The organism is uncultured Flavonifractor sp., assembly GCF_944387675.1.
In the GTDB taxonomy this organism is placed as follows: Bacteria; Bacillota; Clostridia; order Oscillospirales; family Oscillospiraceae; genus Flavonifractor.
In genome coordinates, this window is record NZ_CALXFV010000001.1 from 1 (window position 1) to 57,329 (window position 57,329).

Below are 57,329 nucleotides of genomic sequence, written 5' to 3' on the forward strand. Positions count from 1 at the left end.
GTCCAGTTCGTGGAGCGCGCCCGCAGGGTCATTGAGGAATTCGGCAAGCAGGTGGCCACTCCCGACGAGGCCCGCGAGATCCTCAGTCTGAAACAGTGAGTCCTGTTATGAGCGAAAAAAAGGTTATCCTCACCGCCGCCATTACCGGCGCGGTACACATTCCCAGCATGTCCCCCTATCTGCCCATCACCCCGGAGCAGATCATTGACGAGGCCGTGGCCGCCTGTCAGGCGGGGGCGGCGGTGGTACATCTCCACACCCGGGACCCCAAAACCGGACAGCCCACCGGCGACCCGGAGCTGATGCGGCAGGTGGTGGACGGCGTGCGGGCGCGGTGCGGCGTGGTGATCGGAATCACCACCGGCGGCGCCATCGGCATGACCAGCCAGGAGCGGCTGGCCGCTCTGCCTACCGCCCGGCCAGAGCTGGCCTCCTGCAACGCCGGCTCGGTCAACTTCTGCTTTGCGCCCATTGCCGACAAGATCAAGCAGCCCAAATTCGACTGGGAGATTCCCTTTGTGAAAAACACCTATCAAGTTCCCTTCGCCAACACCTTCCAGGATATCGAGGACTACATGTCCATCATGGGCCAGCACCAGGTCAAGCCGGAGTTTGAGGTCTATGAGACCGGTATGATCAGCAACATCGCCTATTTCCTAAAGCGCGGCCTGGTACAGGCGCCCGTTTACTCCAGTTTGTGCTGGGGGTGATGGGGGGCATGCCCGCCACCATCGCCAACCTGAATTTCCTGGTGGAGACCGCCCAGAAGGTGCTGGGGGATCAGTTCCTCTGGTCCTGCGCGGCGGCCGGAAAGGATCAGTTCGATCTGGTCACCACCGCCATCTGTCTGGGCGGCAACGTCCGGGTGGGTCTGGAGGACAACCTCTACCTCTCCAAGGGGGTACTGGCCAGGTCCAACGCCGAACCCATCGCCAAGATGAAGCGCATCGCCCAGGAGCTGGGCCGCAGCGTGGCCACTCCCGACGAGGCCAGGCAGATGCTCTCCCTTCCCCCCGCGGCCTGCGGCGGATAACCCGCCGTTGTCCATAAAATCCTCCCTGCAAACCACTCTCTTCTCTCTCATCACACGCATCTTTCTCACCAAGCGCACCCCTTTTCCTCCCTCAGCCAGGCGCCGCAAGGCGCCTGGCTGACCTTTTTACTCTTCGTTCGACTATTTACACCGGTCGGTTTTGGAGGTACAATCACCTTACAGAAGATCATAAGGAGGTGTCCCATGAAACTGACCTTTTTCGGCGCGGCCCATGCCGTCACCGGCAGCTGCCATTGCGTGGAGTGCGGCGGAAAGAAGATTTTGGTGGACTGCGGCTTGCAGCAGGGCAGGGATGAGCGGAACAATCAGGAGCTGGACTTCAACGCCGGATACATTGACGCCGTGGTGGTCACCCATGCCCACATCGACCACTCCGGGCGCATTCCCCTGCTGGTGAAGCAGGGGTTTGAGGGAAATATCTACTGCACCCGGCTCACCGGCCAGCTGCTGAGCATCATGCTCCGGGACTCCGCCCACATTCAGGAGAGCGACGCCCAGTGGCAGAACCAAAAGGGCCGGCGGGCGGGGGCCGAGCCGGTGGAGCCGCTGTACACCGTGGCCGACGCCGAGGCCGCCATCAAGCACATTGTCACCTGTGAGTACGGCACCCGGCTGCAAATTGAGGACGGGGTGAAGGTACGCTTTGTGGACGCCGGCCATCTGCTGGGTTCGGCCAGCGTGGAGATGTGGCTCACCGAGGGGGAGCAGACCAGGAAGGTGGTCTTCTCCGGCGACATCGGCAACCGGGACCAGCCCATCATCCGCGACCCCCAGTACATCAAGGACGCCGACTATGTGCTCACCGAGAGCACTTACGGCGACCGGCTCCACGACATGGACGAAAATCCCGACTACACCGCCGACCTGGCCGCCATCATTGACGAAACCCTGGGCAGGGGAGGCAACGTCATCATCCCCTCCTTCGCCGTGGGCCGCACCCAGGAGCTGCTTTACTTTATCCGAGAGATGAAGGAGCAGGGCCTGGTAAAAAGCGTCCCCGATTTCCAGGTGGTGGTGGACTCTCCTCTGGCGGGGGAGGCCACCCGCATCTTCTCCGGCGACCTTCACGGTTATCTGGACGAGGAGGCCATCGCCGCCTTGAAGGGGGGCGCCCTGTTCCAGTTCCCCGGCCTGGCCATCACCGAGAGCAGCGCCGAGTCCCGCGCCCTGAATGAGGACAAAACCCCCAGGGTGATCATCTCCGCCTCCGGCATGTGCGACGCAGGACGAATCCGCCACCACCTGAAGCACAACCTGTGGCGGCCAGAGTGTACCGTGGTGTTCGTGGGCTATCAGGCGGAGGGCAGTCTGGGCCGCCGGCTGCTCAACGGCGTCTCCTCCGTAAAGCTCTTTGGGGAGGAGATCGCCGTTCAGGCCCGCATCGTCAACTTCCACGGCCTCAGCTCCCACGCCGACCGGGACGGGCTGCTGCGGTGGATTGAGGCCTTCGTCCCCCAGCCTAAGCAGATTTTTGTGGTCCACGGGGAGGCGGAGGTGGCCGACCTGTACGCCAGCACCCTGCGTCAGCGGGGTCTGGCCGCCCACGCCCCCAATTATGAGGAGGTCTACGACCTGCTCACCAACCAGATGCTCTCCCCCGGCCTGCCCCCGGAGAAAAAGCCGGCACCTGCCGCCGGCGGCTCCCCCGCCTACCAGCGGCTGGAGGAGGTGGGCCGCAGGCTTATGGAGGTCATCGCCCACAACAAGGGCGGTACCAACAAGGATTTGGGCAAATTTGCCGATCAGCTGCGGGCGCTTATCGAAAAGTGGGACCGCTGACCTTTCCTCCATATCGGACGCCGTGGGAATTCCACGGCGTCCATTTTTATCCGGCCGCCCTCTTTTTTGTAAAATCCATACAATTACTTTTTGTTATTTACAGATTCTATACGTCAACTTACCAAGAAAATATTGTGGTGCGAAGTATAATCTGTTAAAATAAGAACATCCGGATTGCTTGAGGAAGAAAGGAGGCTGACCACCCGTGCAGCCCATTGGAACCGCGTGACAGCCCGTAACGCTTTTATTAAAGGAAGGATGGATGATTCCAGTATGAGACAAGTCCGAAAATCACTTCTCCCCGCCCTGCTCTGTCTGGCCATGCTCCTTTCCCTGCTGCCCGGGGCGGCCTTTGCCGCCGGGGAAACGGGGACCTTCACCAAGATTACCGCGCAGGAGGAGCTGACCGACGGCAAGTATGTCATGGTCGTGGAGACCGGCTACGCCGCCGGCGCTCTGGACGGCACCTGGCTCAGCACCCTCCAGGTCACTGACGAGGGCGACAGCCTGACTGACCCGGACGCCAGCCTGGTGTGGGACGTGGCGGTTACCGCCGACGGCGTTACCCTCACCGACGCCAACGGCGTTCAGATTGCCCCCAAGGGCGGCAACAACAACGGCATCCAGGATGGGACCTATACCTGGGCGTTTACCTTTGCCGACGGGGCCTTCCGCTTCCTGGGTACCGGGGAGGACACCGTGACCCTGGCCAGCAACAAGAACACGGAAAACAAGTTCCGGGCTTACAAGAACACCACCATCAATGCCGGCTACCCCTGTGATTTCACCCTCTATCAGTATGTGGAGGGTACCGGCTCCACCGAACCCGAGCCGGAGCCGGAACCCGAGCCGGAGACCATCTCCATCGCCCAGGCCCTGGCCGCCGAGGACGGCGCCGAGGGTCTCACCGTCAAGGGCGTGGTCACCCTCATCGACGGCAAGAACCTCTACCTCCAGGATGAGACCGGCGGCATCTGCGCCTACCTCTCCTCCAGCCCCACCGGCGTGGCTCTGGGGGACACCGTCATCGCCACCGGCAACCGGGCCACTTACAGCGGCCTGCCCGAGCTGTCCGGCGCCAGCTTTGAGAAGTCCTCCGGCCTCACTCTCTCCCCCGCCGTCAAGACCATCGGGGAGCTCACCGAGGCCGACATCTGCACCTATGTCACCATCCAGAATCTGACCGTTACCGAGGTCTTTGACAACAACGGCCAGTATACTAGCCCCAACATCACCCTCCAGGACACCGACGGCAAATCCATCCAGCTCTACAAGGCCGTGGTGGACAAGAATGAGGACGGCACCTGGGCCGTGGCGGTGGATGACGTTGTCAACGTCACTGCGGCGGTGGGCGTGTACAACACCACCCTCCAGCTGCGCAATACCATTGCCGGCGAGATTCAGCCCGCCGCCCCCGCCGAGCCCGAGCCGGAGACCATCTCCATCGCCCAGGCCCTGGCCGCCGAGGACGGCGCCGAGGGTCTCACCGTCAAGGGCGTGGTCACCCTCATCGACGGCAAGAACCTCTACCTCCAGGATGAGACCGGCGGCATCTGCGCCTACCTCTCCTCCAGCCCCACCGGCGTGGCTCTGGGGGACACCGTCATCGCCACCGGCAACCGGGCCACTTACAGCGGCCTGCCCGAGCTGTCCGGCGCCAGCTTTGAGAAGTCCTCCGGCCTCACTCTCTCCCCCGCCGTCAAGACCATCGGGGAGCTCACCGAGGCCGACATCTGCACCTATGTCACCATCCAGAATCTGACCGTTACCGAGGTCTTTGACAACAACGGCCAGTATACTAGCCCCAACATCACCCTCCAGGACACCGACGGCAAATCCATCCAGCTCTACAAGGCCGTGGTGGACAAGAATGAGGATGGCACCTGGGCCGTGGCGGTGGATGACGTTGTCAACGTCACCGCGGCGGTGGGCGTGTACAACACCACCCTCCAGCTGCGCAACACCATCGCCGGGGAGATTGCCAAGCCCGGTGCCTCCGCCGGCCCCATCTACAACGGGGAGCAGGTGGTCATCTACAATCCCGCCTACGGCAAGGCCCTGTCCACCGCCTATAACGACTACTACAACATGGGTACGGACGTTACCCTGACCGGCGGCACCCTCACCGGCTTTACTGCCGCCGACGTGTGGACCGTCACCGACAACGGCGACGGCACCTGGTCCTTCTCCTACGGCGGGCAGAACCTGGGCATGGCCGACAGCTATACCAGCATGACGCTGGGGGAGAAGTTTGACAAGTGGGAGCTGGTGGACGCGGGCGGCGGCCTGTGGTATGTGAAGAATCCGGACCGCGACGCCTACATGGAGTACCAGGACAACTACGGCACCTGGAGCGCCTACTACAACATCGCTGCCGGCAGCGAGGGCATGTTCGCCCTGAGCTTCTATGAGGTCACCGAGCTGCCAGAGCCTCCCAGCGGCGAGGTGGAGTTCCCCGAATCCTTTGTCATCTACAACGTGGGCGCCCAGGGCGTGCTGGCCGCTCAGGACGACAATGAGACCAGCCCCTCCGTGAACGCCGCCGCCGCCTCGCTTTCCGACGGCGCGGCCACCCCCGCCAACGGCGCCCGGGTGTTCATCGTGGAGGAAAACGGGGAGTATTACCGCTTCAAGACCGCCGACGGCTATCTCTCCTCCAACGGCACCGGCAACAACGCCTTCTATCAGGCCGAGGCCACGGAAGACTCCGACTGGACCGTAACCGCCTTTAACGGCGGGTACAATCTGATGAGCCGCACCGCCAAATTCAACGGCAAGTACGACCAGTATCTGGAGTATTACGGCGGCTCTTACAAGACCTACAGTCTGTACAGCGACAGTGGCAAGGACATCTACACCTTCTTCTTCTACCCCCTGGCCGATGGCGTCACCGTCACCGAGGGCGTGGTCAACGTACCCGCGGTCAGCTTCGGTACCCTGGCCGAAGCCTATGCGGGACAGGCGTACACCCTCACCTTCACCGTGGACAGCGTGTTCGGCGTACAGGAGCTCTCCGTCAAATACGGCGAGACGGCGGCCGAACCGGCCAGCGGGGACGGTGTCTACTCCATCACCATCCCCGCCGGGGACATGAAGGAGGGTACACTCACCGTCACCGTCACCGGCACTGACGCCAAGGGCGTGGACTTTACCGGCTCCATTGAGATTCCTGTCAAGGACGAGCCCTACATCCTCGACGTGTTCCCCGCCCCCAGTTCCCAGACCGGCGACGACAAGGCCCCCGAAATCGGCTTCACCTTCGTCAACGCCGGAGAGAATCCCACCATTACCCTGTCGGTGGGCGGGCAGGCCGTCACCCCCGTTGTGGAGGACGGCAAAGCCTCCTACACCCCCACGGCTGACCTGGCCGACGGCAAGCTCACCGTCACCGCCACCGTCACCCGGGCCGACGAAAAGTCCGTCACCCGCACCTGGACCTTCACCGTCGGCAAGGCCCAGTACCAGCTCTACTTCGGCCAGCTCCACTCCCACACCAAGGAGTACTCCGACGGCGCGGGCACCCTCCAGGAGGGTCTGGACTATGTGGCCAGCCTGCCTGAGAGCGCCAACGTGGACTTTGTGGCCTTCACCGATCACTCCAACTACTTTGACAGCACCTCCGACGCCAACCCTGAGGCCGCCCTGTACGATATCAGCCAGATGACGGCGGAGAGCAAGGCCAAATGGGATGCCTACACCGGACAGATTGACGCGTTCAACGCCGCCCATGCCGGTGAGATTGTGGCCCTGGCGGGCTTTGAGATGACCTGGTCCGGCGGCCCCGGCCACATCAACACCTTCAATACCCCCGGCATCGTCTCCCGCAACAACACCACCCTGAACAACAAGACCGCCGACGCGGGGATGCAGGCCTACTACGCCCTGCTGAGCAATGAGAACCTGGCGGACTCCATCAGCCAGTTCAACCATCCCGGCACCACCTTCGGCAACTTCGCCGACTTCGGCTACTACGATCCCATCATTGACACCCGGATGTATCTGGTGGAGGTAGGCAACGGCGAGGGCGCCATCGGCGCCGGCGGCTACTATCCCAGCTATGAGCAGTACATCATGGCCCTGGACAAGGGCTGGCACCTGGCCCCCACCAACAACCAGGACAATCACAAGGGCAAATGGGGCAACGCCAACGACGCCCGGGACGTGATCCTCACCGACGACTTCTCCGAGGAGGGCATCTACGAGGCCATCCGCAACTACCGGGTCTACGCCACCGAGGACAAGAACCTGGAAATCAGCTATACCCTCAACGGCCAGATGCTTGGCTCCATCATTGAGGAGATCCCGGAGAGCGCCGTTATCAACGTCAGCGTGTACGACCCCGACTCCTCCGACTCCATCTCCAAGGTGGAAGTGGTGGTCAATTCCGGTGCGGTGGCCTACACCTGGGACGATCCCACCCAGCTGGCCTCCGGTGAGCTGAACTGCACCATCCCCGCCGAGTACAGCTACTACTTCATCCGGGTCACCCAGGGCGACGGCGACATCGCCGTAACTGCCCCGGTATGGGTGGGCGAAGTGGTGAAGCTGGGCATCTCCTCCGTGGCGTGCGGCACCTCCACCCCTGTCACCGGCGAGGCCCTCACTCTCACCACCACTCTCTTCAACAGTGAGACGGCCGAAGCCACCGTCAAATCCATCACCTACACCAGCGGCAGCCAGACCCTGTACACCGACAACACCGCCCGCACCATTCCCGCCTCCAGCACCCTGGCTGTGGACTGGAGCTATGTCCCCGACACGGCCCGGGTGATGAGCATCACCGTCACCGCCGTCATTGAGGAGGGCGGCATCGCGTACAGCTATTCCAAGAGCGTGACTCTGGACATCCTGGACGCCAGCCAGCTGGTGTATATCGGCATTGACGCCTCTCACTACAATGAGTACGTCAACGGCAACTACAAGGACTCCATGGGCAACTTCGGCACCCTGGCCGCCGGCTACTCGGTGCGTACGGTGCAGCTGAACACCAGCGACGAGCTGATTGCCGCCTGCGAGAACGACGGCGGCAAGTACGTGGCCCTGGTGCTCACCGCACCCTCCCGCCGGGACGGCGACAGCCTGCGGGACCCCTATGTATGCTACTCCGAGCAGGAGATTCAGGCCATCGCAGCCTTCAACGCCGCCGGCGGCACGGTAATCGTGGCCGGCTGGGGCGACTTCTACGAGAGTTACAAGGACTTCCCCGCAGAGGACCACATGGCCGCCCAGCAGAACCTGATTTTGGAGGCTCTGGGCTCTCACCTGCGCATCAGCGACGATGAGCTCAAGGACGACTCCTACAATGGCGGCCAGCCCCAGCGTCTCTACCTGAGCAGCTACAATTTCGACTCCTTCCTGCTGGACCGGGTGGAGTTTGACGCGGACAATCCCCACGACAACCTGTACACCGAGCTGTTCAGCCAGTACGGCGGCGCCTCCATCCACGTGGTGGACGGGGACGGACAGCCCACCACCGCCATCCCCGACACCGTAACCCCGGTGGTATACGCCTTCGACACCGGCTATTCCGCCGATGACGACAAGGACAACCGGGGCGGCCTGGGTACCATTCCCGAGTATGCCTACGGCGACGGTACCGACCGCCTGCTGGCGCTGGCCACCGAGGATTTGGGCGGCGGCAAGGGTCTGATCGTGGTCTCCGGCGCGGCCTTCCTGTCCAACTTCGAGGTGCAGGCCACCATCAGCGACTCCGGCGCCGAGAAGAACTACTCCAACTACAAGATCTGCGAAAATCTGGTCAACTATCTCAATCCCACCACCATATCCGAAATTGCCGAGGTACAGGCCCAGAAGCAGGAGGGAATCAAGTACGTAGTGGAGGGCGTGGTCACCTCCAACGCCTCCGGCTACGACAAGGACACCGCTTTCTTCGACTGTATCTACGTCCAGGACGACACCGCCGGCATCAACGCCTTCCCCGTGGCGGGGGACTACAAGATCGGCGACAAAGTCCGCATTACCGGCACCACCTCCTCCTACCAGGGAGAGCGGCAGCTCAACGTGACCGCTATTGAGAAGATCGGCGAGGTTGAGCCCCTTGCGCCCAAGTCCATCACCACCAGAGAGGCGGCCAACTCCACCTACCTGGGCAGCCTGGTTCAGCTCCAGGGCGTGGTGGTCAGCTTTGCCGAGGCGGAGGGCTCCATCCAGACCATCATGGTCCGGGACGAGAGCGGCTATGACGCCCGGGTGTTTATCGACGGCTACATCACCCAGGACAAGACCATTGAAAACCTGGCGGTGGGCCACGAAATCACCGTGGTGGGTCTGTCCTCCTATGACAACAGCTTTGACGGACCCGCCCCCCGCATCCGCGTCCGTGACCGGGCCGAGATCACGTGCGGCACCGAGGTAGTGGATATCCCGCCGGCTTACAGCGGCGGCTCCTCCGGCGGCGGCAGCTCCTCCTCCGGCAACAAGACGGAGGTTGTCACCAACCCCGACGGCTCCACCACCACCACGGTAACCAAGCCCGACGGCTCTTCCTCCGCCACCACCAAGTTCCCCGACAATACCACAACCATTACCAACACCGACAAGGACGGCAACAGCGAGACCACCGTGAAGGTGCCTGAGCAGGTCGTCAGCGCCGCCGCGGAAAAGAGCGAGAGCTTCCTGGTCTCCATGCCCCAGCAGTCCGCCGCCGGCAGCATGGACGCCGCCCCCTCCATCACCCTGGATTTGGCGGACAAGACGGACATCAAGGTGGAAATCCCGGTGAAGGACGCTACCTCCGGCACCGTGGCTATCCGGGTGGATAAGGACGGCAGCGAGGAGATTTTGAAAGACACAGCCCTGTCCGGCAACGGCATCACCGTCACCCTGTCTGACGGGGACACCATCAAGATCGTGGACAACGCCAAGAGCTTCACCGACGTGTCCGACACCCATTGGGCCAAGGACAGCATCGACTATGTCACCAGCCGCAGCCTGTTTGAGGGGACCAGCGCCTCCACTTTCACTCCCGCCGGCCCCATGACCCGGGCCATGGGCTGGACCATGCTTGCCCGGCATGCCGGGGTGGATACCTCCTCCGGTACCACCTGGTATGAGGCCGGCCAGACCTGGTCTATGGAAGAGGCCATCTCCGACGGCAGCAGCCCCGAGGGCGACCTCACCCGGGAGCAGCTGGTCACCATGCTGTACCGCTACGTGGACAGCCCGGCGGCAGAGGGCGATTTGAGCGTCTTTGCCGACGCCGTCTCCGTCAGCGGCTGGGCCTATGATGCTATGGTCTGGGCAGTAAGTCTGGGCCTGGTGGAGGGCGTGGGCGAAAACCGCCTGGCTCCCCAGAACACCATCTCCCGGGCCGAAGTGGCCACCCTCTTCGCCCGCTTCGCCGCGCAGTTCTGAGCTTCCTAGCCACAGCACAAGAAGCGGGCCGCCCGCCGCAGCGGGCGGCCCGCTTCTCTTTTAGAGAGGAGGACCCGTTTCTATGGGCCGAAAAACCACTGCTCCGCCCGCCCCCCTGTGGACCCGCCGCCGTGTGGCCGGGCTTGTCACAGGTCTGCTTCTGTTTCTCATCCTGGCGGGGGGCTGCCTGCTGCTGACCGAAGAGAACCGGGCGCTTACCGCCGCCCAAAAGCGCTCTTTCGCCGTGGCCCGGGTCAGCGACGTGCTGGCCGACAACGCCCAGCCCGAGGCGTGGAGCGAGGGGCTGCGGGTGGGTTCCCAGCTGCTGGAGCTGGAGATCCTTACCGGCGAGCACAAGGGCGCTATCCTTGAGAGCGTCAACTACCTGACCGCCTACGCCAACGTGGACTGTTCCCTGGGTACCCGGGTCATTGTCCGGCTGGACACCGACGACAGCGGCGCGCCCTACATCATTTCCATCCCCAACTATGACCGGGGTCCGGTACTGGCGGGGATGATCGCCGTGTTCGCCCTGCTGCTGGCGGCCATCGGCGGGAAAAAGGGGCTGATGGCTCTGCTGGGCCTGGCCTATACCCTGGCAGGCATCTGGCTGCTGCTCATCCCCCTGGTCCTCCGGGGAGCACCCCCCATTCCCGCCGCCATTGCCATTGCCGCTTTGACGGCGGCTGCCTCCCTGCTGATGCTCACCGGCTTCACCCGCAAGACCCTGTGCGCCGGCCTGGGCTGTGTGGGGGGTGTGGCGGCTGCCGGCCTGTTTGCCTGGATGGTGGGGCTGCTCACCCCTATCAGCGGCTTCAACATGTCGGAGGCGGAGGAGCTGGTACTCCGGGCCTATGACAGTCCTCTGGAGATTCGGGGCCTGCTGGTCAGCGGCATCCTCATCGCCGCTCTGGGGGCGGTGATGGACGTGGCCATGTCCATCTCCTCGGCGTGCAGCGAGCTACGGGCGGTGGAACCCCACCTGACGGCGGGGCAGCTGTTCCGCTCCGGCATGAACATTGGCCGGGACGCCATGGGTACCATGGCCAACACCCTGATTCTGGCCTTCGCCGGCGCCTCCTTCAACGTACTGCTCCTCTTCCAGGTGTACGGCTATCCGCTGATTCAGATTATCAACAGCGACGCCATGGCCATTGAGCTCATCCAGAGCGTGGCCGGGTCGGTGGGAATCATCCTCACCGTCCCCCTTGTCTCTCTGCTGGCCTCCTTCATTCTTACACGGAGCCGCCCGGCCGGCTAAATACTTCAAACCCCCAAACGGGACCGCCTGAGCGGCCCCGTTTGGGGGTTTCTCACAGGGTTGGAAACACAGCCCTGGCCGCGGCCAGGGTAGCCTCCAGCTCGGCCCGGGTGTGGGCGGCGGAGACAAACATGGCCTCAAACTGGGCGGGAGCCAGGGCCACACCGTGGGCCAGCATCCCCTGAAAATATCTGGCGTAACGCCCCACGTCGCTGCCCTTGGCGTCCACAAAGGCGGTGACGGCGGTGGGGGTGAAGAAGGGGGAGAGCAGGGAGCCGATCTGGTTCACCGCCACCGGTACGCCGGCCTCCTCCGCCGCCTTCCGCAGGCCGGCGGCCAGCCAGGCCGCTTTGGCGGCAATGTCCTCATACACCTCCGGGTGCTCCTTCAAATAGGTGAGCTGGGCCAGGCCGGCGGCCATGGCCACCGGATTGCCGCTGAGGGTCCCCGCCTGGTACACCGGACCGCAGGGGGCTACCTGTTCCATCAGCGCCCGGCTGCCGCAGTAGGCGCCCACCGGCATGCCGCCGCCGATGATCTTGCCGAAGGTGACCAAGTCGGCCCTGACCCCAAAATATTCCTGGGCGCCCCCCAGGGCCAGCCGGAAGCCGGTGATCACCTCGTCAAAGAGAAGCAGGGCGCCGGACTTGTCGCACAGGGTCCGCAGGCCCTCCAGAAAGCCGGGATCGGGGTTCACCACCCCCATGTTGGCGGCCACCGGCTCCACAATGACGCAGGCCACCTGGCCGGGCCAGGCATCCAGCAGGGCCTCCACAGAGGAGAGGTCGTTGAACTGGGCGGTGAGGGTGTGCTTCACAATATCCTCCGGCACACCGGCGGAGGAGGGATGGCCACCCGCCAGGGCGGAGGAGCCGGCATTCACCAGCAGGCAGTCGGAGTGGCCGTGGTAGCAGCCCTCAAACTTGATGATCTTGTCCCGTCCCGTGGCGCCCCGGGCCAGGCGGACGGCGCTCATCACCGCCTCGGTGCCGGAGTTGACCATCCGCACCATCTCCACGCCAGGCACCAGCTCCACCATCAGCCGGGCAATCTCCACCTCCCGGCGGGTGGGGGCGCCGAAGGAAAGGCCGTCTTTCACGGCCCGCTCCACCGCCTCCCGGATGACCGGGTGGTTGTGGCCCAGGATCATGGGTCCCCAGGAGCACACATAGTCGATGTACCGCTTGCCATCCTCATCCCAGAGCCAGGGGCCGTCGGCCCGGGTGATAAAGCGGGGGGCCATGCCCACCGCCCGGTAGGCCCGCACCGGGGAGTTGACTCCGCCGGGGAGGACCTCCACCGCCTGCTCATACAGCTGCTCGCAGCGGTCCATCAGCCGATCTCCCCTTTCTGAATGGCCTGGGCCAGTTCCTTGGCATAGTAGGTGATGAGCATGTTGGCCCCCGCCCGGAAGACGGAGAGGGCGGACTCGCACATCACCCGGTGCTCATCTATCAGTCCGGCCGCGGCGGCGGCCTTGATCATGGCATACTCCCCGGACACGGAGTAGGCGCACATGGGCAGGTCAAAGGCATCGGAGCATTCCCGGATCACGTCCAGATAGCTGAGGGCGGGCTTGACCATGAGAATGTCCGCCCCCTCTTCCACATCCAGGGCGCACTCCTTCAGGGCCTCCTTCCGGTTGTGGGGATCCATCTGATAGCCCCGCCGGTCCCCGAAGGAGGGGGCGGAGCCGGCGGCGGAGCGGAAGGGGCCGTAGAAGGCGGAGGCGTATTTGGCGGAATAAGCCATAATGGGGGTGGTCGGATGGCCATGCCCGTCCAGGATGGCCCGGATGGCGGCCACCCGGCCGTCCATCATGTCGGAGGGGGCCACCATATCCGCCCCCGCCTCCACATGGCTGAGGGCGGTTTTGGCCAGCACCTCCAGGGTTTTGTCGTTGTCCACCTCATGACCGTTGAGGATGCCGCAGTGGCCGTGATCGGTATACTCGCACATACACACGTCGGTAATGACGTAGAACTCCGGATATTGGGCCTTGATGGCCCGGATGGCCCGTTGGATCACCCCATCCGCCGCCCAGGCGGAGGAACCCACCGGGTCCTTCTCAGCGGGCAGGCCGAAGAGAATGCAGCGGCCTACCCCGGCCGCCAGGCACTCCTCCACCGCCAGGCACACGCTGTCAAGGCCGTAGTGGTTCTGCCCCGGCAGGGCCTCAATGGGCCTGACCCCCTTCAGGGTCTCGTCCACAAAAATGGGGTAAATGAGGCTGTCGGGAGACAGGCGGGTTTCCCGGCACAGACGGCGCACTCCCTCGTTGCTCCGCAGGCGGCGGGGCCGTTGGATCAGTTCCATATTCAAACACCTTCCATCATCAATTCCACCAGGGCGTCCAGCGTGGCCGCTTTGGCTGTTTTCACGGGGATGCCCTGCCTCTGCGCCTCGGCGGCGGTCTGGGCGCCGATGCACAGGCCCACCATCCGGGAGAAGTCGGCGTCCGCGCCCACGGAGGAGACAAAGCCCTTCACCGTGGAGGCGGAGGTAAAGGTGACCAGGGTCGTCTCCTCCCCCTCCACCAGCGCCCGCAGCGCCTGGGAGCGGGGATTGTCATACACCGTGCGGTAGGTGGCCACATCGTCATAGGCTATGTTACGCTCCCCCAGGGCCGCTGTCAAGGCGGGGGAACCCTCCTCTGCCCGGAGGATCAATACCCGCCCACCGGCGGGCAGGCCGGCGCCCAGGTGGGCGGCGTCATACACCGCCGGGACGTAGTCGGCCTTCAGGCCGTGTCCGGCCAAGGCCTGGGCGGTGCCGGGACCGATGGCCGCCAGTCCCACGCCGCCCAGGGCGCGGGCATCCCGCCCGTGTCCCGCCAGCCAGCGCCACAGAACCTCCACCCCGGCGGGGCTGGTGAGGGCCAGCCAGCCGTATTCCCCCAGCCGCTCCATGACCTGGTCCAGCGCCGGGCAGGGTTCCAGGGGGTGCGTGGCGATGCAGGGGTATTCCCACACCTCCGCCCCCAGCTTCCGCAGCCGGGCGGCCAGGGTGCCGGAGCGCTCACGGGGTCGGGTGACCACCACCGTCCGTCCCTTCAGGGGCAGGCGGTCAAACCAGTCAAACTGCTGGGCCAGGGCGCACACCGCCCCCACCACAATGACGGCGGGGCTTTCCACTGCCGCCTCCGCCGCCCGCCGGGGCAGTTCCGCCAGGGGAGCGTCAATCCGCCGCTGGGCTGGGGTGGTCCCCCGCTCCACCACGGCGGCGGGGGTGGCCGGGTCCATGCCAGCCGCCAGCAGCCCGGTACAGATGGCCTCCAGGGCGGACACACCCATCAGGAAGACCAAGGTGCCGCGGGTCCGCACCAGGGCCGTAAAGTCGATGTCCAGCTCCTTCCCCAGGCGCTGGTGGCCGGTGACGATGTGCAGGGAGGAGCAGCAGTCCCGGTGGGTCACCGGAATGCCCCCGTAGGCGGGGGCGGCAATGGCGGAGGTGATGCCGGGTACCTCCTCAAAGGCCACACCGTGGGCAGCCAGCAGCTCCAGTTCCTCCCCGCCCCGCCCGAACAGAAAGGGGTCGCCCCCCTTGAGGCGCACCACGTTTTTCCCCTCCAGAGCCTTGTCCAGCAGAATTTGGTTGATCTGCTCCTGGGGGACCGGGTGGCGGGCGGCCTGTTTGCCCACATTGATTCCCTCCGCCGCCTCCGGGATCAGGGCCAGGATGGCGGGACTCACCAGCCGGTCGTACACCACCACCTGGGCGGTTTGGAGGGCCTCCAGTCCCTTGCGGGTGAGCAGGCCGGGATCTCCCGGCCCCGCCCCCACCAATGTCACTTTCCCAGGCATGGACAGCCCTCCTTCATCTGGTCTGCCAGGGCGGCGGCCAGCGCCTCTCCCCGGTCTGCCGGGCCGGTGACGGCGGCTCGGAACACCCGGCCCGCCCCGTCCACATACAGCCCGGCGATGGAAATCCCGCCGCCCTCAATTTGAGCGTGGGCAGCAATGGGGGAGGAGCATCCCCCGTCCAGCGCCCGGACGAAAGCCCGCTCGGCCAAGGCGCACAGGGTACCCGCCTCATCCAGCACACCGCTGAGGCAGCTCAAGTCCTCCCCCGCCCGGGTCTGGAGGGCCAAAATGCCCTGGCCCGCGGCGGGGATCAGCTCCTCCACGGAAAAATACCGGCTGATCCGCCCCTCCAGCCCCAGCCGCTTCAAGCCGGCGGCGGCCAGCACCAGGGCGGAAAAGCCCCCCTCGTCCAGCTTCCGCAGCCGGGTGAGCACGTTGCCCCGCACCGGAGCGACATCCATGCCGGGGAAGAGTTCTTTCAGCTGCACCGCCCGCCGGGCGGAGGCGCAGCCGATGGGCTTGGTTCTATCCAGTTCCGCCGCCCCCCGGGGGAGTACCAGCACATCCCTGGGGTCCTCCCGGCGGGAAAACCCCGCCAGAGGGATACGGGGGTCGATGTCCATGGGCAGGTCCTTGCAGCTATGTACGGTGAGGTCCGCCCGCCCTTCCAGCAGGGCGGCGTCCAGCTCCTTGACAAACAGGCCCTTGCCCCCGATCTGATCCAGGGTGCGGTCCAGGATCTTGTCCCCGGTGGTCTTCATGGTCACCAGTTCCAGGGCAATGTCCGGATGATGGGTCCGAATGGCCTCCATCACCAGCTCCGACTGGATTACCGCCAGCCGGCTCTCCCGGCTGCCCACCCGTATGGTCCTCATTCCAATCCCTCCAGTACGCTTCGGATGGCCTTGGCCGCCCGGGCGGTGCGGGCGTGGTCGTCGCCCTTTCCCGCCACACCGGCCACAATGCCCTGGCCGGCGCACACCGCGGGGAAAAAGAAGGTACACTCCTCCGGGGCGTCGGCCACGCTGACGGGGATGCCCAGCGCCCTGGCCTCCTCTCCCACCGCCCGGTTCACCGCCCGGTCGTCGGTGGCACTCACCGCCAGTTCCGCCCCGGCCAGATCGCCGGCGGCATAGGGCCGCTGGAGCCAGCGCACCCCCTGGGGCAGGCTTTTGCACCGGGGGGCGATGAGACTCACCTCCGCCCCAAAGCGCACCAGCACCCCCGCCCGGCGACAGGCCACGGCGCCGCCGCCCACAATCACCGCCCGCTTGCCCGTCAGGTCCACAAACAGGGGGAAGCGAAAAGGGCGCTCCTCCGGCTGGCTCCACCGGGGGCGGGCGGCGGTATGGACCTCGATCTTCCGGGCGGCCCGCTCCAGATCCTCCGGGGTAAGACTCTCCCGCAGGCTGCCGGAGAGCAGGTCCACCGCCCGGCTCACCGCCAGCTCCACCAGGTCCCGGGCCTCCGGTCCGTCCAGGTCGGTGGACAGTACCCGGGCGGTCACCGCCTGCTTTACCCGCTCCAGCCCGGGCAGACAGGAGCGGTAATTCTCCCATTGCTCCAGCTGGGAGAGATATTTTTCCACAATCTCCTCCGCCTGGGGAGGGATATCCCGGCACACCGACACACCCAGGTCATCCACGTTGTAAAGGGTGAAGCCGGGCAGCTCCCCCACTGCCGGTTCAATGTCCCGGGGAATGGCCAGGTCGGCCAGCACACGGGGCGGACGGGCCAGTTCGGCCAGCTGGTAGGCCGCCACGGTGTAGTGGGGGCTGGTGGTGGCGGAGAGTACCAGGTCCATCCCCTCCATGGCGTCGTACCGCCCCTCATAGGGTACCACGGCACAGCCGGCGGGTACCACCGTCTGCCCGTGGTGATAGCTGCGCAGGGTGATGGTGACGGCGCAGCCCGCGGCCCGGAGCAGTTGGGCGGCCAGCCGTCCCATTTCCCCGTTGCCAATGACCAGACCCCGCCTGCCCGCCAGGCCGCCCAGGGCCTCCGCCAGCTTCTCCACCCCGCTCTGGGCCGCGGAGCGGGGAACCCCGGTGAGGCGTACCCGGCTTTTCATCTCCTTGCCAGCGGCGGCGGCATTTCGGAACAGAGTCTCCAGCACGCTGTCCGCCGTCCCCGCCTCCCGGGCGGTCTGAATGGCCCCCTTGACCTGGGTGACAATCTGATCCTCTCCCCAGATCTGGGAGCGCAGGCCCCCCGCCACCTCCATCAGGTGACGGGCCGCCTCCCGGCCCTGAAAGGCGGTAAACGAACCGGCAAGGGGGGCATACGCCACCCCTGCGGCGGCGCACAGCAGGGCGGCGGCGTCCGGTCCGGCCCCGTCGCCGCAGGAGAGATACAGCTCCGTGCGGTTGCAGGTGGACAGCAGCACGCAGCCCTCCACCCCGGGGTCCCGCCACAGCCGCCGGTTCAGCTCCACCACCTGGCTGCGGGTAAAGGAGAGACTCTCCCGCAGGTCGATGGGCGCCCTGTGCCAGTCCAGGCCCGCCATAATCAAGTTCACGCCTGTTCCCCCTTCTTTACCACTACCACGGAGAAGTAGCCGCTGCCCGCCTCCAGCTCGGCAAACCTGGGGCAGACCAGCTCCCCCTCCATGCCGCAGTTGGCCACCAGGGAGGCCCGGTCCAAAAGTCCGTGCCGGGCCAGGGTGTCCTTCAGCGCCCCAATCTCCCGGCCCGCCTTCATAAACACCAGGTTGGCGTCCACATCCAGGCAGTCGGTCATATCCTTATGGGAGGCGGGAACAATGAGCAGCCGCTCGCTTTTCTCACACAGGGCCATGCCCAGCCGGGCGGCTACTGCGCAGAAGGAGGGGACGCCTGGGATGATTTCCGCCTCGTACCCCCTGGCCGCCACCTTTCGGTGGAGGTAGAGGTAGGTGGAGTACACTGTGGGGTCTCCCAGGGTGAGGAAGGCCACATTCTTTCCCTCGTCCAGGACGGCGCATACCAGGTCGGCGTTGCGCTCGTAAGCCTGGTCCAGGGCGGCCTCGTCCCGGACCATGGGGGCGGCACAGCACAGCAGCTGTTTCCCCTCCGCCAGCTCCCCGGCGATGGCCAGGGCGGTTTTCTCCCCCCGGCCGGCGTCAGGCACTGCCAGCACCGGTGTATTCTGAATGATCCGCCGTGCCTTACAGGTGAGCAGCTCCGGGTCGCCGGGACCCATCCCCACCCCGTAGAGTTTCCCCTGATTCATAGCTTTTCTTCCTCCTTGAGCAGACGCAGGATCTCTCGCCGGGCCGCCCCGATGGTGGCGGCGGAGCGGTGGGTATCCAGTCCGTCGGCCTGCCGCAGCACCTCCATCAGGTGGGCAATGCGGGGCAGGCGCAGATGATTGGCCCGGAGCGCCTCCGGATCGGCAAACAGTTCCTCCGGCGTTCCCCCCCGCAGCACTCTGCCGCCCCCCAGCAGGTAGGCGTAATCGCAGTAGAGGGGGACGATGTCCATATCGTGGGTGGCGATAAGTACCGTCATGCCCAGGCTGTCCCGCAGCCGGACCAGCAGGCGCATGATCTCGCTCACCCCCTGGGGATCCAGTCCGGCGGTGGGTTCGTCCAGAATAAGCACCTCCGGCTCCATTACCAGCACCCCGGCAATGGCCACCCGCTTCTTCTGCCCGTAGGACAGGGCGTGGGTGGGCCGGTCCCGCAGCCCGGCGGTACCGGTGCGGACCAGGGCCTCCTCCACCCGGCGGCGGACCTCCTCCGGAGGCAGGCCCAGGTTCACCCCGCCGAAGGACACGTCCCGGTACACATCGGCGGAAAAAAGCTGGTCGTCCGGGTCCTGAAACACAATGCCCACCCGGCGGCGCAGGGCGGTCAGCCCCTTCCTGTCGTAGGACACCGGCACTCCGTTCAGCAGCACCTGACCACTTTGGGGGGTAAACACCCCGTTGAGGTTGAGAAACAGCGTGGACTTTCCCGCCCCGTTGGACCCCAGCACGCCGGTGATGCTCCCCCGCTGGGCGGACAGGGTAATGTGATCCAGGGCCGTGGTGCCGTCCTCATAGGCGTAGCACAGCTGCCTGGTTTCAATCGCAGGATTCATCCCACCGCCATCCTTTCCAAGCCGTACACCAGCAGCTGCCCTCCGGCTATCGCCACCGTCAGGGGAAGCAGCCACAGGCCGGGAGTATAATCCCCGGCCAGCGTGGCCAGGCTGCCGGCATAACCCCGGGCCTCCAGGGCGGTGTAAATGCTCTGGGCCTTGCGCCAGGCCCGGAGAAACACCATGGAGGACAGCTCGCCCAGGGAACGGACCGACCGGCGGAAGCCCTGGTAGCCCAATCTGGACTCCTGAGCCAGGCGGATGTTGGCCGCCGTCGCCCCCAGCACAAAAATAAACCGGTAGATCAGCTCCATCAGTTCCACCGCCAGCCGCGGCACCCGCAGCCGCTCCAGGGCCATGGTCAGATCGGTAACGGGGGTATTGAGGGAGAGGAAGTACATGCACCCCACAGCCCCCATAGCCTTGCAGAACAGTCTGGCCGCCTGGTCCAGGTCACCGGCGGTAAACCCCCACAGCCGCTCTCCCACCGGCAGGGCGGCTAACGTCGCCGTTCCCGTCGGGTAGCTGTGGATCAGAATGGTGATTCCGCCCACCACCAGGAAGGCCAGCGGGACCTTTAAAAAGTGGAGGTACACCTTGACCGGCAGGCCTCCCAGGACGGTGATGAGTATCCCCATCGCCAGCACCGTGGTCAGGCCCACCCACACGCTGTCACAGCACAGGCACACCACCAGGGCGGCGGCGGCCAGAACCAGCTTGGGCAGAGGGGCCACCCGGCGCAGGCGGGACTGATAGGCATAGCGGTCGGTACCCATGTTCAATGCGCTCCCTTATGGTTGTCGGGCTTGGTCACCCGGCCCAGTACAAAGCCCACCACTCCCGCGCCGATGGCGGCCTGGAGGGCAAACAGCATGGACTCCACCTCGCCGCTGGCCGGCTCCAGAACGGGTTCAAACCAGGGCTCATAATCGGGATTCAGCTGGGCAATGGCCACCTCCGCCTCGCCGTCCGCCCCGCCGAATTCGGCGCCCCGCAGCAGCCACAGGGGGATGGCGGCAAGAAGGACCACCAGCAGGATTAAAATCAAATTTTTCTGCCAGATCTTCATCTCTCTTCCCCCCTTACAGCACCCGCAGCTCCTGGAGCTGGGCCTGACTGTACTTCTCCAGCACGTTGAAGATGACCACGGTGAGCAACCCCTCGGCAATGGCCAGAGGTACCTGGGTGACGGCAAAGATGGCGAGGAACTTCTCCATGCCCCCGTTCACCAACCCCAGCTGGAGGGAGGTGACCACATAGGTGAACAGATCCCCCAGGGCGGCGGCGGCAAACACCGCCAGGGCGGGAGGCGCCTTCATCTTCCGCAGCAGCCGGTACACCGCCCAGGACAGGATGGGGCCGGCTATAGCCATGGAAAAGGTGTTGGCTCCCAGGGTGGTAAGGCCCCCGTGGGCCAGCAGCAGGGCCTGGAAAAGCAGCACAATAAGACCCAGCACCGCCATGGTGAGGGGTCCGAAGAGGATGGCCCCCAGGCCCACCCCGGTGGGATGGGAGCAGGAGCCGCTGAAGGAGGGAATTTTCAAGGCGGAGAGCACGAAGGCAAAGGCTCCGCACATGGCCAGCAGGATTTTGGCCCGGGGGGCCTGGTCAATCCGCCGCTTGATGGACAGAAAGCCCGCCACCACAAAGGGGATGCACACCGCCCCCCACAGCAGGCACCAGTTGACGGGCAGCCAGCCCTCGGCAATGTGCATGGCCCCGGCGTTCACCATCAAGCTGCCCGCCAGCGCCGCCAGCATTCCTCCCGTCAGGAGGAACCGATTGAATCCGGATTGTCTCATAGTCGTTTCATCCTTTCCTATCGCTCGTAGGTGGTTGGATTACCGGACCGGGCAAGGTCTTCCGGCTTGAGCCTCTCTGCCGCCGGGCGTCTTCCCAGATCTCCCCAGTGACATGGTGCGCGGCGGCTCTTCTCTTACGGCAGCGGGACTGCGCGGGAGTTTCACCCGTCTTCCCTTTTCCCGGCCCTTCTCTATATTAAACAGGCGCTTGCGCCTGGGCCTGTCCGGCATGCTTCACAAACAGCGCCCGCACCTGGGAATACTCTCCCAGGCCGGTGAGAACGCAGGTTACGCCGTATCCCATACTCTCCAGGACATGTTTCCAGGAATTTTCTTCCTCTCCCGCCAGGTCGTTTTTGGCGTGGTCCCCCGCCACCGTCATCAGGGGGCGCAGCTCCACCTCTTTCGCCTGGGGCCGCTCCGCCAGACGGCGGAGCACGGCGGCAAAGTCAGGATAGCCCTCCACCGTCCCCACCAGGATATCCGTCCGGCCCAGGTCGTGAAAGGCATACTCCATCAGGGCGTAAGCCGAGTTGGCCTGGTGCTCCGAGCCGTGGCCCATATACACCACCACCCGCTCCGCCGCCCGGGGAGGCAACACCTCCAACAGGGCGCGCCCCAGCTCCAGGTAGTCCTCCGCCGCCGTCAGCAGGGGGACTCCCACCGCCATGCGGATAAACCGGCGCCGGAATTTCTCCGCCTGGGCGGAGAGCTTGTGGTACTCTTCCCCATTCATCACATGGGTGGGCTGGAGGAGTACGTCGGTATACCCCTCCTCCGCCAGCTTTTCCAGGGCGGTGGGTACATCGTCCAGCTCCACGCCCCGCTCCCGCCGCCACCGGCGCAGAATCATGCCGCTGGTAAAGGCCCGGCGCAGGGTGCGCTCGGGAAAGGCGGCGGCCAGATCGGCCTCAATGGCGGCGATCGTCTTTTCCAACGTATCCGCGTGGCTGGTGCCAAAGGACACCGCCAGCAGCGCTTTTTGTGCCATGGCAATTCCTCCTCGGTATGGCGGGCCGTCCGGTGTCCGGCCTCTGGGGGCGATTATTCCCGGGCGTTGCCGCTGGCCTGGTAGAGCAAGGCGTTGCAGATGGCCGCGGCCACGTTGCTCCCCCCCTTGCGGCCCATGGCGGCGATATGGGGGACCTCCATCTCCAGCAGCAGCTGCTTGCTCTCCACCACGTTCACAAAGCCCACCGGCACTCCTATCACCAGGGCGGGACGCAGCGCTCCCGCCTCCATCAGCTCGCAGGCCCGCACCAGGGCGGTGGGGGCGTTGCCGATGGCCAGAATGAGGGGGCCGGGCAGCTGGGCTGCCCGCTCCATGGACAGGGCGGCCCTGGTCTCCCCACGGGCCTTGGCCTGGGCGGCCACCTCCGGGTCGGGCATGAAGCACACCGCTTTTCCCCCCAGCTTCTCCAGCACCCGCTTGTTTACTCCGGACCAGGCCATCTGGGTATCGGTGACAATGGTACATCCCCCTTTGAGGGCGGCGATGCCCCGCTCCACCGCGCCGGGGGAAAACACCAGATTGCGGGCGTAGTCAAAGTCGGCGGTGGTGTGGATCACCCGTTTGATAACCGGCAGCTGGTCTGCCGGAAAGCTCTGCTCTCCCAGCTCCAGGCCGATCAGCTCCATACTCCGGGCCTCGATATCGGCGGGAGCCACCCGCTGCAATTGCACTTTTTTCATGTTATTCCTCCCCGTCCAGGATGCGGTAAATCCGCTCCATATCCAGGCTGGCGCGCAGGCCGTCGGCCAGCTTGTCGTACTGGAGCTGGGCATAGGCCTGCCAGTCCACGCTGGCCGCCGACCGGTCCAGGCCCCTGGCCTTCAGCAGGCAGTTCACCAGGGCCGCCGCCGCCCCGGCCTTGTCAAAAAGGCCGTGGACGTAGCAGCCCCACACATTTCCGGCGGCAAGGCCGTCGGTATGGACCGCTCCGGTCTGGTCAGTAAAGGACACCAGGGAGGGCGCGGCACTTGCCGTGCGCCCCATGTGGATCTCATATCCCTCAAAGGGAACTCCGGCCATCTCTTCAAACAGGCCCGCCGGGGTCCGGAAGGTCCCGGCGACCCGGGTGCGGGTCTTCTCCCCCTGGAATACCGTCTCGGCGGGGAGCAGCCCCAGGCCCCTCAGGCCGCCGCCGCCCTCCACCCCCTCCGGGTCGGAAATGCTCTGCCCCAGCATCTGATAGCCGCCGCAGATGCCCACCACCGCCCCGCCGGCGGCGGCATGCTTCAGGATGGCAGCCTCCAGGCCGCTCTGCCGCAGCCAGCGCAGGTCATCCATGGTGTTCTTGGTGCCGGGGAGGATGATCAGGTCGGGCTTTCCCAGCTCCTTCCCGCTTCCCACATAGCGGAGGGTAACCTCCTCCATTCGCTCCAGCGGATTGAAATCGGTGAAGTTGGAGAGCCGGGGCAGGCGGATGACGGCGATATCCACCAGTCCCACCTTGCCGGCGGCGGACAGGCGGCCGGACAGGGAGTCCTCGTCGTCCACATCCACGTCCAGCATGGGGACCACTCCCAGCACCGGCTTTCCGGTGAGCTGCTCCAACTGGCCCAGGCCTGGGCGGAGAATTTCCACATCCCCCCGGAACTTGTTGATGATAAGTCCCCGGATCAGCGTCTGCTCCTCCGGCTCCAGCAGCTTTACCGTGCCGTAGAGGGCGGCAAACACGCCTCCCCGGTCAATGTCCCCGCACAGCAGCACTGGGGCGTTGGCCCGGCGGGCCATGCCCATGTTCACAATGTCGTCCTGCCGCAGGTTGATCTCCGCCGGGCTGCCCGCCCCCTCGATAACCAGAATATCGTACTCCGCCGCCAGGGCGTGATAGGCCGCCATCACCTCGGGGATCAGGCTTTTTCGGTAGCGGAAATACTCCCCCGCCGCCATGGTACCCCGGGGTATCCCGTTGACAATCACCTGGGAGCCCACACTGCTGGTGGGCTTGAGAAGGATGGGATTCATCCGGGCATCGGGGGCGATGCCCGCCGCCTCGGCCTGTACCACCTGCGCCCGGCCCATCTCCAGTCCGTCCGGGGTGATGGCGGAGTTGAGGGCCATGTTCTGGGATTTGAAGGGGGCCACCCGGTAACCGTCCTGACGGAAGATCCGGCACAGTCCCGCCGAGAGCAGGGACTTGCCCGCGTTGGAGGCAGTCCCCTGGAGCATGATTGCCTTTGCCATCACAGCACCTCTTTCAGTTCGGCCAGCAGCCGCCGGTTTTCCGCTCCGCCTCGGACGCACACCCGGTACCAGTCGGAGCCCAGGCCGAAATAGTTGGCGCAGGAGCGGATCAGGATTCCCCGGCTCAGCAGCCGGTCCTTCAGATCCGTCACTCGCTCCACCCGGAAGAGCAGGTAGTTGGCCTGGGAGGGTATCACATCGCAGCCCAGCTCCGCCAGTCCCGCCGCCAGGGCGGGCCGCTGCCCGGCGATCAGCGCCCTGGCCCGTTCCGGCCAGCCGGGGCATTGGGCGAGGGCCGCCAGTCCCGCCGCCTGGGCGGGGGCGGATACGCTCCAGGGCTGGGCAAACCGGCTTAGATGCGCCAGAAGCTCCCGATCGGCCGACAGGCCGTAGCCCAGCCTCAGGCCGGCCATGGCGTAGCTTTTGGTAAAGGCTCGGAGCAGAAAGAGACCGGGAAACTCCTCCAGCCGGGGAGCCAGGCCAGGCCCCCCTCCGTCTGCCAGAGAGAGAAAGCACTCGTCCACCACCAGCCGGGCGCCCAGGGCGCCGCACCGCCGGGCGATTTCCTCCAGAAGGCCGGGAGAAATGAGCCGGCCGGTGGGGTTGTTGGGCGTACACAGGAAAACCAGTTCCACCCCGGGGGTGAGGGCCGCCAATATGCCCTCCTCCAGATCAAAGCACCCGGCCCGGACCAGAGGATAGCGCTCCACCTGACAGCCTACGCAGGTCAGGGCCTGCTCATACTCGGAAAAGGTGGGAGCGGTGACCAGGGCCTTTCGGGGACGGAGGGCGAAGGCCAGCCGGAAAATCAGGTCGGCGGCGCCGCCGCCGCACAGTACTTGCCCCTCTTCCACCCCGTCGTGGGCGGCAATGGCCCGGCACAGGCGGCGGCACAGGGGATCGGGATAGGCCGACCCATCCGCCGCCGCCGCCGCGGCGGACGCCTCCGGCGGCATTCCCAGAGGATTGAGATTGGTGGAGAAATCCAGCACCGGCCCGCCATAGGCGGCCTGGGCGGTGAGAATATCTCCGCCGTGGGTATATGGAAACATAGCCGTACTCCTTTGCCTGTGGAAATGCGGGCCGACGCGGGCATCGGCCCCTATGGGAACAATAGGATCAGCAGCGGCAGTCCGCAGAAGAGCAGCAGAGCGAAAAAGGCGGCGGCGTACAGAATCCGCCCGGCCCGCAGGATGTCCAGGGGCTCAATGGGCCGCTGGTCGTCCCCGATGTAGGGCTTGTCCACCAGCTTGCCGAAATAGAAGTTGGGACCCGCCAGCCGGAGCTGGAGGGCGCCGGCGCAGGCCGCCTCGGTGTGGGCGGAGTTTGGGGACTTGTGGTTTTTCCGGTCCCGCTGGAAGATCCGCCAGGCGTTTTTCCCGTCATATCCCGCCGCCGCCGCACCCAGACACAGGAGTACCCCGGCCATGCGGGCGGGGAGGAAGTTCAGCACATCGTCCAGCCTGGCCGCCGTCCGCCCGAAATACAGGTAGGTTTCGTTTCGGTAGCCCACCATGGAGTCCATGGTGTTGGCCGCCTTGTAGAGCATACCCAGGGGTGCGCCCCCCACGGCCAGAAAGAGAAGGGGGGCGATCACTCCGTCGGAGGCGTTCTCAGCCACCGTCTCCACCGCCGCCCGGGACACCCCTGCCTCGTCCAGGACGGCGGTATCCCGGCCCACAATCATGGACACGGCATACCGGGCCTTGTCCAGGTCTCCTGCCTTCAGGGCGTCGTACACCTTCCGGCTCTCGGCGGCCAGGGATTTGGTGGCCAGCAGCTGGTAGCTCAGCACACTCTCCACCCCCAGAGCCAGCCAGGGGCTGGCCTGGCGGCAGACCCACAGCACTCCCGCCGTCAGGCCGGTGGGGATGGCCAGGGTAAAGACCACCAGCACCACACCCCCTGCCAGCTCACCGGCAGGGGACTTGGGGAACAGCCTGCGCAGCCCCTTTTCCAGTCCGGCGATCAGCGCGCCTATAGCCCGCACCGGGTGGGGCGCCCAGTGGGGGTCCCCCAGCAGCAAATCCAGGCAGAAACCGATGAGCAGGGCCAGCAGATGCATAATTGCCCAACTCATCCCCCGTACTCCTCCAGAACCGTCAGCTCCAGGGTGTCCGGGTCCACGGAAACCCGGAAGCCCCCGCAGTTGGGACACATCCACCCGTAATAACTCCGCTCCGGCCGGCCGTATTTGCTCAGCAGGCCCATGAGAGAGCCGCCGTGGGACACCACGCCCACCTGCTGGAAGCCCCGCCGCCGGGCGTCCGCCGTCAGCAGTTCCAGGCCGCGAGACATCCGCGCCACCACCTGCTCAGCGCTCTCCCCCACCGGCATGGCGGCAAAGTTCAGGCGGGTACCGCTTTGGCCGATCCAGGCCTGATACAGGGGGTCATCCTTCAGCTCCTCGTGATTTTTCCCCTCGAAGGGGCCGAAATCACTCTCCCGCAGCTGAGGGATCGCCGTACTTTCCACCCCGGGCCAGAGCAGCTCCGCCGTCCGGCGGCAGCGGCTCAGAGGGCTGGTGTAGATGTGCTCCACTCGGGGCAGGGTGGTACCCACCCGCCGGGCCAGCGCCTCCCCCTGAGGAATCAGGGGCAGGTCCAGGGTACCCACAAACCGCTTTTCCAGGTTGCCCTGGGTGGTGCCGTGGCGTATGAGAATCAGTTCCATGCCTGGGGATCTCCTTTCAATGTCATGGGCAGACCGCAGAAAATCCGCTCCACCCGCTCCGCCCGCTTGGCCAGGCGGCAGCACAGCCGCCCCACCTGTTCCCGCCAGGCCCGCTGGTCCGGGTCCACCGGCACCACCCCGCAGCCCACCTCGTCACAGATGAGGATGATGTCGGGATTGGCGGAGAGCAGCGCCTCCTCGTCCAGGTCGGACCACACCTCCACCCCGTCGAAAACAGGCAGGGTCCGGGCCTCCTCCGGAGTGCGGGCCACCTGCTCCGGACCGTATCCGGTTTTTTTCAGCACATAGTCCAGCTTACCCTGGGCCGCGCCGCCGATAATCAGGGTCATACTACCGCCACCACCTTCTGGGCGATCACCACCGCCAACACCATGACCAGCTCGCAGGTCTGGAGGAAAAAGCCCGCCAAATCGCCGGTGACGCCGCCGAACTGCTTTTTGCACATCGCCTGGTAGTACAGGCAGACCAGGAACGCGCCCGCCAGCAGAGCCCCGCCCTCCGCCAGCGCGGCGACCACTATGGCCACCCCGCACATGGCTACCCATGCTCCCAGCGCCAGGTCTGCCTTGAACCTGTCCATAGGCCCGGTGAAGGTGGCCAGCATCCCGGTACCCCGGGCGTTGGGCATGTTGACGGCGAAGAAGCCGGACAGGCTGCGGGACAGGACAGGCCCCAGGGCCAGCACCACAGCGGTTCGCTCCGTAAGCTCCACCTCGCACCAGGCGCCGAAGAACACCAGCAGGTAGAGTCCGCAGCAGATAATGGCGAAGGCCCCGGTGTGGGAATCCTTCAAAATCTCCAGCTTTCGCTCCCTGCTCTGGTGGGAGGACAGGGCGTCGCAGGTGTCGCAGAAACCATCCAGATGGATGCCGCCGCTGAAGGCGATGGGCAGGAGCAGGGCAACGGCGGCAAACAGGGCGGAGCCGATATGCAGAAACTCCGCCAGGGCCATCCAGCCGTACAGCGCCGCCCCGATGACCGCACCTACCAGGGGGAACCAGCACAGCGCCCAGGACAGGGCCTTCTCCTCCCAGTCCACCCTGGGCATGGGCAGCTTGGAGTACATGGCAAAGGCAACGATCATGCTTTTCAAGTTCTCTCTTCCTTCCAGGTCACGGGGATTCCGCACACCACTTCGTATACATCATCCGCCCGGGCGGCAATGGCCCGATTCAGATCGGCCAGCAATTCCAGATAGGCGGCGGTCTCCGGGTCATAGCGCACCCCGTCGGAGAACAGCTCGTTGGTGACCACCACCAGTAGCGCCGCCCGGGCGGCGGCCCGCCGGACTCCCGCCAGCACCCGGCCGAAGGCGGCCTTCCCGCCTCCCTCAGGGGCAAAGTACTCGTTGGCGGCCAGATTGGACAGGTCCTCCAGCAGCACGGCGCACCCCGCCGGCAGCTCCCGCTGTTCCAGTCCAGTGGGACACTCCAGAGTGGAAAACCCCTTTCCCGCCCGCATGGCCCGGTGGCGCGCCACCCGGCGGGTGCTCTCGGCGTCCCACACCTGCATGGTGGCCAGATAAATCCGCTCCTGCAATCCGGAGGAAACCACCAGTCCTTCGGCAAACTCCGACTTGCCGCTGCCGGCTCCGCCGGATACCAAAATCAGCACGGCTGCTTCTCCCTCCCTATTTCCAAACAGGTGCGGAACAGGACCACGCGCCTGCACAGTACGCCTTAACTTGTGGCCGCGGCGGCCGCAAGCGCCTTTGCGCGGCGAAGGCGCGTGGATATCAAAACCGGTTTCCGCCCTGGACTCACGTCAAGGGCTGATAGGCTTCGATGTTGGTAGCTTCAAAGGTGGTCATCTCCCGGTACACCGCCAGGCCCATATCCAGCAGGGGCATCACCGCCACCGCGCCGGTCCCCTCTCCCAGCCGCATGCCGGCGTAGAGGAAGGGTTCCAGGCCCAGCTCCGCCAGCACCAGGCGGCTGGCCGGCTCGTCGGAGGCGTGGGAGCCCAGCATATAGTCCCGGCTGTAGGGACACAGACGGGCGGCGATCAGGGCGGCCACCGAGGAAATAAAGCCGTCCACCAGCACCGGCACATGGCACAGGGCGCCCCCTAAAAACACCCCGGCCAGTCCCGCCAGGTCCAGCCCCCCCACCTTGCTCACCACATCCAGGGGGTCGTTTGGATCGGGCCGGTTGCAGGCGATGCCGGTCTCAATGGCCCGGATCTTCCGCTGCAGTCCCTCGCTGGACAGCCCGGCTCCCCGGCCGGTCATGTCCACCGGGTCCCGGGCCAGGAAGACGGCGGCCACAGCGGAGGAGGTGGTGGTGTTGCCGATCCCCATCTCCCCGGTGGCCAGCAGGCGCACGCCTCTCCCGCACAGCTCCTTGGCAATCTCCACACCGGTGAGCACCGCCTGCTCCGCCTCCGCCCGGGTCATGGCGGGTCCCCGGGTAAAGTCGGCGGTACCCCGGCGGATGTTCTTCTGCAAAATCCGATCCCCGTTCAGCGGCGTGGCGGTGCCGATATCCACCGGCACCACCTCCGCTCCCGCCAGCCTGGACATGGCGCACACACTGGTATCCCCCGTGGACATGTTTTCCGCCACGATGGCGGTAACTTCCTGTCCGGTCTGGGTAACGCCCTGGGCCACCACCCCGTTATCGGCGCACATCACCACCACCGCCCGCTTGGAGATGTCCACGTCGGGAGTGCCGGTGATGGCCGCCATGCGAATGACCGCCTCCTCCAGCGCACCCAGGCTGCCCAGAGGCTTGGCAATGGAGTCCCAGCGGATCTTGGCCGCCGCCGCCGCGTTCTGGTCGGCGGGGATGATGGAGCGTACCACTTCTTCCAGTGTCATAGCGATTCCTCCGTTTGGTAGCGGCGTGCCGCCGCCACAAAATTACGGGCCATCTGGGGCCTGGCCCAAAAGTGCACGTGGGGAAAGCCGGCGTACAGGGTGGGGGTGTGAAAGCCGCAGTCCCAGCTCCGCTCGCTCAGCGGCTTTTGGGCGCGGAAGTCCCCGCCGGGTGTGGTGCTGTCCCAGTAGTGGAACTCATGGGCGGGGAAGCACTCCCCCGCCTTGCACAGCAGGCCGTCCGTCCGGGCCGTCAGGGTGACGTATCCGAACCGGCCCAGCCTGCCGGTGTTGTGGGCGTCCCCAGAAACGGCCCCCGCCATGTGCCAGCTGTACCGGCCGTCCGCATCCCCCAGATTGCGGTGGAGATAGAGAAATCCGCCGCACTCGGCCACCGTGGGCAGGCCGTGCAAGATTTTATAGTGGATCTCCTGAAGCAGGCTGTGATTGCCCGCCAGCTCTTTGGCATACTCCTCCGGGTAGCCGCCCCCCAGATAGAGTCCGCAGGTCCCCTTCGGCAGGGTCCCGTCCGCCAGGGGGGAGAACTCCGCCAGCCTTGCCCCCAGGGTCTCCAGCAGCTCCAGGCCGTCGGCGTAATAGAAGCAGAAGGCCTTGTCCTTCGCCACGGCGATAACCGGCTCTCCCTCCACCGGCGGCGGCAGAGGGACGGGCGTGACATTCAGCGGCGGCGCAGAGGCGGCCAGGGCCAGCAGGCCGTCCAAATCCAAGCTCTCCTCCGCCTGGGCCGCCAGCGCCTGGAGTTTTCCCTTCAAACCGGCCACCTCACCGGCGGTAACCAGACCCAGGTGGCGGCTCTCCAGGGAGCAGGCGGGGAGATTGGGCAGATAGCCGTATACGGCAAGGCCGGTCTCGGCCTCGATGCACTCCTTTAAGCGGGGGTAGAGTATGGGGGACACCCGGTTTAAAATTACGCCTTTGATCCCGCTGTCCGGGCGGAAGGTCTTCAGTCCATGGACCACCGCCGCCACGGTGCGGGCGCTGCCCCGGCCGTCGGCCACCAGCACCGCCGGGGTACAGGTGACCCGGGCCAGGTGGTAGGCGCTGGCCTGATGGCTCATGGCGATACCGTCGTAATACCCCATAACCCCTTCCAAAAGGGACAGCCCCGCCCCGGCGCTGTTCTTCGCCAGCAGATACCGGGTCTTCTCCTCCCCCAGGAAAAACAGGTCCAGATTCCGGCTTTTGGCCCCGATGATCTCGCTGTGAAACATGGGGTCGATATAGTCCGGGCCGCACTTGAAGGCCACCGGGTTTATTCCCCGGTTCATCAGGGCCTGGAGGATGGCGCAGGTCACGGTGGTCTTGCCGCCCCCGCTGGCGGCGGCGCACAGCAGCAGCCGGGGGGTGCTCATGCCCGCCCCTCCCCGGAGAACATCCACACCGGGTTCTGGGCATCCATCAGGTGGTAGCGCCCGGCGGGCCTGGTGCGGGTCACCGACACCTGCACCATCTCCGCCCCCTCCAGCCCGGCGAAGAGCCGGGCGGCCTCCGCCACCGTCTCCAGGGTGACGGCGGTACACACCACCCGGGCGGCGGGATTTTTCTCAAAAATTACCCTGAGAATCTCACTCAATTTCCCGGAAGTGCCGCCGATGAATACCCGATGGGGGGCGGGCAGCTCCTCCAGGGCCGCGGGGGCCTCCCCTCTGACCACAGCCAGGTTACAGGCGCGGAAGCGGGCTTTGTTCTCCTCCAGCAGAGCCAGAGCCTCCGCCTTCCTCTCCACGGCGAACACCTGCCCGGCGGGGCAGGCAAGGGCGCACTCCACCGACACCGAGCCGGTTCCGGCTCCCACATCCCACACCACATGGTCTTCCGCCAGCCGCAGCTTGGACAGGGCCAGGGTCCGCACCTCCTCCTTGGTCATGGGGACATCCCCCCGGAGAAAGGAGCCGTCGGGCAGGCCCGGACTCTGAAAGGGCCGGGTCACCGGATTGGGGTTTTCCGCCAGCAGCACCGACAGGTCGGCAAAGCTCTCCTCCGCCAGCTCCGCCGCCGTGCCGGCGGCGATCCGCTCCCCGTCATAGCCCAGCCGCTCCCCCACCCATACCTGCACCGCTCCCAGTCCCCGCCGGGTCAGCTCCCGGCAGATGTCCTGGGCCTTGGTAGACCCGCCGGTGAGGGCAAAGGTGCGGGCATTGCGCTGAATCTCCCCCACCGCATTGTGGCTGCGGCCGTGGGCGCTGACAATTTTCACATCCTGCCAGTCCAGACACAGCCTGGCGCAGAAGCAGCTCAGGGAGGAGACGCCGGGAATGGTGATCACCTGATGCTCCTCCAGCAGGGACCACAGGCGCCTGGCTCCGCTATAAAAGCCGGTGTCTCCGGAGAGCAGCACTCCTACCGGTCCCTCCTCCCGCCGCTTGCCGATATATTCCGCAATATCGGACCCGGCGATGAGGGGAACGCACTGGTGGCTCTCCGCCCAGGGCTCCAGCAGCCGGGGAGCGCCCACCAGCACCGGACAGGTCCGGATGGCCTCCAGTCCGTCCAGGGTGATGGTCCCCGGCGTTCCCATGCCCACCCCGATGAGATAGACCTTCATGCCCCTTCCTCCTTCAGCCTCTCCTGCATATCCTCCAGGGTCAGGCCCTGTTCCGCGCCGGGCCGCTCCACTACCAGCAGGGCGGCTCCCGCCTCTTGCGCGGCCTCCGCCTTCTCCCGGAAGCCGCCGAAGCCGCCGGTGTCCTTGGTCACCAGGGTCTTAATGTGATATTGCTTCAGCAGGGCCACATTCAGCTCTTTGGAAAAGGGACCCTGCATGCAGATGATCTGTTTCGGCGGAAAACCCAGCTCCAGACAGCGCTCCAGGGAGTCCGGCAGGGGCAGCACCCGGGGAAAGCAGCGCTCGGTAAGGCCGGGCCGGGCGAAGGCGTCCAGTTCCTTGCTGCCGGTGGTAAGCAGTACGTTCCCCGGCAGGCCCTCCAGCATGTCCGCCGCCGCGGCCATGCTCTCCGCCCTGGGGTACCGCTCTGCCCCGTCGGACCGGCGCACCAGCCGGAGGCAGGGCAGCCCCGCCGCACCCGCCGCCGCCCGGATGTTGGCCGTCACCTCCGCAGCGTAGGGGTGGGTGGCGTCCACCACATGGGTGAAGGGGCGGGACGCCATGAGCTGTTCCATCTCCGCCCGGTCCAGCCGGCCCACATGGGACTGTATCCCCCGGGGGAGCAGGGTTTCGCCGTACTCGGTGGCCACGCACACCAGGCAGGAGACGCGCCGGGCCAGCAGCCACGCCGCCAGCTCCCGGCCCTCGGCGGTACCGCCGAAAAGCAGCACATCCATCTTACTCCCCCCGCTGGAGATAGCCCCGGGGCGTGACCATCCTCCCTCCCAGCCACTTGGTCTGACTGTTGCCGATAAAGACGGTGGTGAACATGTCCACCTGGGCATCCCGCAGCCTGGACAGGGGACACATGACTCCCTCCTCCCCCGGCCGGCCGATGTTGCGCACATAGCCGCACACCGTGTCCGGGTCCTTCTCCCGCAGCAGGATATCGCAGGCCCGCCGGAGGTAGTCCGGGCGGCTCTTGCTGGCGGGATTGTAGAGGCAGATCACAAAGTCCGCCCGGGCGGCGGCGGCGAGCCGCCCTTCAATCTTCTCCCAGGGAGTAAGCAGGTCGGACAGGGAAATCACCGCAAAGTCGTGGGTCAGGGGGGCTCCCAGCACGGCAGCCCCGCCGCAGGCGGCGGTGATGCCGGGAATCACCTCAATTTCGATGGGATCATAGTCCTGGGCCACCTCGTAGATGAGTCCCGCCATGCCGTACACTCCCGCGTCCCCGGAACACACCACCGCCACGTCTTTCCCCGTCAGGGCGGCCTCCACCGCCGCCCGGCAGCGGTCTACCTCCCGGCGCATCCCGGTGGACAGCATCTCCTTTTCCGGAAAATCCCCCTTCACCAGGTCAATATAGGCGGTATAGCCCACAATAAGGTCGCAGGCCGCCAGGGCGGCCCTGGCCCGGCCGGTAAGGTCGGGTCCTCCGCCGGGTCCCAGCCCGATGACTGTCACTTTCATGGTATCTTCCTCCCCGCCACTGCCACGGTGACGCCGTTTTTTGCCCGCTTGGGGACCAAGAGGGTGCCGCCCGCCCGGACCGCCGCCCGCTCGCACACGTTGTCCACCCCGGTGACATGTTTCACAAAATCAGAGGGGGTAAACTCTCCCTCCGCCGCCGCCAGCTCCGCCGCCGAAAATACGGACAGAGGCAGACTGCGGGCGGCGCAGAAGGCCAGCAGGCCGGGCTCGTCCTGTTTCAAATCAATGGTAGCCACCCGTTCCACGGCGGCGGGTTCATAACCGGCAAGCGCCTCGTCCACCACCGCCTGGATGGTTTTTACGTCCGTCCCCTTCCGGCAGCCGATGCCCAGAATCAGCCCTCTGGGGGCCAGCCGCAGGGTGCGGGGGAAGGGACCCGTCCCCGTCCCCCAGGTGACCCACACCCCCAGCTCCGCCGGACCTTCCGTCAGGCCCGCCGGACAGGGGTGGGAAAACGCGCTGGCAAAGCCCACTTCCCGCCCCTCCAGCAGGGCGGCGGAAATTTCCTTTGCCAGACTCCGGTCCGTTATAGCCATGGCATGGGCTTCCGCCCATACATCCACCGCAAACAGGCCGTTGACGTCGGTGGCGGTGGAGATGGCGGCCTGGCCGCCGGTGAGTGCGGCCACCCGGCGGGCCAGCTCGTTGGCCCCGCCCACATGACCGGACAGGAGGGGGACGGCAAACCGTCCCGCCTCGTCCACGCTCACCACGGCAGGATCGGTGAATTTATCCTTTACATGGGGGGCAATGGCCCGGACGGCGATGCCGCAGGCTCCCACAAAGAGCAGGGCGTCCCTCTCTCTCCACATCCGGGCGGTCCATACCTCCAGGCTGTCCCATCCCTTCGCCCCCACCTGGGCGGCAAACCGGGCGGGGGCATGGAGATCCGCACCCAGACTGTCCGCCAGACGCCGTCCCAGCTCCGTCCCCCGGCGGGTGAAGGCAACCACCGCAGCCCTCACCGGCTGGCCTCCCGGAACTCATGGGTAAAGGTGGGGTCATACAGCTTGGATCTTTCGTATTTTTCTCCTAAAAAATTACCAATTGTAATCAACGCTGTCTTGGTGATGTGGTTTTCCCGGGCGGTTTGGGCCAGGGTGGACACCGTACAGCGGTATACCCGTTCCTCCGGCCAGGTGGCTTTGTACACGATGGCCGCCGGAGTGTGGGGAGGATACCCTCCCGCCGCCAGCTCCTTTTCCACCTGCTCCAGCAGACCGGTGGACAAAAAGAGCACCATGGTGCAGCCGTGACCGGCCAGCTTGCGCAGCCGCTCCCCCTCCGGCACCGGCGTGCGGCCCGCCATGCGGGTGATGATAACGGACTGTGATACGTCCGGCAGGGTATACTCCGCGCAGAGGGCGGCGGCGGCTCCGGAGAAGGAGGAGACACCGGGGGTCACGTCGTAGGAGATGCCCCGCCGGTCCAGCTCGTCCATCTGCTCCCGAATGGCCCCGTAGAGAGAGGGGTCGCCAGTGTGGAGCCGGACGGTGGTGCTCCCCGCCGCCTCGGCGGCGGCCATCACCTCCACCACCTGTTCCAGGGTCATGGAAGCGCTGTCGTGGACCTGACAATCCGCCTTCCGGTACTCCAGCAGGGCGGGATTCACCAGGGAGCCGGCATAAATGATCACATCCGCCTCCCCCAGCAGTCTGGCACCCCGTACGGTAATAAGGTCGGCCCCGCCAGGGCCGGCGCCGATGAAATGTACCATAATAATTCATGCTCCTGTCTGTATCAGTGGGGACCGATGTACGCATCAGTCCCTACGGGCGTCAGGTGTCGGCAGGGGCGGGCCGCCCGTTTTGGTGGAGGGCCAGCAGCGCCTCCGCTCCCGCCGTCTTTCCCAGTATGCCGTATTGATTGGAGAAAAAAACCGCCCCGATCTCCAGCTCCGGCCCCGCACGGTGCCTGAGCTGCTCCTCCAGGGCAGCCGCCACGGAGTTCATCACCGGCTCCAGCAGATTTGCCTCTGTCAGCAGCGCCAGCCCGGCGTCGGTGGTGGGGCTGTCGAACAGGGCGCGGAGCAGCACTGCGTCCCCGCCCGCCAGGGCGGCATGGGCGGTGAGGGTCTCCCGCCGCCCGTCGGATACCCGGGAGTGGGTATTCATCCCTCCCGCGGCCACTTTGATGAGCTTGCCCAGATGACCCACCACCAGCAGGGAGCGGAAACCCAGACCGGCGGCGTGGTCGATGGCCGCCCCCAGGTAGTTGCTGCATGTACACCGGTTGGACAGGTCCAGACCCAGGGTTTCCCGGGCAAAGGCGTCCCCGTAGTTGCCCGGGGTTATCAGCAGATCCTCCACCCCCGCCGCCTTGGCCATATCCTGCTCCAGATAGAGGGAGTCGATGAGGGCCGCCTCACTCATGGGACGGACAATGCCCCCGGTACCCAGGATGGAGATTCCGCCCACAATACCCAGCCGGGGATTGAAGGTGTGTCCGGCCAGCTTTTCCCCCTCCGGTACCGAAATGGTCACCGCCAGGCCGCCGGTATAGCCCGCCGCCTCCGCGGCCTGTTCCACCTGGGTCAGGATCATCCTGCGGGGGGTGGAATTGATGGCGGCCGCCCCCACCGGCTGGTCCAGGCCGGGCCGGGTCACCCGGCCCACACCCACACCGCCGTCAATGCTTACGCCGGGGGTGCTTCGCCGCTCCACCCGGGCGCAGATCAGGGTGCCGTCGGTGACATCGGGATCGTCCCCCCCGTCCTTGCGCACGGCGCAGGATGCCCAGCCTGGACCGGCGGCGTAATCCAGCAGCTCCGCCTCCACCTGGATTCCGGCTGGGGTATCCACAGCCAGGGCGGGCAGGCTCTCACCCGTGAGCAGCAGCCTGGCCGCCCCGGCGGCCGCCGCTGCAGCGCAGGTTCCGGTGGTATAGCCGCAGCGCAGCTGCGTCTTTCCCACCGGGAGATAGACCTCCAACTTCGCCATTCCCATCCTCTCTTTCCAAAAAGAAAGCCCTCCCAACAATGAGGGAGGGCATGCCGCCAAAACCTGCCGCACCTCTCCACCTCAGAGCTACGCAAACGCCCTTGCAGTGGGTCTCCTGGCTTGCGCTTCCTCCTCCGGCGCGCCTTCTCAGCCCTGTGGGGCCAATGGCCTGTGCGCCTTCGTCCACGCTTACAGTAGAGGTAAGACTGCGCCGGATTTTCACCGGCTTCCCCTGATGCGGTACTCCGCGGCTGCAAGTGCTTTTAATTGATCTTGTTCATTATATCAGTCTCTCTGAAAAAAGGCAAGGAGAAACGCCGGAATTTGTGGCTTTTACTCATGGAGCTTGCCGGCGACGATCATCGGTACAAACAGGCCCAGACAGGCCATCAGCGTCAGCCACAGTCTCCCCTCCGCCCACAGCAGCGGGACAAACCACTGGAGGGCCAGGTAGAGCAGGGGAAACACCACCGGCGTCACCAGCGTCCACCACCGGGCGGCGCCCAGGAGATAGGGCCAGTTCCGGTTGCTGATGCGGACACCGGCCAGGTTCAGCCGGAAGGGGCCGCTGCTGAAGGAACTGATGTCGTTTTGATCGTAGTAGGCGGGCAATACGTCGGGGGCGAACAGACAGAACCAACCTCCGAAGAGCAGGCACAGGAACTCCACCACTCCCAGGTCATTCCACAGCGCCGGCCAGGAGAAGCCCAACCCGCGCAGGAGCAGCAGCTCCAGAAGGGATGCCGCCGCGGACAGGGCAAACAGCATCCCTCTCCCCTTCCGGTTCTTCCGCTTCTGCTGCCGCTGGCTCCCAGACAGCTCCAGGGATCCGGCCACCAGCTCCTCCACCTGCTCCACCGGCAGGGGCTCCGGCCCCAGCCGCTCCCCCCGGAGCAACTCGGTCACCGTCACTCCCAGGCACTCGGCCAGGGGCGTGAGCAGGGAGATGTCGGGCAGGCTCAGCCCCCGCTCCCACTTGCTCACCGCCTTGTCGGACACGTAGAGCGTTTCAGCCAGCTCCTTCTGGGTCAGGCCCTTCTCCTTCCGCAGCCGGACAAGGAAGGCCCCAAAGGCCTCCCGATCAATTTCAAACATGGCACAGCCTCCTTCCCCGCCATTGTAGGACCCCGAGGCCCAATTTGGCAACCGACTGGCGGTAGAGCGGGCAAAAAAGTGCCGCAGAGGAGATTCCACGGCACTTTTTCAGCACTCCATGACAAAGTTGGTCAGCAGGACGCCGTGGCGTTCCACCTGCTGCTCCCGTACCACCCGCCAACCCCTCCGCTCAAAAAAGGGCCGCGCGGTCAGGGAGGCATGGGTCACCCTGGCGCCGGGCAGGGCGTCGCACAGGGCGGATGCCACCCCCCGCCGCTGCCAGTCCCTGTGGACATACAGGCGGTCCAGGTAGCCGTCCGGCGCCAGGTCGGCAAATCCCACGATGGCTCCCTCCTCCTCCGCCACCAGTGTGGTGTGGGCCAGAAAGGAAGCATTCCAGGCCGCCAAATCCACCCGTCCACTGGCCCAGGCGTCCAGCTGCCGGGGGCTGTAATCCCGGGCATTGACCGTGTGGACGGTCTCATAAAACAGCGCGGCCAAGGCAGGGCAATCCGCCGGGCGGTAGGGACGCAGCGTCATGTCCTCCGCCTCCCCCGCAGGCTCCGCCCCTTATCCACCAGGGAGCTGCCCAGCTCAAACAGGTTGAGCATCAGCTTGAGCACCGAATAGGACAATCCCAGGAAGACCAGCAGCACCAGGAAGGGCTGAAGCTCCAGCAGGCTGAGGCCGAAGTTTTCCCCAAAAAACAGGATGGTCACCGCCGAGGAGCCCGTCATGGCTCCCCACAGCACCCGGCGCTTCCAGTCAAAGGGCTTGCACACCTGATAGAGCACCAGGATGCCAATGACAATGAGCAGAATGGCGGAGATGGTGGACAGCTCCTCCGTGGTAAAGCCGAAGGCCAGGTAGAATGCCTCCACCCCCAGCACCACAATCAGGTCGGCCAGACCCCCGGGCAGGGCGGAGCGGAACACATTGGCCAAAAACTTGCCCTTCACCAGGCTGTGGTTGGGCTCCAGGGCCAGGAAGAGGGAGGGGACGCCGATGGTCACCGCGCTGAGCAGAGACAGCTGGAGGGGGGTGACGGGGTAGGGTACCGTGGCAAACAGGGAGATGATGGCCAGGCAGAAGGAGAAGATATTCTTCACCAGGTAGAGGGCGGCGGCCCGCTGGATATTGTTGATCACCCGCCGCCCCTCCGCCACCACCTTGGGCATGGCGGAGAAGTCGGAGTTGAGGAGCACCAGCTGGGCGGCGTGACAGGCGGCGTCGGCACCGGAGGCCATGGCAATACCGCAGTCGGCGTCCTTCAGGGCCAGCACATCGTTGACGCCGTCGCCGGTCATAGCCACGGTATGGCCCTCCTTCTGGAGCGCCCGTACCAGTTTGCGCTTCTGGTTGGGAGTCACCCGGCCGAATACGGTATACTGGCGCGCCGCCCGCTCGATGGCGGCGTCGGACTGGAGGGTGGCGGCGTCCACATACTTGTCCGCCCCCTCTATACCCGCCTGGCGGGCCACCTCGGACACCGTCACCGGGTTGTCTCCGGAGATGACCTTTACCGCCACCCCCTGCTGGGCAAAGTAGCGGAAGGTCTTGGGTGCGGCGGGACGTACCCGGTTGGCCAGCATGGCCAGGGCCATGGGGGACACCCGCCGGGGGTCCAGACCCTGCCGCTGGTCCGGCACGCCGTCATACTCCGCCGCCAGCAGCACCCGGTACCCCTTGGCGGACCAGGGCTCCACCTGTTCTTTCAGGTCGGCGTACCGCTGGCCCAGGATAAACTCCGGCGCGCCAACCACAAAGCTGCCGTGGCCGGGGAACACGGCGGCGCTCCACTTGGCCGCCGAGGTGAAAGGGATAACCTGAGCGGCGTGCCAGACGGAGGTGCCGTGGAACTTCTTCTGCATGGCTCGGCCGGTGTCGTTGTCCGCCTCCATCACCTTATAAAAGGCGTTGAGCGTCTCGGTGACCACCGTCTCGGCGTATTTCTCCTGGTCCAGATAGACCACCTCCCCCACCTCCATCTGGGGTTCGGTGATGGTGCCGGTCTTGTCCACACACAGCACATCCACCCGGGCCAGGGTCTCGATGCAGTTCATGTCCTGGGCCAGCACCTTGCCCTGGGCCAGGCGGATCATGCTCACCGCCAGGGCCACACTGGTGAGCAGGTAAAGCCCCTCGGGAATCATGCCGATCAGGGCGGCCACCATGGAGATCACCGCCTCTTGAGCGGTGCGCTCCAGGAAAAAGTATTCCTTGATAAACAGCGCCACCCCGATGGGAACCAACAGGATGCCGATGATTCGGATCAGCTTGTCCAGGGAGGACATCATTTCGCTCTTGCCCACAGTGACGTCTTTCTTGGCCTCCAGGGTGAGCTTGGAGGCGTAGGAGTCCGCTCCCACCCGGTCCAGCCTGGCCCGGCACCGGCCGGCCACCACGAAGGAGCCGGAGAGCAGCTCGTCCCCCGGGTTCTTCACAATGGCGTCCGCTTCGCCGGTGATAAGGGCCTCGTTCACCTGCACCTGGCCGGAGAGCACCGTGGCGTCGGCAGGTATCTGTTCCCCGGAGGCCAGCTCCGCCACGTCGTCCCGCACCAGCTGGGCCGCCGGCACCGAGACCACGCTCCCCTCCCGCACCACGTTGGCCCGGGGGGCCGCCAGCAGGCTGAGCTTGTCCACCGTCTGCTTGGAGCGCAGCTGCTGGAAAATGCCGATGGCGGTGTTGGCCAGGGCGATAAGCAGAAAGAGCATATCGTCAAAGGACCCCACCGCGATGAGCAGGGCCGCCAGGACAAGAAAGATAAAGTTAAAAAATGTGCAACAGTTGGCCCGCACAATCTGCCCCACGGTCTTGGTGGGGGATTCCACCGGGTCGTTGGCCCAGCCGTGGTGCTGCCGCTCCTTTACCTGGGACAGGTTCAGCCCCTTGTCCGGGTCCGCTGTCACCCGGGGTACCTCCCGCCGGGTCTGCTGCGCTGGTTCCGCCGGTACCTTCCGGCGCGGTCTTTTGTTCGCCATGCTCCCGCCTCTGCTTTTCTGGTCTTTTGTTGGCATTATACTGGATTTATTCCCGCCGGACAAGGGCGGCAGGCAAATCTTAACGGTTTCCTCATATTTTCCCCCTGATTTCCACAGTTCTTTCGGAGACCGTGAAAGTTTCCGGTCTGAGTTCTCCCGTTCCCCGCTATACTGGGTACAAAGGAGGGGCGCTTCATGGAACTGAAACCGGATCAAAAAACGGCCGCAGCCCGGCTGATCCTGTGCGGCGGCCTGGCGGCGGTGCTCTGGGGGGCGGCGGCAAAGTTTCCCGGGCTGGAACCCTACCGTCCCTGGCTGGAGGAGCACAAGCTGGAGGCCGGCGCCGCGACGGCGGCGGCGCTGTTTGGGCTGTCCCTGCTGCTGTTTCCCCTGCCAGAGGGGGAACGGGCGCAGAAGGAGCAGGACACCTGCTGCGGGTACAGCCCCGTGGCATAAAAAGGAGCCCGCCGCGGCGGGCTCCTTTTTGCTTACCGGAACAGGGGCAGCAGGGCGGCGCCGATGATACCGGCGTCGTTGCCCAGGGCGGCCCGCACCAGGCGGGTGCGGTGGACGCTGTTTCGGGCGTAGTCCTCCCGATTCAGAATGTAGCGCACCGGAGCCATCAGGGTCTCTCCCTGGGCGGAGGGACCGCCGCCGATGCAGAACACCTCCGGCTGGAAGATATTCACCAGGCTGGCCACCCCGCAGCCCAGATAGTCCACGTACTCGTCAATGACCTTGCCGGCGGCGGCATCCCCCTGGGCGGCGGCGTCAAAGGGGGTACGGCCGTTGACCCCCTCCAGGCCTCCCGCCAGCTGCCACAGCAGGGAGTCCGGGGTCTGCTCCATAATCTGCCGGGTCCGCTTGATAAGGGCGGTGGCGGAACAGTAGGCCTCAAAGCAGCCCTTCCGGCCGCAGGTACACAGCCGTCCGCCGTGCTCGATGACGAAGTGGCCCACCTCCATACCGGCGTAGTTGAAACCGGTATACAGCTTGCCCCCCAGTACCGCGCCGCCGCCCACTCCGGTACCCAGGGTGATGGCCACCATGGACTGACTGCCCTTTCCCGCCCCGGCGGCATATTCCCCCAGGGCGGCGGCGTTGGCGTCATTTTCCAGATAAATCTGTTTTCCCAGCCGCTTTTCCACCATAGCTGTCAGGGGTACATCCACAAAATTCAGGTTGGACCAGAACTTGATCAGTCCTGACTGGGGCTCAATGGTGCCGGGGGAGCCGATGCCAACCGACTCCACCTGCTCCAGGGTCACCCCCGCCCGTTCCGCCGCCGCCCGGGCGGCGGCGGCCATCTGATCGGCCACCTCCTCGGCAGGTACCCCCCTGGGGGTGGGCAGGCTGACCTTGCCCAGGATGGCCCCCTCTCCGTCCACGACGGCGGCGGCCACGTTGGTGCCGCCCAGATCAATGCCTAAATAGTACATACTCCCGCCTCCTGTGTAGCTTCTGCCGCCATTATAATGCAGCGGGCGGCCCGGCACAAGAGGAAACCGCCCCGAAGCGCGCTTTTCGCTTCGGGGCGGTTTCCTCCGGCTGCGCGGGACACCGTCACGCGGCGGTCTCCCGCGCCGGCCTAGGGAGGGGAGATACATGCCCCGTCCCACGGCTTTTCCGGACATACAGGTGGACCGCCAGGGAGATCACACCGCTGAGTACCATGAAGGAGTAGAAGCTGATACCCCGTGCCACCAGCACCGCCGGCGTCACCAGCCCGGCCCCGAAGAACAGGCGGAAGGCCTGCAAAAAGCCCCCCTCGGAGGCGCCCACCGCGCCGGGCAGGGGGAGGGAACCCACCGCCAGGGTGAGCAGGGCCTGGGCGCCCAGCAGCTCCAGCACCCCGTGGCCGCTGAGTCCGAAGGCGCGGTAGACCATAAAGGGGACGCTGAACAGGGCGGCCAGCTGGAGCACGGTACACCCCAGCAGCCGGACGGGCAGGGTGGGATTGCGCCGCAGGCAGTCCGCGCCCCTGCGGTACTCCTCCATCTGCCGCTCCAGCTGGGTCTCCGCGCCCGCCCGGTCCCGGACCAGGCGGAGCTTCACCAGCAGCGAAAGCACCCCGCTGCAGATCCGCCGGGCGGCGTTGGGCAGAAACATCAGGCAGAGCATCCCCACGGTGAGCGCCACATTCACCAGGATGCCGTAAAACAGCAACAGCATCATGCCGCTGCCCATCTCCACCAGCAGCCAGGGGAACAGCACCGCCGCCAGTGCGCCGAACAGCAGCAGCGTCACCTGATAGCACATGGCCAGCAGCAGCATGTTCAGCGTGCCGTGGGCGGCGGAGACCCCGTCCCTGGCCATACAGTAGATCTGGGCGGGCTGACCGCCGGTGGCGGAGGGGGTGATGGCGCTGAAGTAAAATCCCGCGAAGGAATAGCTCAGGCAGCGCAGCAGGCTGGTCCTGTGACCCAGGCAGGGGAGGATCTGACGGGTACAGGAAGCCTCAAAGCACAGCATCAGCAGCATCAGCCCCAGGCCGCCCACCAGCCAGCCCGGCCTGAGCTGCCACAGTACCGATTGCAGGCGGGCGAGCGGCATGTCCCGCAGCAGCACCCAGAAGGTGATGACCATCAGGACTGCCAGAATCACCGGGCCGATCCGGTTGCTTTTTCTCTGCATCAGGCGCACACCTCGCTCACACGGGCCGCGGCCGCCACAATTCCCGTCAGGCGGTCCGGCTCCAGCACACCCTTGAGCAGGCGCATGTTGGCCGACATGGTATCCAGCGCCCGCTGGTCGTAAATCAGCTCCCGAATGGCGTTCAGGCATTTCCCGCTCTCCTTGCCCGCCACCCGGCCGATGCCCTGGTCCACCAGGAACCGGGCGTTCTTCCGCTCCTGCTCCCAGAAAGGTTCCCAGGCCAGAATGGGCAGCTCGGAAAAAATGGCCTCAAAGGTGGTGATCCCACCGGGCTTGGTCAGGACCAGATCGGACTGGGACATGTAGTCGTATACCCGGTCGGTAAAGCCCAGAACCTGGATATGGGCGTACTTTCCCGCCAGGCGCTCATACAGCCGGCGGTTGCCGCCGGTGATGATGGTGGTGCGGACACCAGGCAGGGCGTCCAGCGCCTCATAAAAGCCGTCGCTTCTGGGCATCAGACCCAGGCCGCCCCCCATGATGAGCAGCCGGCGGGGCTCGTTCGCTCCGCGTACCCGCCGCTCCACCGGGCGGGGAGTGAGAAACTCCGCCCGGACCGGGATGCCGGTGACGCAGATCCGGACCGGGTCCACGCCCTTGTCCGCCAGCTCCTCCCGCACCTCCCGGCTGCCCACCATGTAGCAGTCGGTCCCTTCGCAGATCCACTCGGAGTGGGCCGAGATATCGGTGACACAGGTGAGCAGGGGCAGCTTGTCCCCGCTGAGCTCCTTATACCGGGACACCACCTGGGCGCAGAAGGGGTGGGTGGCAATCACCGCGTCGGGCCGGCTCTCCGCCAGCAGCTCCTCCAGCTTCTCCACAAAGTGGCCCGAGAAGCAGACGTGGGCCGGGGTGTTCTCCGTCAGCTTATAATAGGCGTTGAACAGCGCCGGGCCGCAGGTGACCAGCAGGTTGTATCCCTTATATACCACACCGGAGAGCTCCGGCATGGCGTAATTCACCAGATCCTCAATGCGCACCTGGGCGCCGGGATAGGCATCCTGAATCTGCTGGGCCAACGACTTGGACACCGACCAGTGACCCATGCAGAACTTCCCCGTCAAAATCAATACGTTCACGGAGCTCTCCTCCTTCTACCAGCTGTTAGACATAGTATAGAGGAGCTTTCTTTAGAAAACTATGGCCACTTTCTTAAAAAGAGCTTAAGAAAAAGAAACATTTTGATCACAGGGGGAGGCCACCGTCTCCGGCGGGCGTTCCGGCAGAACACAGCAGGCCGCCCCCCGCCAGCCGGGGCCGGCATAGCAGCGGAAGGCCAATCCATCCAGCTCCCCCGCCTGACCGGGGGCGATCAGAGGGACGGCGATGGTGTTGGGGTGCTGCCGCAGACCCCGGCCGGTGCATTTCACCCGGGCCTCCTTCAGGGTCCAGAGGGTATACAGGCTTCCCCAGTCTCCGCCCATGGCCTCATACCAGGCGTATTCCGCCGGGGCGCAGATATACCGGGCCAGGCCCGCCCGGCGGGGGCGCACCACCTCAATGTCCACTCCCAGGGGGGCCGCCCCCACACCGCACAGGGCCAGGCCGCTGCTGTGACTCACGTTAAAGTGGAGGTCCGGCCGCTGGGGGAAAAAGGGCTTGCCCCCCTCCTGCCGCGCCAGCTCCGGCAGCGCCGCCAGCCCGTACTCCGACGCCAGCAGCGCCGCCAGCAGTTTATATGCCTCCCCGTTTCCCTGCCAGAGTATCACTGTCCGACCACCCCTTTTTTTCAGCATACCACAGGATGGGCCGTTTGAATATCCCCTTTATTCCGCCGCTTCAAAGGTACCCAGAAACAGAGGGATTCCCCGCTCCAAATCCACGATGGCATAGCAGAAGGGCCGGTCCAGGATAAGCAGTACCGGGTCCGCTGCCTCCGGCGCCCCTGCCGGCACAGCCACCACCGTGGCCGCGGCGGCCTCGGTCCCCTCCTCATTTACCATAATCTTCGCCCGGTGGTCCACGGAGCCCACAAACAGCGGCAGGCCCTCCTTCACCCTGCCCAGGGCGGAGAGGTCGGCCTGGCCGGGGACAAAGGCGGAGGCCAGGCCCAGCTCCTTCAGGATGTCGGACAGGCAGCCTCCCCACTCCGCCTCAAATTTGGGCAGGCATAGATGCACCATGGTACCCTCCGCCTCCGCCAACAGGGCAGAAAAGGTCTCCCCGTCCAGCTTCTCCAGCCAGCCGTCCAGCTCCCCGTCAGGGAGGACGGCCGCAAAGGCCAGCCGCCCGTCGTCATAGGGCAGCACCACCCCGGCGGCGTCCGCCGTGCGGAAGTATCGCTCCATCCGCACGCCATTGGAGAGAAAGTCTGTCTCCGCCTCTCTGCCGTCGGCGGCGGTAAAGGTGCGGGTATCGGTGTTTTTGGGCTCAAATTCCTCCGCCCAGGCGGTTTTCAGCCAGAGGGCGTTGACCAGCAGCAGGGCGGTATCCCCCGCCGGCGGCTGCTGGAGCATCTGGGGAATCATGCCCCGGGTGACCGTTTCAATCCAGTCATTGACCGCGTTTTTGGTCCCCTCGGTGTCCAAATCGGCCTGATACACCCCCGCCTGATAAAAGGAAGCGCAGCGGGACAGAAACTTCTCCTCCGCCTCCAGGCTCTCATCCACCCACAGGGAGTTGCCGATGGCACACTGGGTCCCCCCCTCCAGGGACAGGTAATCGGCCAGCAGAGAGGCGGCATTTTGATTGAGGACGTCCACCTCCGCCCCCAGCAGGGCCTCAAACTCCGCCAGGGTGTCCCCGGCGGCGCCGTTGGCCGTCATGGACAGGGCCAGGGTGATGGACAGGGGAGAGAGCAGGGTGTTTTCCCCCGGCTGCCGGACGGCCCGGAGCAAATCGGCCCCCAGCGACCCAATGGCAGTATCAGCCTGGGGCTGGGCCTGCCCGTCTGCCGCAGCCTTCGGGGTCAGAATGACCGCGCCCGCCACCCGGGGAGCGGTAGACAAACCGCCGCCGCATCCAGCCAGCAGGGCCAGGGGAAGCAGCAGAGTCAGCAGCTTTCTTTTCATGGAACCCCCCTCCTTTTTCTTTGGTTGCTTTTTAGACGGAAGGTGGGGTAAAATGTTCCTGTTCTTAAGGCAGTCTTAAAGCCTTTCCCCATTTAAATTTAAATGTTATCCGTTAAACTGAGTATCCGGCATGAGGTGATGAGGTTGTATACCATTCTGATCTGTGATGATGACAAGGATATTGTCTCCGCCCTGGACATCTATCTCTCCAGCGAAGGGTTTGCCACCCTGAAGGCCTATGACGGGCTGGAGTGTCTCCGCCTGGCGGAGAGCAATCCGGTGGATCTGATCCTGTTGGACGTGATGATGCCCAATCTGGACGGTATCCACACCACCGCCAGGCTGCGGGAGCACTGCAATGTCCCCATCATCCTGCTTACCGCCAAGAGCGAGGACGCCGACAAGGTCCTGGGGCTGAACATCGGGGCGGACGACTATATCACCAAACCCTTCAACCCCATCGAAGTTATCGCCCGGGTGAAAAGCCAGCTGCGGCGGTACACCAGCCTGGGGGGCAAGTCCGCTGGCCGGGGGTCGGACCCGGCGGTACTCACCAACGGCGGCATCACCCTGGACGACGGGGCCAAATCGGTGACGGTGGACGGGGAGCCGGTCAGCCTCACTCCCCTGGAGTACAACATCCTGCTGCTGCTGATGAAAAGCCCGGGGCGGGTGTTTTCCACCAGCCAGATCTATGAGCTGGTGTGGAACGATCCCTCCCTGGGCTCGGAGAACACGGTGGCGGTCCACATCCGCCACCTTCGGGAGAAACTTGAGATTGACCCGGCCAATCCCCGGTACATCAAGGTGGTGTGGGGTCTGGGCTACAAAATGGAAAAGGCGTGAGGGCCTGGCCGCCCCCGCCTTTGGGGGAGCGGAAACGATGATAAACGCGGTACGAACAAAACCGGCGGTCCGGCTGGCCGCCCTTCTGCTGGCCGTAGCCACCGGCGTGGGCGGCTTCTGGGCCTCCCTGTTCATTCTCGCCCAGTGGGATACCCTGTGGACGGGAACGGGCTACTATACCAGCAATTCTTACTACCAGGACCTGGAAAACAGGTTTGACCAGGCCAGGGAGCTGGCCTGGCTGCTCCAATACAAGGAGTGGAAGGAGAGCCTGCCCTATCTGGACCAGCAGCGGCTGGAGGATCTGGAGGCCCTGCTGAGGGCGGACCAGACCAACTTCCGCTTTGCCGTCCGGCGCAACGACACCGGCACGCTCATCTACACCAACGGGGACGCCAACCTGCCCCTGGATACCCAGGTACACAGCGTGGAGCGGGAGGCGGTGGTCCCCACCCTGGACCAGGAGCCTGATCTGACCGACTACATCACCAGAACGGCGGCCAACACGCCGGTGCTCCACGTGATTACCGAGGAGCAGGACCTGGTGTTTACCCCCGACAATCCCAGCGGAGCCATCCGGTACGGCTACATCTACAACGGACTGGAAAACAACTGGGAGTACGACCCCGTCCCCGACGTGCGGGTGCTCACCTCGGAGCTGGTGCTGGAGTACGGGGTCACCGATCCCATGAAAGCCCAGGACGAGTTTTTGGTGGGCTATCAGGATTACGGCGAGTACGCCAGCTATCTGCCCGCCCTGGCCCTGCTGGCCCTGGCGCTGGACTGCCTGTTTATCGCCGCCCTGGTCCTGCTGCTCCGCTCCGCCGGGTGGCGGAGGGGCGCGGGCGGGCCGGCACGCAGCGGGTTTGACCGCATTCCCCTGGAGCTGCTGTTTTTGGCGCTGGGCTGGGCGGTGGTCCTGATGCTCTCCGGCGGGGACGCCATGACCTTCGGCATCAACCAAAACGGGATCTCCCGGGACCTGGTGGTGGGGCTGGCCCTCCTCTCCTGCGGGGTGGTGCTCTGCCTGCTGGCGGGGCTGCTCACTCTGGCGGTACGGGTAAAGACCCACACGCTTCTCTCCTCCACCCTGATCTGGATGTGTTTCCGGCTGACCGTCCGCTGTTTCCGGGCCATGGCCCGAAGCTGGCCCCTCACCTGGCGGATGGTGCTGGTCTTTCTGCTCTACCTGCTGGGCAGCTTTCTCACCGGCCTCACCCTGTTTCTTGTCCCCATCTACCAGGGGGCGGTTCTGGTGGGGCTGTGCCGCTGGACCCTCCAGTGGAAGGCGGTGCAGACAGGCGCCGGGCGTATCCTGGGGGGTGAGCCGGAATACCGCATCGACACCACCCACATGTACCACGACCTGGCCGCCCACGCCCAGCAGCTCAACGGCCTGGGACAGGCCGTCAACGCCGCCGCGGAGGAGCGCATTCAGAACGAGCGCTTCAAAGCCGAGCTGATCACCAACGTCTCCCACGATCTGAAGACCCCCCTCACCTCCATCATCAACTACGTGGACCTACTAAAAAAGCAGGGGCTGGACAGCCCGGACGCCCCCGCCTATCTGGAGGTGCTGGACCGGAAAAGCCAGCGGCTGAAAAAGCTGACGGAGGATCTGGTGGAGGCCTCCAAGGCCTCCACCGGCAGTCTGAGCGTTCATCTGGAGCAGCTGGGCATGGTGCAGCTGTTCCAGCAGGCCCTGGGGGAATTTGAAGAGCGGTTTGCCCAGAGCGGTCTGGCCGTCATCCCCCGCTTTCCGCCGGAGGATCTGTGGATCATGGCCGACGGCCGCCACCTGTGGCGGGTGATGGACAATCTGCTCTCCAACTGCAACAAGTATACCCAGCCCGGCACCCGCATTTACGCCGACCTCTTCCGGCGGGAGGGCCGGGCGGTGCTCACCATTAAAAACGTCTCCCGCCAGCAGCTGAACATCCCCGCCGAACAGCTGATGGAGCGGTTTGTCCGGGGGGATGAGTCCCGTTCCACCGAGGGCTCCGGTCTGGGGCTGTCCATTGCCCGCAGCCTTACCGAGCTCCAGGGCGGCCGGTTTTCCATTGAGATTGACGGGGATTTGTTTAAGGCCACACTCTCTTTCCCGGAGGTGCCGGCTTCCACCCCCGGGCCGTAAGAAACGCCGCGGGCTGTGCAAGTGTTTTCTTCCTTGCACAGCCCGCGGCTTTGTTGTTGTTTCCCTTTACGGCATGTTCTTTTCCAGCAGCGGCTGGTACTCCAGCAGCACGTCCCGGAAATAGGCCATTTTTTCCCTCCAGCCCTCTGTCCGGTAAAAGGCCGCCGCCACACAGGCCCGGATGGTTCCATCCTCCCCCAGCAGGGGAATGCCCACGCCCAGCGCATCCTGGCACACCTCGTCTATGCTGTAGGCATAGCCCTGATTCCGAATTTTGGCGTACTCCGCCAGCAGCTCCTCCCGGGTGGTGAGGGTGTTGGGGTAGCTTTTCTCAAATGTCTTGCCCTGGAGCAGGCGGTCAATGACCTCCGGGGGCTGATAGGCCGTAAGCACCTTTCCATAGCAGCCCTTGTTCACGGGAAAATACCGTCCCGGATAGTCGTTCATCTTCATGGGCTGGTGCAGCTCCACCTCCAGCAGGGAGAGAATCCGCTCCCCGTCCCGTACCGCCAGTCCCACCGACTCCTTGATTTTCCCGGAGATCTCGTCCAGAATATTCTGGATCACACTGTGGAAGTTGTTGTTGTACAAATACTTCATGCCCACATAATACAGGCCCGGGCCGATTTTGTAGCGTTCTCCCTCGCTGTCACAGGCTACCAGCTCCCGAGCCTGCAGCACCCCCAGCAGGCGGTAGACGGAGGAGCGGTTCAGCCCCGTCAGCGCGGCCAGCTCCGCCGGCTTATACTCATAGGGCGGCATGGCCAGCTGTTCCAGCAGGTCCACCGCTTTGTCTATGCTTGTATGACCGTTCTGCATATTCCGACCCTCTTGCACAAGCGGGCATACCGACATCCCGGATGCTGGTATGCCCGCTTTTCCTTTGTCAGATTGCCGCCGCTTCCATCCGCCGTACACGAAGCAAGTATAGCATATCCCCAGTCCTCAAGCAACCATTACGAGTAATTGATGGTCACGGCCACCACAATCATGATGATCTGGAGCACCACCATCAGTCCGAACAGCGGCGCCATAAACTTGTACCACTTCTGGATGGGAATGCCCATCAGGCCGCATTCGGTCGCCACCGAGGTGGGCCAGAACATGTTGGAGAAGCCGTCGCCGAACTGATAGGCCAGCACTGCGATCTGGCGGTTGAGTCCCACCGCGTCGGCCAGCGGCGTCATAATGGGCATGGCTACGGCAGCCTGGCCGGAGCCGGAGGGGATGAAGAAGTTGATCAGGTTCTGCACCACCACCATGCCTACCGCCGCCAGCTCACGGGGCAGGGTCTGGAGGAAGCTGGCCATGTAGTAGATTACGGTATCGGTGATATTGCCCTGCTCCATCACAATGGTCAGGGAGCGGGCCACGCCCACGGCCAGGGCGCCGAACACCACCTCGGAGGTGGATTTGACCAAGAAGCCGCAGATCTGGCTGAGGTTGTAGCCCCCCACCAGGCCGATGACAAAGGTCATCACCAGGAACAGGGCGGAGAGTTCGGTCAGATACCAGCCGAACTGGGTAGTGCCGATGATCAGGATCACAATAGTGAGCAAAAAGAGCCCGATGATGACTTTCTGTCTAGCCCGGAAGGGAAGCGCCTCCATCTCCTCCCGGCTCATCCCCTCATCCATACTGAACACAACGCCGCGCACCAGCGACCGGGCCGGGTCCGCCTTGACCCTGCGGGCATACCGCATCAGGTAGGCAATCGCCAGTCCCTCAAACAAAATCAGGCAGACAATACGCAGCCCGATACCAGAGCCGATGGGAACCTGGGCGATGCCCTGGGCGATGCCGATGGTGAAGGGATTCAGGGTAGCCGCGGCAAAGCCGGTGGCCACACCCAGCACCACCGCCGCGCCGCCCACCAGGCCGTCATAGCCCAGGGCGATGCCGATGCCGATGAACATGGGCAGCAGGCCGTAGGTCTCCTCATACAGGCCGAAGGTGGAGCCGCACACCCCCAGCAAAGCCATGAAGACCGGGAAGATGAGCCACTCCTTGCCGCGCATTCGCTTGATCAGCGCCCCCATGCCGCCGAAAAAGGCCCCTGTCTGGATCAGCATGAACACCATGCCGTAGGCAAAAAAGATGAAGAAAATGATGTCGGAGGCCTGAACCATGCCCTCCACAATGGCCATGACCATACCGCCCGGGCTTACCGGCGTCTGCTCAATAAACGAAAAGGAATCGCTCACCACAATCAGCCGGCCCGTCTCGTCCTCTACCCGCTCATACTGGCCGGCCGGAACAATGTAGGTGAGGATGGTGACAAAGACCAGAATGATCCCGATGATGACGTAGGTGTGGGGGAAGGTGAATTTCCTCCTTCTGGTGTTTTCTTGCGTCTGTTCCATGTGTTTCCCTCCTAATCTTCCGTTTTCCTCTGCTTCCTCTTCTATTATATTCCAGGCTCTGACGCGGCGCGGGCCAGGTAGGTGGCGTACATTTTGGCCGCCGTCATCATGCCGGCCAGCATGATGTGCTCATTCTCCATGTGGGCGCACTCCGGGTCCTCCGGGAACACCGGACCCCAACACACAAACCGGTCCATGGATTTGGCATAGGTACACCCCTGGGCCAGCAGGAACTTGCCCTCGTAGCCGTAAGATTCGTAGACCCGCTTCATCAGCTGGAGGGCGGGGAGCTTTTCGCTGACCATAATGGGGTCCTGGCACTCGATCAGTTCCGCGCGGTATCCATACTCCGTCTCGTGCCTGCGGAATGCGTCCACAATCTGCTCCCGGGTAACTCCCACCTTGTGGCGCAGGTTGATATTGAGCACAACGGCCCCGTCCTCCTTGGTGAGTACGGTAGGCACCGCCGTGGTCCTGCCCGCATACTCCCCCATGTACTGGTCGGTGCCGTCGTCCAGCTCCAGCGCCGGCACATGGTAATCCGACAGGAATCTGGCCACAAATCGGAGGAAGGAGAAGGGGTACCGCCCCTCCAGGTCTTCGCACAGTTTGACAATGGCGTTGTCCGCCAGCTCCGGCGCGGAGCTGTGGGCCGATACGCCGTTATATTCCATCCGCCCCCCGTCCCGGGTCTGGATCACCGCCAGAGAGGGAATGGTGTTTCTGCTGTCTCCCGCCGACAGAAAGAGGATCTGCTCCGCCGCCGGCTCCGCAAAAGTCAGACTGACATCTGCATATCCCTTCTCCACATTGAAGATGGGGAAATTCCCGTCTGGGGTGAAGCCGAAGGCCGGACGCTCAAATTCCTGCTTGAAGTGCTCCATATCGGTCCAGATGCCCTCCTCGCAGGTCCCCACAATCAGCCAGATCCGCTTGTTCAGCGGCACCTCCAGCTCCTTCAGCGCCCGCAGGGCGTACAGGCTCATCATAACCGGCCCCTTGTCGTCCACCGTCCCCCGGCCCCACAGGGCGCCCTGGGCCCGGGTGGCTTCAAACGGCGGATGCACCCATTTCTCCGGGTCGCCGACCCCCACCACATCCACGTGGGTCAGCACCCCTACAATCTCCCGGCCGCTGCCCAGCTCCACCACGCAGACGTCTTGGGTGGACGTCATCCTGGTTTTCATTCCAAAGTCCTCGGCCCGCCGGCGCACATAGTTCAGCGCCTCCAGGCAGGCCTCCGTCTGGCCGTGGATGCTGGGGATGGCCACCAGCTTTCGGATGTCCTCCAGCAGCTCTTCCCGCTTTTGCTCCAAATACGCGTCTATTTGTTGCCTCATATTCTGCGCTCACCTTCTTCTGTTGAGTCCCGCGGCCTCTCGGGCCGCGTCCCCTCCACGGGTCCGCGGCTGTCAACGGCCCTCCGGGCGGAGTCCGGGGACAGTGCCTGGCTTCACCTCCTTCTCCCATCGCCCCCAGGCAGTCGGCGGGTATCCCCCCGGTACAGCGCCGGGAGTCCCGCCTTCAGGTTGTTCATCTGCATGTTCACCGGCCGCAAAAATCCAGAGCCATTTGCAGGTAGACCCGGTAACACTCCGTAAGCTGGGCGGGATCAATGTACTCCCGGTCAGAATGGCAGACATCCATGCGCCCCGGTCCGTAGATGGCCACAGGCATCCCGGCATAGTGGGCCAGCAGCCCCGCGTCCGTCCAGCAGGGGCAGCCCATCAGCCTGGCCTCCCCGCCGGTGACCTTGCGATAGCTGTCCCGAAGGGTTCGCACCAGGGGCGCCTCCGGGTCCTGGAAAAAGCCCTGGTGGACATAGCCCAGGTCCATCACGCTGGCCTCCAGCACCCGCATGGTACAGCGGAACTCCGGGTCCGCCGCCGCCAGACGGTCCACCAGCCCCTGCAGCTCGTCGCAGCACTGCTGATAGCTCTCCACCCCAGGCAGAAAGCGCCGGTCCAGCTGCACGCTGCACGAACCGGCCACGGTGGACAGCTGGGTGCCTCCCTGGATCACCCCCACGTTGACGGTGCTCTCCCCCACCAGGGGCAGGGTGCGCTTCCCCAGCTCCGGGGCCAGCTGGGTGCGGACGGCCTGGATGAAATCCATGGCCTTGTAGATGGCGTTCACCCCCTGCCGGTATTCGCCGCCGTGGACGGTCCTTCCTTCAAAGTCAAAGCGGAACCACTCCAGCCCCTTCTGGGCCACGCCGATGGCCCCCGGCCCCATGGCCTCCCCCACGATGGCGGCATCCGCCCGGATTCCCTCTTCAATCATATGTACCGTACCCAGGCTGCCCTCCTCCTCGTCGGCCACTCCGCAGAACAGCAGGTCGCCCCGCAGCCGCTGCCCGCTCCGCTTTACGGCGATCAGCGCCCCCATCATGGAGGCCAGTGGGCCTTTCATATCAGAGGTCCCCCGGCCATGGAGCAGCCCCTCCTCATCCAGCCAGGGCTGGCAGGCCTTTTCCATGCCGTAGGCGGGTACCGTGTCCATATGCCCGTTGTACATCAGCGACCGCCCTCCGCCCCCGCCGGGGAGCCGAGCATAGACGTTGCAGCGCCCGTCCCGCAGCGGGGCAATCCGGCACGGGATACCCTCCCGGTCAAACACACCCTTGATATACCGGCCTATCTCCGCCTCCTGGTTTTCCAGTCCGCTGTAAGAGGGAATGGAAACCATATTCATCGTCCAGTCCAGAAGTTCCTTGGGTGTGACAAACTCACTGACGCCGTCCGCTTCCGCTGATTTTATCATAGCTTCCCCTCCTCTTTCACCTGTGTTTGGACAGTTTGCCCCATAGTTGTTCGTATATCAAACAGTTTGTTTATTTTATAAACATAGTGTAGCACAATTTTGAGGAAGTTTCAACCGTCTGATTGATTTTTTCCCGTACAATATGCATAAAAAAACAGGGCTGAGACAAAAGACGGCAAGTCCTTTGTCTCAGCCCCGCGTGCTGCCCGCTATTCCATGGCCAGGTGTCCGCGGATACGCTGAATGAGCATGTCCATGGCCACGGCGTTTTTCCCCCCCTCAGGCACAATGAGGTCGGCGTACCGTTTGGAGGGTTCCACAAACTGCTCATGCATGGGTTTGACGGTGGTGAGGTACTGCTGCACCACCGAGTCCAGGGAGCGGCCCCGCTTTTTCACGTCCCGCATGATCCGCCGCAGGATGCGCACATCGGCATCGGTATCCACAAAGATCTTGATGTCCATCATCTGCCGCAGGGCGGGCTCCACAAAGATAAGGATCCCCTCCACCAAAATCACCGGCGCGGGACACACCTCCACCGTCTCCGCCGAACGGTTGTGTACCGTATAATCATAGGTGGGGCTCTCCACCCGCTCCCCCTGGCGCAGCGCCTCCAAATCGGCCACCAGTCTGGGGGTGTCAAAGGCGTCGGGGTGGTCGTAGTTCAGCTTGCAGCGCTCCTCATAGGGCATATCGTCATGGGCCTTGTAATAGTTGTCGTGGTACAGGATGGAGACCGAGTCCCCAAACCGCTCCTTCAGCCCCAGCGTCAGGGTGGTCTTGCCCGAACCGGTTCCGCCGGCGATGCCGATAATCATGGTATCCATTTCCGTCCGCTCCCCTGTCTCTTTCTTTGTTCTCCGGCCCGCTACGGCCGGATGCGCAGCCATTTCTCCCCCCGGGGCAACGCCTGACCAATGGCGGCGGCGGCCACGCCGGCGTCCGTCAGGCGGTCCAGCAGCTCCTTCGCCCTGTCCTCCGCCACGCTGAGCAGCAGTCCCCCGGCGGTCTGGGGGTCGTAAAGGCAGTCCAGCCGCTCCCGGGCCACCGCTCCCGCCAGCTCCACATCGCCCTGAGCAAAGTCCCGGTTGCGGTAGGCCCCGGCGGGGATGATGCCATCCAGGGCCAGCTCCAGGGCCAGGGGTACCACCGGCACCTTGCCGGCCCACAGTTCGAGGGTACAGCCGCTGCCCTGGGCCATCTCCCTGGCGTGACCCACCAACCCGAACCCGGTGATGTCGGTACAGGCGTGGGGCCGTATCGGAGCCGCGGCTTCGGCGGCATACTTGTTCAGAGTGGTCATCAGCGCCACCATCTGATGGTGAGCATGCTCATCCAGCAATTCCGCCTTGGCGGCGGTGGTGAGGATGCCGGTACCCAGGGCCTTGGTGAGCACCAGAATGTCCCCCTCCCTGGCCCCGCTGTTGGTGAGGATGGCGTCGGGATGGGCAAAGCCGGTGACACACAGGCCGTACTTGGGTTCCTGGTCCTCAATGCTGTGACCCCCGGCGATCACCGCCCCGGCCTCCGCCACCTTGTCGGCGCCTCCGGCCAGGATCTCTCCCACCGCCTCCACCGGCAGGCAGGAGGGAAAAGCCAGCAGATTCATGGCCAGCCTGGGCTGACCCCCCATGGCATATACATCGGAAAGGGCGTTGACGGCGGCAATCTGACCAAAGGTATAGGGGTCATCCACCACCGGCGGGAAGAAATCCACCGTCTGGATCAGGGCCACCTGGTCGCTGATTTTGTACACGGCTGCGTCGTCGCTCTCATCAAATCCCACCAGCAGCCTGGGGTCGGCGGTCCTGGGCAGGCCCGCCAACACGTTCCTTAGGACACCCGGTCCTATCTTGGCCCCTCACCCACCGGCCGTGGTCATGGCGGTCAGGCGCAGTTTCTCGTACGGCATCTGGTCACCCCCTTTCTCTTCTCAGTCCAGTGTACCCTATTTCCGCCTAAAATGCAATTCCCGCCGCACCCTCTTTCTCTCCCCGGCATAGCCTGAAAGTGAAAAAACCTGAGATTTGGAGGGTCGCCTATGCAAGCGCAGCTAACGGTACATTTTTTTCTGGGGGCCAACTCCCCCTCCGGCTTCTACTCTCTGTACGATCAGCTCATTGACCTGGAGGAGGCGGAGGAACTCTTTATCCTGAAGGGCGGCCCGGGATGCGGCAAGTCCTCCCTTATGCGCCGGGTGGGGGCGTCCATGGAGGCCCACGGTCTGGCGGTGGAGTACATCGACTGTTCCGGGGACCCGGACTCCCTGGATGCGGTGGTGATTCCCGCCCTGAACACCGCCATTGTGGACGGCACCGCTCCCCATGTGGTGGAACCCAGATACCCCGGGTTGGTAGAATCTTATGTCAATCTCGGCGCATGCTACAACCGGGCGGGTCTGCTGCCGGCGCGGGAGGAACTGAAGGGGTGCATGAAGGGCTACAAGGGCTGCTACCAGCGCTCGTACCGCTGCCTTACCGCCGCCGCCCAGCTTGCGGAGGACAACCGCGCTCTCCTGCTTACCCAATCCCTGGAGGACAAACTGGCCCGGCGGGCCAGGGGGATTCTCTCCCGGGAAGTGAAGGGAACGGGTCCACGGGAGGGCCGGTCGGTCCAGCGGTTTTTGGGTGGAATCACCTGGAAGGG

49 protein-coding genes, 1 pseudogene and 2 riboswitches (1 of these 52 running past the window's edge) are annotated in these 57,329 nt (G+C 64.8%); of the genes and pseudogenes, 9 read left to right on the forward strand and 41 right to left on the reverse strand.

Features of this window, described 5'->3' with window-relative positions:
* The first annotated feature begins 9 nt into the window (after window positions 1-9).
* The 5 genes and pseudogenes from Q0J74_RS00005 (at window position 10) to Q0J74_RS00025 (ending at window position 11,468) form a co-directional block, all read left to right on the forward strand.
* Window positions 10-99, forward strand: coding sequence for a 3-keto-5-aminohexanoate cleavage protein (locus Q0J74_RS00005; RefSeq protein WP_363315537.1), 90 nt, complete (start codon window positions 10-12; stop codon window positions 97-99).
* Window positions 100-167: 68 nt separating this feature from the next.
* Window positions 168-1,033, forward strand: a pseudogene (locus Q0J74_RS00010) (3-keto-5-aminohexanoate cleavage protein).
* 204 nt (window positions 1,034-1,237) lie between these two features.
* Window positions 1,238-2,833: an MBL fold metallo-hydrolase RNA specificity domain-containing protein gene (locus tag Q0J74_RS00015; RefSeq protein ID WP_297208748.1), complete on the forward strand. Its 1,596-nt coding sequence runs from the start codon at window positions 1,238-1,240 to the stop codon at window positions 2,831-2,833.
* Between the two features lie 273 nt (window positions 2,834-3,106).
* The gene (locus Q0J74_RS00020) at window positions 3,107-10,207 is read left to right on the forward strand and encodes an S-layer homology domain-containing protein (protein ID WP_297208750.1); all 7,101 of its coding nucleotides are present in this window, start codon (window positions 3,107-3,109) and stop codon (window positions 10,205-10,207) included.
* Between the two features lie 82 nt (window positions 10,208-10,289).
* On the forward strand, window positions 10,290-11,468 hold the full coding sequence (locus Q0J74_RS00025; protein WP_297208752.1) for a YibE/F family protein: 1,179 nt from the start codon (window positions 10,290-10,292) through the stop codon (window positions 11,466-11,468).
* 52 nt (window positions 11,469-11,520) lie between these two features.
* On the opposite strand, the gene hemL is transcribed toward Q0J74_RS00025, so the two are convergent.
* The 30 genes from hemL to Q0J74_RS00175 all read right to left on the reverse strand — a co-directional run bounded on the left by hemL (window position 11,521) and on the right by Q0J74_RS00175 (window position 40,911).
* A complete protein-coding gene (gene hemL, locus Q0J74_RS00030; RefSeq protein ID WP_297208754.1) occupies window positions 11,521-12,801 on the reverse strand; it encodes a glutamate-1-semialdehyde 2,1-aminomutase in 1,281 nt (426 codons plus the stop codon).
* Entirely contained in the window at window positions 12,801-13,784 is a 984-nt protein-coding gene (gene hemB, locus Q0J74_RS00035) for a porphobilinogen synthase (protein ID WP_297208756.1), read from the reverse strand. Before hemB ends, hemL begins: the two co-directional genes overlap by 1 nt.
* Before the next feature lie 2 nt (window positions 13,785-13,786).
* Window positions 13,787-15,271, reverse strand: a complete 1,485-nt coding sequence (gene cobA / locus Q0J74_RS00040; RefSeq protein ID WP_297208758.1) for a uroporphyrinogen-III C-methyltransferase — start codon at window positions 15,269-15,271, stop codon at window positions 13,787-13,789.
* A complete protein-coding gene (gene hemC / locus Q0J74_RS00045; protein WP_297208760.1) occupies window positions 15,256-16,146 on the reverse strand; it encodes a hydroxymethylbilane synthase in 891 nt (296 codons plus the stop codon). Before hemC ends, cobA begins: the two co-directional genes overlap by 16 nt.
* Window positions 16,143-17,789 carry an NAD(P)-dependent oxidoreductase gene (locus Q0J74_RS00050; RefSeq protein ID WP_297208762.1) on the reverse strand — a complete coding sequence of 549 codons (1,647 nt, stop codon included), beginning with the start codon at window positions 17,787-17,789 and terminating at the stop codon, window positions 16,143-16,145. The genes hemC and Q0J74_RS00050 overlap by 4 nt, the downstream gene beginning before the upstream one ends.
* The gene (cobI, locus tag Q0J74_RS00055; RefSeq protein ID WP_297208764.1) at window positions 17,786-18,481 is read right to left on the reverse strand and encodes a precorrin-2 C(20)-methyltransferase; all 696 of its coding nucleotides are present in this window, start codon (window positions 18,479-18,481) and stop codon (window positions 17,786-17,788) included. The genes Q0J74_RS00050 and cobI overlap by 4 nt, the downstream gene beginning before the upstream one ends.
* The gene (locus tag Q0J74_RS00060; RefSeq protein ID WP_297208766.1) at window positions 18,478-19,332 is read right to left on the reverse strand and encodes an ATP-binding cassette domain-containing protein; all 855 of its coding nucleotides are present in this window, start codon (window positions 19,330-19,332) and stop codon (window positions 18,478-18,480) included. Before Q0J74_RS00060 ends, cobI begins: the two co-directional genes overlap by 4 nt.
* Complete coding sequence (cbiQ, locus tag Q0J74_RS00065; protein ID WP_297208768.1) at window positions 19,329-20,108, reverse strand: cobalt ECF transporter T component CbiQ; 780 nt, start codon at window positions 20,106-20,108, stop codon at window positions 19,329-19,331. Before cbiQ ends, Q0J74_RS00060 begins: the two co-directional genes overlap by 4 nt.
* 2 nt (window positions 20,109-20,110) lie before the next feature.
* Window positions 20,111-20,401 (reverse strand): energy-coupling factor ABC transporter substrate-binding protein, encoded by a 291-nt coding sequence (locus Q0J74_RS00070; RefSeq protein ID WP_297208770.1) that lies wholly within the window; start codon window positions 20,399-20,401, stop codon window positions 20,111-20,113.
* A gap of 13 nt (window positions 20,402-20,414) precedes the next feature.
* Window positions 20,415-21,092: an energy-coupling factor ABC transporter permease gene (locus Q0J74_RS00075; protein WP_297208841.1), complete on the reverse strand. Its 678-nt coding sequence runs from the start codon at window positions 21,090-21,092 to the stop codon at window positions 20,415-20,417.
* A gap of 74 nt (window positions 21,093-21,166) precedes the next feature.
* Window positions 21,167-21,367: riboswitch (cobalamin riboswitch) on the reverse strand.
* Complete coding sequence (locus Q0J74_RS00080; protein WP_297208772.1) at window positions 21,331-22,125, reverse strand: sirohydrochlorin cobaltochelatase; 795 nt, start codon at window positions 22,123-22,125, stop codon at window positions 21,331-21,333. Its footprint overlaps the riboswitch before it by 37 nt.
* A 53-nt stretch (window positions 22,126-22,178) precedes the next feature.
* Window positions 22,179-22,826 carry a precorrin-8X methylmutase gene (locus Q0J74_RS00085; protein WP_297208774.1) on the reverse strand — a complete coding sequence of 216 codons (648 nt, stop codon included), beginning with the start codon at window positions 22,824-22,826 and terminating at the stop codon, window positions 22,179-22,181.
* Window position 22,827: 1 nt separating this feature from the next.
* Window positions 22,828-24,324 carry a cobyric acid synthase gene (locus Q0J74_RS00090; RefSeq protein ID WP_297208776.1) on the reverse strand — a complete coding sequence of 499 codons (1,497 nt, stop codon included), beginning with the start codon at window positions 24,322-24,324 and terminating at the stop codon, window positions 22,828-22,830.
* Window positions 24,324-25,376 carry a pyridoxal phosphate-dependent aminotransferase gene (locus Q0J74_RS00095; protein WP_297208778.1) on the reverse strand — a complete coding sequence of 351 codons (1,053 nt, stop codon included), beginning with the start codon at window positions 25,374-25,376 and terminating at the stop codon, window positions 24,324-24,326. Before Q0J74_RS00095 ends, Q0J74_RS00090 begins: the two co-directional genes overlap by 1 nt.
* 50 nt (window positions 25,377-25,426) lie before the next feature.
* Entirely contained in the window at window positions 25,427-26,404 is a 978-nt protein-coding gene (cbiB, locus tag Q0J74_RS00100; protein WP_297208780.1) for an adenosylcobinamide-phosphate synthase CbiB, read from the reverse strand.
* On the reverse strand, window positions 26,401-26,997 hold the full coding sequence (locus Q0J74_RS00105; protein ID WP_297208782.1) for a histidine phosphatase family protein: 597 nt from the start codon (window positions 26,995-26,997) through the stop codon (window positions 26,401-26,403). Before Q0J74_RS00105 ends, cbiB begins: the two co-directional genes overlap by 4 nt.
* Entirely contained in the window at window positions 26,988-27,347 is a 360-nt protein-coding gene (locus tag Q0J74_RS00110; RefSeq protein WP_297208785.1) for a bifunctional adenosylcobinamide kinase/adenosylcobinamide-phosphate guanylyltransferase, read from the reverse strand. Before Q0J74_RS00110 ends, Q0J74_RS00105 begins: the two co-directional genes overlap by 10 nt.
* On the reverse strand, window positions 27,344-28,102 hold the full coding sequence (locus Q0J74_RS00115; RefSeq protein WP_297208843.1) for an adenosylcobinamide-GDP ribazoletransferase: 759 nt from the start codon (window positions 28,100-28,102) through the stop codon (window positions 27,344-27,346). The genes Q0J74_RS00110 and Q0J74_RS00115 overlap by 4 nt, the downstream gene beginning before the upstream one ends.
* A 5-nt stretch (window positions 28,103-28,107) precedes the next feature.
* Window positions 28,108-28,632: a bifunctional adenosylcobinamide kinase/adenosylcobinamide-phosphate guanylyltransferase gene (locus Q0J74_RS00120; RefSeq protein ID WP_297208786.1), complete on the reverse strand. Its 525-nt coding sequence runs from the start codon at window positions 28,630-28,632 to the stop codon at window positions 28,108-28,110.
* A 145-nt stretch (window positions 28,633-28,777) separates the two neighbouring features.
* The gene (gene cobT, locus Q0J74_RS00125) at window positions 28,778-29,836 is read right to left on the reverse strand and encodes a nicotinate-nucleotide--dimethylbenzimidazole phosphoribosyltransferase (RefSeq protein ID WP_297208788.1); all 1,059 of its coding nucleotides are present in this window, start codon (window positions 29,834-29,836) and stop codon (window positions 28,778-28,780) included.
* Window positions 29,833-31,206 carry a cobyrinate a,c-diamide synthase gene (locus Q0J74_RS00130; RefSeq protein WP_297208790.1) on the reverse strand — a complete coding sequence of 458 codons (1,374 nt, stop codon included), beginning with the start codon at window positions 31,204-31,206 and terminating at the stop codon, window positions 29,833-29,835. Before Q0J74_RS00130 ends, cobT begins: the two co-directional genes overlap by 4 nt.
* Complete coding sequence (cbiE, locus tag Q0J74_RS00135; protein WP_297208792.1) at window positions 31,203-32,399, reverse strand: precorrin-6y C5,15-methyltransferase (decarboxylating) subunit CbiE; 1,197 nt, start codon at window positions 32,397-32,399, stop codon at window positions 31,203-31,205. Before cbiE ends, Q0J74_RS00130 begins: the two co-directional genes overlap by 4 nt.
* Window positions 32,396-33,136: a precorrin-6A reductase gene (gene cobK / locus Q0J74_RS00140; protein ID WP_297208793.1), complete on the reverse strand. Its 741-nt coding sequence runs from the start codon at window positions 33,134-33,136 to the stop codon at window positions 32,396-32,398. The genes cbiE and cobK overlap by 4 nt, the downstream gene beginning before the upstream one ends.
* A 1-nt stretch (window position 33,137) precedes the next feature.
* A complete protein-coding gene (gene cobJ / locus Q0J74_RS00145; protein ID WP_297208795.1) occupies window positions 33,138-33,872 on the reverse strand; it encodes a precorrin-3B C(17)-methyltransferase in 735 nt (244 codons plus the stop codon).
* A complete protein-coding gene (locus Q0J74_RS00150; RefSeq protein WP_297208797.1) occupies window positions 33,869-34,858 on the reverse strand; it encodes a cobalt-precorrin 5A hydrolase in 990 nt (329 codons plus the stop codon). The genes cobJ and Q0J74_RS00150 overlap by 4 nt, the downstream gene beginning before the upstream one ends.
* Window positions 34,855-35,610: a precorrin-4 C(11)-methyltransferase gene (gene cobM, locus Q0J74_RS00155; protein ID WP_297208799.1), complete on the reverse strand. Its 756-nt coding sequence runs from the start codon at window positions 35,608-35,610 to the stop codon at window positions 34,855-34,857. The genes Q0J74_RS00150 and cobM overlap by 4 nt, the downstream gene beginning before the upstream one ends.
* A gap of 61 nt (window positions 35,611-35,671) precedes the next feature.
* A complete protein-coding gene (gene cbiD, locus Q0J74_RS00160; protein ID WP_297208800.1) occupies window positions 35,672-36,832 on the reverse strand; it encodes a cobalt-precorrin-5B (C(1))-methyltransferase CbiD in 1,161 nt (386 codons plus the stop codon).
* Window positions 36,833-36,919: 87 nt separating this feature from the next.
* A riboswitch (cobalamin riboswitch) is annotated at window positions 36,920-37,103 on the reverse strand.
* A gap of 62 nt (window positions 37,104-37,165) precedes the next feature.
* The gene (locus Q0J74_RS00165; protein WP_297208802.1) at window positions 37,166-37,927 is read right to left on the reverse strand and encodes a helix-turn-helix domain-containing protein; all 762 of its coding nucleotides are present in this window, start codon (window positions 37,925-37,927) and stop codon (window positions 37,166-37,168) included.
* A 108-nt stretch (window positions 37,928-38,035) separates the two neighbouring features.
* Entirely contained in the window at window positions 38,036-38,467 is a 432-nt protein-coding gene (locus tag Q0J74_RS00170) for a GNAT family N-acetyltransferase (RefSeq protein WP_297208804.1), read from the reverse strand.
* Window positions 38,464-40,911, reverse strand: coding sequence for a cation-translocating P-type ATPase (locus Q0J74_RS00175; RefSeq protein ID WP_297208806.1), 2,448 nt, complete (start codon window positions 40,909-40,911; stop codon window positions 38,464-38,466). Before Q0J74_RS00175 ends, Q0J74_RS00170 begins: the two co-directional genes overlap by 4 nt.
* Before the next feature lie 195 nt (window positions 40,912-41,106).
* Between Q0J74_RS00175 and Q0J74_RS00180 the strand changes: the two genes are divergently transcribed.
* Complete coding sequence (locus Q0J74_RS00180) at window positions 41,107-41,367, forward strand: hypothetical protein (RefSeq protein WP_297208808.1); 261 nt, start codon at window positions 41,107-41,109, stop codon at window positions 41,365-41,367.
* Window positions 41,368-41,399: 32 nt separating this feature from the next.
* Here Q0J74_RS00180 and Q0J74_RS00185 read toward each other — a convergent pair whose 3' ends face one another.
* The 5 genes from Q0J74_RS00185 to Q0J74_RS00205 all read right to left on the reverse strand — a co-directional run bounded on the left by Q0J74_RS00185 (window position 41,400) and on the right by Q0J74_RS00205 (window position 46,577).
* A complete protein-coding gene (locus tag Q0J74_RS00185; protein ID WP_297208810.1) occupies window positions 41,400-42,350 on the reverse strand; it encodes an ROK family protein in 951 nt (316 codons plus the stop codon).
* Between the two features lie 124 nt (window positions 42,351-42,474).
* Window positions 42,475-43,545, reverse strand: a complete 1,071-nt coding sequence (locus tag Q0J74_RS00190; RefSeq protein WP_297208811.1) for a lysylphosphatidylglycerol synthase transmembrane domain-containing protein — start codon at window positions 43,543-43,545, stop codon at window positions 42,475-42,477.
* A complete protein-coding gene (locus Q0J74_RS00195) occupies window positions 43,545-44,645 on the reverse strand; it encodes an MGDG synthase family glycosyltransferase (protein ID WP_297208813.1) in 1,101 nt (366 codons plus the stop codon). Before Q0J74_RS00195 ends, Q0J74_RS00190 begins: the two co-directional genes overlap by 1 nt.
* Before the next feature lie 84 nt (window positions 44,646-44,729).
* Window positions 44,730-45,275: a 4'-phosphopantetheinyl transferase family protein gene (locus tag Q0J74_RS00200; protein WP_297208814.1), complete on the reverse strand. Its 546-nt coding sequence runs from the start codon at window positions 45,273-45,275 to the stop codon at window positions 44,730-44,732.
* 57 nt (window positions 45,276-45,332) lie between these two features.
* Window positions 45,333-46,577 (reverse strand): serpin family protein, encoded by a 1,245-nt coding sequence (locus tag Q0J74_RS00205; RefSeq protein ID WP_297208815.1) that lies wholly within the window; start codon window positions 46,575-46,577, stop codon window positions 45,333-45,335.
* Between the two features lie 144 nt (window positions 46,578-46,721).
* Between Q0J74_RS00205 and Q0J74_RS00210 the strand changes: the two genes are divergently transcribed.
* Both Q0J74_RS00210 and Q0J74_RS00215 read left to right on the forward strand, forming a co-directional pair.
* The gene (locus tag Q0J74_RS00210) at window positions 46,722-47,423 is read left to right on the forward strand and encodes a response regulator transcription factor (RefSeq protein WP_297208816.1); all 702 of its coding nucleotides are present in this window, start codon (window positions 46,722-46,724) and stop codon (window positions 47,421-47,423) included.
* Between the two features lie 37 nt (window positions 47,424-47,460).
* On the forward strand, window positions 47,461-49,557 hold the full coding sequence (locus Q0J74_RS00215; RefSeq protein WP_297208817.1) for a sensor histidine kinase: 2,097 nt from the start codon (window positions 47,461-47,463) through the stop codon (window positions 49,555-49,557).
* 66 nt (window positions 49,558-49,623) lie between these two features.
* Here the strand turns inward: Q0J74_RS00215 and Q0J74_RS00220 are convergent, their stop codons facing one another.
* The 6 genes from Q0J74_RS00220 to selD form a co-directional block, all read right to left on the reverse strand.
* Complete coding sequence (locus Q0J74_RS00220; protein ID WP_297208818.1) at window positions 49,624-50,376, reverse strand: IclR family transcriptional regulator; 753 nt, start codon at window positions 50,374-50,376, stop codon at window positions 49,624-49,626.
* 137 nt (window positions 50,377-50,513) lie between these two features.
* Window positions 50,514-51,920 carry a YfcC family protein gene (locus Q0J74_RS00225; RefSeq protein ID WP_297208819.1) on the reverse strand — a complete coding sequence of 469 codons (1,407 nt, stop codon included), beginning with the start codon at window positions 51,918-51,920 and terminating at the stop codon, window positions 50,514-50,516.
* 44 nt (window positions 51,921-51,964) lie between these two features.
* A complete protein-coding gene (locus Q0J74_RS00230; protein WP_297208821.1) occupies window positions 51,965-53,260 on the reverse strand; it encodes a M20/M25/M40 family metallo-hydrolase in 1,296 nt (431 codons plus the stop codon).
* Window positions 53,261-53,465: 205 nt separating this feature from the next.
* On the reverse strand, window positions 53,466-54,683 hold the full coding sequence (locus tag Q0J74_RS00235; protein ID WP_297208823.1) for a M20 family metallopeptidase: 1,218 nt from the start codon (window positions 54,681-54,683) through the stop codon (window positions 53,466-53,468).
* A gap of 209 nt (window positions 54,684-54,892) precedes the next feature.
* Window positions 54,893-55,510 carry a uridine kinase gene (gene udk / locus Q0J74_RS00240; protein WP_297208824.1) on the reverse strand — a complete coding sequence of 206 codons (618 nt, stop codon included), beginning with the start codon at window positions 55,508-55,510 and terminating at the stop codon, window positions 54,893-54,895.
* A gap of 41 nt (window positions 55,511-55,551) precedes the next feature.
* The gene (gene selD, locus Q0J74_RS00245; RefSeq protein ID WP_297208825.1) at window positions 55,552-56,595 is read right to left on the reverse strand and encodes a selenide, water dikinase SelD; all 1,044 of its coding nucleotides are present in this window, start codon (window positions 56,593-56,595) and stop codon (window positions 55,552-55,554) included.
* A gap of 129 nt (window positions 56,596-56,724) precedes the next feature.
* On the opposite strand from selD, the gene Q0J74_RS00250 reads away from it, so the two are divergent.
* On the forward strand, window positions 56,725-57,329 hold the 5' portion of the coding sequence (locus tag Q0J74_RS00250; RefSeq protein ID WP_297208826.1) for a hypothetical protein. Its footprint extends 478 nt past the window's final position; only the first 605 of its 1,083 coding nucleotides appear in the window; it begins with the start codon at window positions 56,725-56,727; its stop codon lies beyond the right edge, outside the window.

Excerpts from the sequence above, each read along its gene's own strand:
- cobM (WP_297208799.1), bottom strand. The coding sequence starts at position 35,610 with ATGGTACATTTCATCGGCGCCGGCCCTGGCGGGGCCGACCTTATTACC.
- Q0J74_RS00235 (WP_297208823.1), bottom strand. The coding sequence starts at position 54,683 with ATGATAAAATCAGCGGAAGCGGACGGCGTCAGTGAGTTTGTCACACCC.
- Q0J74_RS00110 (WP_297208785.1), bottom strand. The coding sequence starts at position 27,347 with ATGACCCTGATTATCGGCGGCGCGGCCCAGGGTAAGCTGGACTATGTG.
- Q0J74_RS00165 (WP_297208802.1), bottom strand. The coding sequence starts at position 37,927 with ATGTTTGAAATTGATCGGGAGGCCTTTGGGGCCTTCCTTGTCCGGCTG.
- Q0J74_RS00190 (WP_297208811.1), bottom strand. The coding sequence starts at position 43,545 with ATGCAGAGAAAAAGCAACCGGATCGGCCCGGTGATTCTGGCAGTCCTG.
- udk (WP_297208824.1), bottom strand. The coding sequence starts at position 55,510 with ATGGATACCATGATTATCGGCATCGCCGGCGGAACCGGTTCGGGCAAG.
- cobI (WP_297208764.1), bottom strand. The coding sequence starts at position 18,481 with ATGAATCAGGGGAAACTCTACGGGGTGGGGATGGGTCCCGGCGACCCG.
- cbiD (WP_297208800.1), bottom strand. The coding sequence starts at position 36,832 with ATGGCGAAGTTGGAGGTCTATCTCCCGGTGGGAAAGACGCAGCTGCGC.
- Q0J74_RS00225 (WP_297208819.1), bottom strand. The coding sequence starts at position 51,920 with ATGGAACAGACGCAAGAAAACACCAGAAGGAGGAAATTCACCTTCCCC.
- Q0J74_RS00105 (WP_297208782.1), bottom strand. The coding sequence starts at position 26,997 with ATGGAACTGATTCTCATACGCCACGGCACCACCCAGGGCAACCTGGAA.
- cbiQ (WP_297208768.1), bottom strand. The coding sequence starts at position 20,108 with ATGGGTACCGACCGCTATGCCTATCAGTCCCGCCTGCGCCGGGTGGCC.
- hemL (WP_297208754.1), bottom strand. The coding sequence starts at position 12,801 with ATGGACCGCTGCGAGCAGCTGTATGAGCAGGCGGTGGAGGTCCTCCCC.
- Q0J74_RS00220 (WP_297208818.1), bottom strand. The coding sequence starts at position 50,376 with ATGCAGAACGGTCATACAAGCATAGACAAAGCGGTGGACCTGCTGGAA.
- Q0J74_RS00085 (WP_297208774.1), bottom strand. The coding sequence starts at position 22,826 with ATGAAAAAAGTGCAATTGCAGCGGGTGGCTCCCGCCGATATCGAGGCC.
- cobA (WP_297208758.1), bottom strand. The coding sequence starts at position 15,271 with ATGCCTGGGAAAGTGACATTGGTGGGGGCGGGGCCGGGAGATCCCGGC.
- Q0J74_RS00115 (WP_297208843.1), bottom strand. The coding sequence starts at position 28,102 with ATGATCGTTGCCTTTGCCATGTACTCCAAGCTGCCCATGCCCAGGGTG.
- Q0J74_RS00130 (WP_297208790.1), bottom strand. The coding sequence starts at position 31,206 with ATGAGCACCCCCCGGCTGCTGCTGTGCGCCGCCGCCAGCGGGGGCGGC.
- Q0J74_RS00170 (WP_297208804.1), bottom strand. The coding sequence starts at position 38,467 with ATGACGCTGCGTCCCTACCGCCCGGCGGATTGCCCTGCCTTGGCCGCG.
- Q0J74_RS00015 (WP_297208748.1), top strand. The coding sequence starts at position 1,238 with ATGAAACTGACCTTTTTCGGCGCGGCCCATGCCGTCACCGGCAGCTGC.
- cobK (WP_297208793.1), bottom strand. The coding sequence starts at position 33,136 with ATGGATGTGCTGCTTTTCGGCGGTACCGCCGAGGGCCGGGAGCTGGCG.
- cbiB (WP_297208780.1), bottom strand. The coding sequence starts at position 26,404 with ATGAGTTGGGCAATTATGCATCTGCTGGCCCTGCTCATCGGTTTCTGC.
- Q0J74_RS00060 (WP_297208766.1), bottom strand. The coding sequence starts at position 19,332 with ATGAATCCTGCGATTGAAACCAGGCAGCTGTGCTACGCCTATGAGGAC.
- hemC (WP_297208760.1), bottom strand. The coding sequence starts at position 16,146 with ATGAGGACCATACGGGTGGGCAGCCGGGAGAGCCGGCTGGCGGTAATC.
- Q0J74_RS00070 (WP_297208770.1), bottom strand. The coding sequence starts at position 20,401 with ATGAAGATCTGGCAGAAAAATTTGATTTTAATCCTGCTGGTGGTCCTT.
- Q0J74_RS00095 (WP_297208778.1), bottom strand. The coding sequence starts at position 25,376 with ATGTTTCCATATACCCACGGCGGAGATATTCTCACCGCCCAGGCCGCC.
- cobT (WP_297208788.1), bottom strand. The coding sequence starts at position 29,836 with ATGACACTGGAAGAAGTGGTACGCTCCATCATCCCCGCCGACCAGAAC.
- Q0J74_RS00090 (WP_297208776.1), bottom strand. The coding sequence starts at position 24,324 with ATGGCAAAGGCAATCATGCTCCAGGGGACTGCCTCCAACGCGGGCAAG.
- Q0J74_RS00020 (WP_297208750.1), top strand. The coding sequence starts at position 3,107 with ATGAGACAAGTCCGAAAATCACTTCTCCCCGCCCTGCTCTGTCTGGCC.
- Q0J74_RS00080 (WP_297208772.1), bottom strand. The coding sequence starts at position 22,125 with ATGGCACAAAAAGCGCTGCTGGCGGTGTCCTTTGGCACCAGCCACGCG.
- cbiE (WP_297208792.1), bottom strand. The coding sequence starts at position 32,399 with ATGAAGGTCTATCTCATCGGGGTGGGCATGGGAACGCCGGGGACCATC.
- Q0J74_RS00230 (WP_297208821.1), bottom strand. The coding sequence starts at position 53,260 with ATGAGGCAACAAATAGACGCGTATTTGGAGCAAAAGCGGGAAGAGCTG.
- Q0J74_RS00025 (WP_297208752.1), top strand. The coding sequence starts at position 10,290 with ATGGGCCGAAAAACCACTGCTCCGCCCGCCCCCCTGTGGACCCGCCGC.
- hemB (WP_297208756.1), bottom strand. The coding sequence starts at position 13,784 with ATGGAACTGATCCAACGGCCCCGCCGCCTGCGGAGCAACGAGGGAGTG.
- Q0J74_RS00205 (WP_297208815.1), bottom strand. The coding sequence starts at position 46,577 with ATGAAAAGAAAGCTGCTGACTCTGCTGCTTCCCCTGGCCCTGCTGGCT.
- Q0J74_RS00185 (WP_297208810.1), bottom strand. The coding sequence starts at position 42,350 with ATGTACTATTTAGGCATTGATCTGGGCGGCACCAACGTGGCCGCCGCC.
- Q0J74_RS00075 (WP_297208841.1), bottom strand. The coding sequence starts at position 21,092 with ATGCTGGCGGCGCTGGCGGGCAGCTTGATGGTGAACGCCGGGGCCATG.
- Q0J74_RS00215 (WP_297208817.1), top strand. The coding sequence starts at position 47,461 with ATGATAAACGCGGTACGAACAAAACCGGCGGTCCGGCTGGCCGCCCTT.
- Q0J74_RS00175 (WP_297208806.1), bottom strand. The coding sequence starts at position 40,911 with ATGGCGAACAAAAGACCGCGCCGGAAGGTACCGGCGGAACCAGCGCAG.
- cobJ (WP_297208795.1), bottom strand. The coding sequence starts at position 33,872 with ATGAAAGTGACAGTCATCGGGCTGGGACCCGGCGGAGGACCCGACCTT.
- Q0J74_RS00180 (WP_297208808.1), top strand. The coding sequence starts at position 41,107 with ATGGAACTGAAACCGGATCAAAAAACGGCCGCAGCCCGGCTGATCCTG.